Source organism: ANME-2 cluster archaeon, assembly GCA_019429385.1.
Taxonomy (GTDB): domain Archaea; phylum Halobacteriota; class Methanosarcinia; order Methanosarcinales; family Methanocomedenaceae; genus Methanocomedens_B.
Map to the genome: position 1 here is coordinate 1 of JAHYIS010000010.1, position 56,203 is coordinate 56,203.

At 44.8% G+C, this 56,203-nt stretch carries 72 protein-coding genes, 1 tRNA gene and 1 pseudogene (1 of these 74 cut by a window edge); 34 read left to right on the forward strand and 40 right to left on the reverse strand.

Annotated elements, in window-relative coordinates:
• Positions 1–693: 693 nt before the first annotated feature.
• The gene (locus K0A89_05065; GenBank protein ID MBW6517854.1) at positions 694–966 is read right to left on the reverse strand and encodes a nitroreductase family protein; all 273 of its coding nucleotides are present in this window, start codon (positions 964–966) and stop codon (positions 694–696) included.
• 181 nt (positions 967–1,147) lie between these two features.
• Here K0A89_05065 and K0A89_05070 point away from each other — a divergent pair, with 181 nt between their 5' ends.
• Positions 1,148–1,432 (forward strand): BrnT family toxin, encoded by a 285-nt coding sequence (locus K0A89_05070; GenBank protein ID MBW6517855.1) that lies wholly within the window; start codon positions 1,148–1,150, stop codon positions 1,430–1,432.
• Complete coding sequence (locus tag K0A89_05075) at positions 1,419–1,682, forward strand: BrnA antitoxin family protein (protein MBW6517856.1); 264 nt, start codon at positions 1,419–1,421, stop codon at positions 1,680–1,682. The genes K0A89_05070 and K0A89_05075 overlap by 14 nt, the downstream gene beginning before the upstream one ends.
• Here K0A89_05075 and K0A89_05080 read toward each other — a convergent pair.
• The 8 genes from K0A89_05080 to K0A89_05115 all read right to left on the reverse strand — a co-directional run bounded on the left by K0A89_05080 (position 1,674) and on the right by K0A89_05115 (position 6,498).
• Positions 1,674–2,147, reverse strand: a complete 474-nt coding sequence (locus K0A89_05080; protein MBW6517857.1) for a hypothetical protein — start codon at positions 2,145–2,147, stop codon at positions 1,674–1,676. The two genes, K0A89_05075 and K0A89_05080, sit on opposite strands and share 9 nt — an antisense overlap.
• Positions 2,119–2,646: a hypothetical protein gene (locus tag K0A89_05085; protein ID MBW6517858.1), complete on the reverse strand. Its 528-nt coding sequence runs from the start codon at positions 2,644–2,646 to the stop codon at positions 2,119–2,121. The genes K0A89_05080 and K0A89_05085 overlap by 29 nt, the downstream gene beginning before the upstream one ends.
• 299 nt (positions 2,647–2,945) lie before the next feature.
• On the reverse strand, positions 2,946–3,200 hold the full coding sequence (locus tag K0A89_05090; protein ID MBW6517859.1) for a type II toxin-antitoxin system MqsA family antitoxin: 255 nt from the start codon (positions 3,198–3,200) through the stop codon (positions 2,946–2,948).
• Positions 3,197–3,511 (reverse strand): DUF4258 domain-containing protein, encoded by a 315-nt coding sequence (locus K0A89_05095; GenBank protein ID MBW6517860.1) that lies wholly within the window; start codon positions 3,509–3,511, stop codon positions 3,197–3,199. The genes K0A89_05090 and K0A89_05095 overlap by 4 nt, the downstream gene beginning before the upstream one ends.
• 242 nt (positions 3,512–3,753) lie before the next feature.
• A complete protein-coding gene (locus tag K0A89_05100; protein MBW6517861.1) occupies positions 3,754–4,359 on the reverse strand; it encodes a hypothetical protein in 606 nt (201 codons plus the stop codon).
• Complete coding sequence (locus K0A89_05105) at positions 4,346–4,513, reverse strand: hypothetical protein (GenBank protein ID MBW6517862.1); 168 nt, start codon at positions 4,511–4,513, stop codon at positions 4,346–4,348. The genes K0A89_05100 and K0A89_05105 overlap by 14 nt, the downstream gene beginning before the upstream one ends.
• Before the next feature lie 13 nt (positions 4,514–4,526).
• Positions 4,527–5,249 carry a TIGR04255 family protein gene (locus K0A89_05110; GenBank protein MBW6517863.1) on the reverse strand — a complete coding sequence of 241 codons (723 nt, stop codon included), beginning with the start codon at positions 5,247–5,249 and terminating at the stop codon, positions 4,527–4,529.
• 952 nt (positions 5,250–6,201) lie between these two features.
• Complete coding sequence (locus K0A89_05115) at positions 6,202–6,498, reverse strand: hypothetical protein (protein ID MBW6517864.1); 297 nt, start codon at positions 6,496–6,498, stop codon at positions 6,202–6,204.
• A 99-nt stretch (positions 6,499–6,597) separates the two neighbouring features.
• On the opposite strand from K0A89_05115, the gene K0A89_05120 reads away from it, so the two are divergent.
• Positions 6,598–6,918: a hypothetical protein gene (locus K0A89_05120; GenBank protein MBW6517865.1), complete on the forward strand. Its 321-nt coding sequence runs from the start codon at positions 6,598–6,600 to the stop codon at positions 6,916–6,918.
• Between the two features lie 379 nt (positions 6,919–7,297).
• On the opposite strand, the gene K0A89_05125 is transcribed toward K0A89_05120, so the two are convergent.
• Together K0A89_05125 and K0A89_05130 are read right to left on the reverse strand one after the other, a co-directional pair.
• Entirely contained in the window at positions 7,298–7,594 is a 297-nt protein-coding gene (locus tag K0A89_05125) for a hypothetical protein (protein ID MBW6517866.1), read from the reverse strand.
• Positions 7,595–7,856: 262 nt separating this feature from the next.
• A complete protein-coding gene (locus K0A89_05130) occupies positions 7,857–9,158 on the reverse strand; it encodes a DEAD/DEAH box helicase (GenBank protein MBW6517867.1) in 1,302 nt (433 codons plus the stop codon).
• 931 nt (positions 9,159–10,089) lie between these two features.
• Between K0A89_05130 and K0A89_05135 the strand changes: the two genes are divergently transcribed.
• The 10 genes from K0A89_05135 to K0A89_05180 all read left to right on the forward strand — a co-directional run bounded on the left by K0A89_05135 (position 10,090) and on the right by K0A89_05180 (position 18,228).
• Entirely contained in the window at positions 10,090–10,398 is a 309-nt protein-coding gene (locus K0A89_05135) for a hypothetical protein (GenBank protein MBW6517868.1), read from the forward strand.
• Positions 10,399–10,541: 143 nt separating this feature from the next.
• A complete protein-coding gene (locus tag K0A89_05140) occupies positions 10,542–11,501 on the forward strand; it encodes a replication factor C small subunit (protein ID MBW6517869.1) in 960 nt (319 codons plus the stop codon).
• On the forward strand, positions 11,498–12,031 hold the full coding sequence (locus tag K0A89_05145) for a small multi-drug export protein (GenBank protein MBW6517870.1): 534 nt from the start codon (positions 11,498–11,500) through the stop codon (positions 12,029–12,031). The genes K0A89_05140 and K0A89_05145 overlap by 4 nt, the downstream gene beginning before the upstream one ends.
• Before the next feature lie 75 nt (positions 12,032–12,106).
• Entirely contained in the window at positions 12,107–13,198 is a 1,092-nt protein-coding gene (locus tag K0A89_05150; protein ID MBW6517871.1) for a hypothetical protein, read from the forward strand.
• Positions 13,199–13,248: 50 nt separating this feature from the next.
• Positions 13,249–13,770, forward strand: coding sequence for a TraR/DksA C4-type zinc finger protein (locus K0A89_05155; GenBank protein MBW6517872.1), 522 nt, complete (start codon positions 13,249–13,251; stop codon positions 13,768–13,770).
• 77 nt (positions 13,771–13,847) lie between these two features.
• Positions 13,848–14,756 (forward strand): thioredoxin-disulfide reductase, encoded by a 909-nt coding sequence (gene trxB, locus K0A89_05160; GenBank protein ID MBW6517873.1) that lies wholly within the window; start codon positions 13,848–13,850, stop codon positions 14,754–14,756.
• A gap of 1 nt (position 14,757) precedes the next feature.
• Entirely contained in the window at positions 14,758–15,393 is a 636-nt protein-coding gene (nth, locus tag K0A89_05165) for an endonuclease III (GenBank protein MBW6517874.1), read from the forward strand.
• Positions 15,390–15,854, forward strand: coding sequence for a 3'-phosphoesterase (locus K0A89_05170; protein ID MBW6517875.1), 465 nt, complete (start codon positions 15,390–15,392; stop codon positions 15,852–15,854). The genes nth and K0A89_05170 overlap by 4 nt, the downstream gene beginning before the upstream one ends.
• A gap of 131 nt (positions 15,855–15,985) precedes the next feature.
• Positions 15,986–16,168 (forward strand): 4Fe-4S binding protein, encoded by a 183-nt coding sequence (locus tag K0A89_05175; protein ID MBW6517876.1) that lies wholly within the window; start codon positions 15,986–15,988, stop codon positions 16,166–16,168.
• 128 nt (positions 16,169–16,296) lie between these two features.
• Positions 16,297–18,228: a molybdopterin biosynthesis protein gene (locus tag K0A89_05180; protein ID MBW6517877.1), complete on the forward strand. Its 1,932-nt coding sequence runs from the start codon at positions 16,297–16,299 to the stop codon at positions 18,226–18,228.
• Between the two features lie 213 nt (positions 18,229–18,441).
• Here the strand turns inward: K0A89_05180 and K0A89_05185 are convergent, their stop codons facing one another.
• From K0A89_05185 to K0A89_05230, 10 genes are all read right to left on the reverse strand, one after another.
• Positions 18,442–19,059, reverse strand: coding sequence for a V-type ATP synthase subunit D (locus tag K0A89_05185; protein ID MBW6517878.1), 618 nt, complete (start codon positions 19,057–19,059; stop codon positions 18,442–18,444).
• Between the two features lie 24 nt (positions 19,060–19,083).
• Positions 19,084–20,460: an ATP synthase subunit B gene (locus tag K0A89_05190; protein MBW6517879.1), complete on the reverse strand. Its 1,377-nt coding sequence runs from the start codon at positions 20,458–20,460 to the stop codon at positions 19,084–19,086.
• Position 20,461: 1 nt separating this feature from the next.
• Positions 20,462–22,231: an ATP synthase subunit A gene (locus tag K0A89_05195; protein MBW6517880.1), complete on the reverse strand. Its 1,770-nt coding sequence runs from the start codon at positions 22,229–22,231 to the stop codon at positions 20,462–20,464.
• Complete coding sequence (locus K0A89_05200) at positions 22,225–22,524, reverse strand: V-type ATP synthase subunit F (GenBank protein MBW6517881.1); 300 nt, start codon at positions 22,522–22,524, stop codon at positions 22,225–22,227. Before K0A89_05200 ends, K0A89_05195 begins: the two co-directional genes overlap by 7 nt.
• A gap of 2 nt (positions 22,525–22,526) precedes the next feature.
• A complete protein-coding gene (locus K0A89_05205) occupies positions 22,527–23,564 on the reverse strand; it encodes a V-type ATP synthase subunit C (protein MBW6517882.1) in 1,038 nt (345 codons plus the stop codon).
• Positions 23,565–23,571: 7 nt separating this feature from the next.
• Positions 23,572–24,123, reverse strand: a complete 552-nt coding sequence (locus tag K0A89_05210) for a V-type ATP synthase subunit E (GenBank protein MBW6517883.1) — start codon at positions 24,121–24,123, stop codon at positions 23,572–23,574.
• Between the two features lie 29 nt (positions 24,124–24,152).
• Complete coding sequence (locus tag K0A89_05215; protein ID MBW6517884.1) at positions 24,153–24,413, reverse strand: V-type ATP synthase subunit K; 261 nt, start codon at positions 24,411–24,413, stop codon at positions 24,153–24,155.
• Positions 24,414–26,372, reverse strand: coding sequence for a V-type ATP synthase subunit I (locus K0A89_05220; protein ID MBW6517885.1), 1,959 nt, complete (start codon positions 26,370–26,372; stop codon positions 24,414–24,416). It lies immediately after the preceding gene.
• Positions 26,365–26,691, reverse strand: coding sequence for an ATP synthase archaeal subunit H (ahaH, locus tag K0A89_05225; protein ID MBW6517886.1), 327 nt, complete (start codon positions 26,689–26,691; stop codon positions 26,365–26,367). The genes K0A89_05220 and ahaH overlap by 8 nt, the downstream gene beginning before the upstream one ends.
• A gap of 264 nt (positions 26,692–26,955) precedes the next feature.
• Positions 26,956–27,435: a hypothetical protein gene (locus K0A89_05230; protein MBW6517887.1), complete on the reverse strand. Its 480-nt coding sequence runs from the start codon at positions 27,433–27,435 to the stop codon at positions 26,956–26,958.
• Between the two features lie 171 nt (positions 27,436–27,606).
• Here K0A89_05230 and K0A89_05235 point away from each other — a divergent pair, with 171 nt between their 5' ends.
• The 3 genes from K0A89_05235 to K0A89_05245 are packed head-to-tail and all read left to right on the forward strand — an operon-like array spanning position 27,607 to position 28,860.
• The gene (locus tag K0A89_05235; protein ID MBW6517888.1) at positions 27,607–28,179 is read left to right on the forward strand and encodes a hypothetical protein; all 573 of its coding nucleotides are present in this window, start codon (positions 27,607–27,609) and stop codon (positions 28,177–28,179) included.
• On the forward strand, positions 28,176–28,562 hold the full coding sequence (locus K0A89_05240; GenBank protein ID MBW6517889.1) for a hypothetical protein: 387 nt from the start codon (positions 28,176–28,178) through the stop codon (positions 28,560–28,562). Before K0A89_05235 ends, K0A89_05240 begins: the two co-directional genes overlap by 4 nt.
• Positions 28,552–28,860: a hypothetical protein gene (locus tag K0A89_05245; protein ID MBW6517890.1), complete on the forward strand. Its 309-nt coding sequence runs from the start codon at positions 28,552–28,554 to the stop codon at positions 28,858–28,860. The genes K0A89_05240 and K0A89_05245 overlap by 11 nt, the downstream gene beginning before the upstream one ends.
• A gap of 2 nt (positions 28,861–28,862) precedes the next feature.
• On the opposite strand, the gene K0A89_05250 is transcribed toward K0A89_05245, so the two are convergent.
• Positions 28,863–29,270 (reverse strand): M48 family metalloprotease, encoded by a 408-nt coding sequence (locus K0A89_05250; GenBank protein MBW6517891.1) that lies wholly within the window; start codon positions 29,268–29,270, stop codon positions 28,863–28,865.
• Between the two features lie 281 nt (positions 29,271–29,551).
• Positions 29,552–29,911, reverse strand: a complete 360-nt coding sequence (locus tag K0A89_05255) for a BlaI/MecI/CopY family transcriptional regulator (GenBank protein MBW6517892.1) — start codon at positions 29,909–29,911, stop codon at positions 29,552–29,554.
• 106 nt (positions 29,912–30,017) lie between these two features.
• On the opposite strand from K0A89_05255, the gene K0A89_05260 reads away from it, so the two are divergent.
• Positions 30,018–30,770 (forward strand): MSCRAMM family adhesin SdrC, encoded by a 753-nt coding sequence (locus tag K0A89_05260; protein ID MBW6517893.1) that lies wholly within the window; start codon positions 30,018–30,020, stop codon positions 30,768–30,770.
• Here the strand turns inward: K0A89_05260 and K0A89_05265 are convergent.
• The 3 genes from K0A89_05265 to K0A89_05275 form a co-directional block, all read right to left on the reverse strand.
• Positions 30,767–31,186 (reverse strand): methylated-DNA--[protein]-cysteine S-methyltransferase, encoded by a 420-nt coding sequence (locus K0A89_05265; GenBank protein MBW6517894.1) that lies wholly within the window; start codon positions 31,184–31,186, stop codon positions 30,767–30,769. The genes K0A89_05260 and K0A89_05265 overlap by 4 nt on opposite strands.
• A 74-nt stretch (positions 31,187–31,260) precedes the next feature.
• A complete protein-coding gene (locus tag K0A89_05270; GenBank protein MBW6517895.1) occupies positions 31,261–31,881 on the reverse strand; it encodes a DUF5591 domain-containing protein in 621 nt (206 codons plus the stop codon).
• Between the two features lie 53 nt (positions 31,882–31,934).
• Positions 31,935–32,426, reverse strand: a complete 492-nt coding sequence (locus tag K0A89_05275; GenBank protein ID MBW6517896.1) for a universal stress protein — start codon at positions 32,424–32,426, stop codon at positions 31,935–31,937.
• Positions 32,427–32,490: 64 nt separating this feature from the next.
• Here K0A89_05275 and K0A89_05280 point away from each other — a divergent pair, with 64 nt between their 5' ends.
• Positions 32,491–32,760 carry a hypothetical protein gene (locus tag K0A89_05280; GenBank protein ID MBW6517897.1) on the forward strand — a complete coding sequence of 90 codons (270 nt, stop codon included), beginning with the start codon at positions 32,491–32,493 and terminating at the stop codon, positions 32,758–32,760.
• Here the strand turns inward: K0A89_05280 and K0A89_05285 are convergent.
• From K0A89_05285 to K0A89_05305, 5 genes and pseudogenes are all read right to left on the reverse strand, one after another.
• Complete coding sequence (locus K0A89_05285) at positions 32,719–34,077, reverse strand: tRNA(Ile)(2)-agmatinylcytidine synthase (protein MBW6517898.1); 1,359 nt, start codon at positions 34,075–34,077, stop codon at positions 32,719–32,721. The two genes, K0A89_05280 and K0A89_05285, sit on opposite strands and share 42 nt — an antisense overlap.
• Positions 34,074–34,895, reverse strand: a complete 822-nt coding sequence (dapF, locus tag K0A89_05290; GenBank protein MBW6517899.1) for a diaminopimelate epimerase — start codon at positions 34,893–34,895, stop codon at positions 34,074–34,076. The genes K0A89_05285 and dapF overlap by 4 nt, the downstream gene beginning before the upstream one ends.
• 68 nt (positions 34,896–34,963) lie before the next feature.
• Positions 34,964–36,556 (reverse strand): thiamine pyrophosphate-binding protein, encoded by a 1,593-nt coding sequence (locus K0A89_05295; protein MBW6517900.1) that lies wholly within the window; start codon positions 36,554–36,556, stop codon positions 34,964–34,966.
• Positions 36,557–36,613: 57 nt separating this feature from the next.
• Positions 36,614–36,751: pseudogene (locus tag K0A89_05300) on the reverse strand (rubredoxin).
• A gap of 85 nt (positions 36,752–36,836) precedes the next feature.
• Positions 36,837–36,941: transfer RNA gene (locus K0A89_05305), tRNA-Ala, on the reverse strand.
• A 167-nt stretch (positions 36,942–37,108) separates the two neighbouring features.
• Here K0A89_05305 and K0A89_05310 point away from each other — a divergent pair.
• Both K0A89_05310 and K0A89_05315 read left to right on the forward strand, forming a co-directional pair.
• Positions 37,109–37,348: an AbrB/MazE/SpoVT family DNA-binding domain-containing protein gene (locus K0A89_05310; protein MBW6517901.1), complete on the forward strand. Its 240-nt coding sequence runs from the start codon at positions 37,109–37,111 to the stop codon at positions 37,346–37,348.
• Entirely contained in the window at positions 37,338–37,832 is a 495-nt protein-coding gene (locus tag K0A89_05315; GenBank protein MBW6517902.1) for a type II toxin-antitoxin system VapC family toxin, read from the forward strand. The genes K0A89_05310 and K0A89_05315 overlap by 11 nt, the downstream gene beginning before the upstream one ends.
• Here K0A89_05315 and K0A89_05320 read toward each other — a convergent pair.
• The gene (locus K0A89_05320; protein ID MBW6517903.1) at positions 37,829–38,419 is read right to left on the reverse strand and encodes a winged helix DNA-binding protein; all 591 of its coding nucleotides are present in this window, start codon (positions 38,417–38,419) and stop codon (positions 37,829–37,831) included. The genes K0A89_05315 and K0A89_05320 overlap by 4 nt on opposite strands.
• A gap of 13 nt (positions 38,420–38,432) precedes the next feature.
• Positions 38,433–39,251, reverse strand: coding sequence for a pyrroline-5-carboxylate reductase (proC, locus tag K0A89_05325; protein MBW6517904.1), 819 nt, complete (start codon positions 39,249–39,251; stop codon positions 38,433–38,435).
• Positions 39,252–39,474: 223 nt separating this feature from the next.
• Here proC and K0A89_05330 point away from each other — a divergent pair, with 223 nt between their 5' ends.
• Genes K0A89_05330 through K0A89_05350 form a run of 5 tightly spaced genes read left to right on the forward strand, consistent with a single transcriptional unit; the run spans position 39,475 to position 43,670 of the window.
• The gene (locus tag K0A89_05330; GenBank protein ID MBW6517905.1) at positions 39,475–40,005 is read left to right on the forward strand and encodes a hypothetical protein; all 531 of its coding nucleotides are present in this window, start codon (positions 39,475–39,477) and stop codon (positions 40,003–40,005) included.
• Positions 40,006–41,211 (forward strand): SPFH domain-containing protein, encoded by a 1,206-nt coding sequence (locus tag K0A89_05335; protein ID MBW6517906.1) that lies wholly within the window; start codon positions 40,006–40,008, stop codon positions 41,209–41,211.
• A 13-nt stretch (positions 41,212–41,224) separates the two neighbouring features.
• Positions 41,225–41,974 (forward strand): hypothetical protein, encoded by a 750-nt coding sequence (locus K0A89_05340; GenBank protein MBW6517907.1) that lies wholly within the window; start codon positions 41,225–41,227, stop codon positions 41,972–41,974.
• Positions 41,975–41,976: 2 nt separating this feature from the next.
• Positions 41,977–43,032 (forward strand): hypothetical protein, encoded by a 1,056-nt coding sequence (locus K0A89_05345; GenBank protein MBW6517908.1) that lies wholly within the window; start codon positions 41,977–41,979, stop codon positions 43,030–43,032.
• Positions 43,032–43,670: a hypothetical protein gene (locus K0A89_05350; GenBank protein ID MBW6517909.1), complete on the forward strand. Its 639-nt coding sequence runs from the start codon at positions 43,032–43,034 to the stop codon at positions 43,668–43,670. The genes K0A89_05345 and K0A89_05350 overlap by 1 nt, the downstream gene beginning before the upstream one ends.
• On the opposite strand, the gene K0A89_05355 is transcribed toward K0A89_05350, so the two are convergent.
• A complete protein-coding gene (locus K0A89_05355) occupies positions 43,671–44,024 on the reverse strand; it encodes a nascent polypeptide-associated complex protein (protein ID MBW6517910.1) in 354 nt (117 codons plus the stop codon).
• Between the two features lie 175 nt (positions 44,025–44,199).
• On the opposite strand from K0A89_05355, the gene K0A89_05360 reads away from it, so the two are divergent.
• The 3 genes from K0A89_05360 (at position 44,200) to K0A89_05370 (ending at position 45,580) form a co-directional block, all read left to right on the forward strand.
• The gene (locus tag K0A89_05360; protein MBW6517911.1) at positions 44,200–44,439 is read left to right on the forward strand and encodes a hypothetical protein; all 240 of its coding nucleotides are present in this window, start codon (positions 44,200–44,202) and stop codon (positions 44,437–44,439) included.
• Positions 44,440–44,773: 334 nt separating this feature from the next.
• On the forward strand, positions 44,774–45,079 hold the full coding sequence (locus K0A89_05365) for an FTR1 family protein (GenBank protein MBW6517912.1): 306 nt from the start codon (positions 44,774–44,776) through the stop codon (positions 45,077–45,079).
• A 54-nt stretch (positions 45,080–45,133) separates the two neighbouring features.
• Positions 45,134–45,580 carry an FTR1 family protein gene (locus K0A89_05370; GenBank protein MBW6517913.1) on the forward strand — a complete coding sequence of 149 codons (447 nt, stop codon included), beginning with the start codon at positions 45,134–45,136 and terminating at the stop codon, positions 45,578–45,580.
• A gap of 26 nt (positions 45,581–45,606) precedes the next feature.
• On the opposite strand, the gene K0A89_05375 is transcribed toward K0A89_05370, so the two are convergent.
• A complete protein-coding gene (locus tag K0A89_05375; GenBank protein ID MBW6517914.1) occupies positions 45,607–46,674 on the reverse strand; it encodes an MFS transporter in 1,068 nt (355 codons plus the stop codon).
• Between the two features lie 50 nt (positions 46,675–46,724).
• A complete protein-coding gene (locus K0A89_05380) occupies positions 46,725–48,134 on the reverse strand; it encodes a dihydrolipoyl dehydrogenase (GenBank protein MBW6517915.1) in 1,410 nt (469 codons plus the stop codon).
• A gap of 16 nt (positions 48,135–48,150) precedes the next feature.
• On the opposite strand from K0A89_05380, the gene K0A89_05385 reads away from it, so the two are divergent.
• Complete coding sequence (locus K0A89_05385) at positions 48,151–48,357, forward strand: hypothetical protein (GenBank protein MBW6517916.1); 207 nt, start codon at positions 48,151–48,153, stop codon at positions 48,355–48,357.
• 32 nt (positions 48,358–48,389) lie between these two features.
• Here K0A89_05385 and K0A89_05390 read toward each other — a convergent pair whose 3' ends face one another.
• Positions 48,390–49,013 carry a hypothetical protein gene (locus K0A89_05390; GenBank protein ID MBW6517917.1) on the reverse strand — a complete coding sequence of 208 codons (624 nt, stop codon included), beginning with the start codon at positions 49,011–49,013 and terminating at the stop codon, positions 48,390–48,392.
• A gap of 296 nt (positions 49,014–49,309) precedes the next feature.
• Between K0A89_05390 and K0A89_05395 the strand changes: the two genes are divergently transcribed.
• The 5 genes from K0A89_05395 to K0A89_05415 all read left to right on the forward strand — a co-directional run bounded on the left by K0A89_05395 (position 49,310) and on the right by K0A89_05415 (position 53,469).
• Entirely contained in the window at positions 49,310–49,600 is a 291-nt protein-coding gene (locus K0A89_05395; protein ID MBW6517918.1) for a hypothetical protein, read from the forward strand.
• 6 nt (positions 49,601–49,606) lie between these two features.
• A complete protein-coding gene (locus K0A89_05400; GenBank protein ID MBW6517919.1) occupies positions 49,607–50,317 on the forward strand; it encodes an extracellular solute-binding protein in 711 nt (236 codons plus the stop codon).
• Positions 50,318–50,325: 8 nt separating this feature from the next.
• Entirely contained in the window at positions 50,326–51,813 is a 1,488-nt protein-coding gene (locus tag K0A89_05405; GenBank protein MBW6517920.1) for an iron ABC transporter permease, read from the forward strand.
• The gene (locus K0A89_05410; GenBank protein MBW6517921.1) at positions 51,810–52,103 is read left to right on the forward strand and encodes a hypothetical protein; all 294 of its coding nucleotides are present in this window, start codon (positions 51,810–51,812) and stop codon (positions 52,101–52,103) included. Before K0A89_05405 ends, K0A89_05410 begins: the two co-directional genes overlap by 4 nt.
• A 172-nt stretch (positions 52,104–52,275) precedes the next feature.
• On the forward strand, positions 52,276–53,469 hold the full coding sequence (locus tag K0A89_05415) for a cofactor-independent phosphoglycerate mutase (GenBank protein MBW6517922.1): 1,194 nt from the start codon (positions 52,276–52,278) through the stop codon (positions 53,467–53,469).
• On the opposite strand, the gene K0A89_05420 is transcribed toward K0A89_05415, so the two are convergent.
• The 3 genes in view from K0A89_05420 to K0A89_05430 are tightly spaced (at most 1 nt apart) and all read right to left on the reverse strand, a layout consistent with a single transcriptional unit that may run on beyond the window.
• A complete protein-coding gene (locus K0A89_05420; protein MBW6517923.1) occupies positions 53,470–53,988 on the reverse strand; it encodes a gamma carbonic anhydrase family protein in 519 nt (172 codons plus the stop codon).
• A gap of 1 nt (position 53,989) precedes the next feature.
• On the reverse strand, positions 53,990–55,408 hold the full coding sequence (pyk, locus tag K0A89_05425; GenBank protein ID MBW6517924.1) for a pyruvate kinase: 1,419 nt from the start codon (positions 55,406–55,408) through the stop codon (positions 53,990–53,992).
• Positions 55,408–56,203 carry the 3' portion of an NAD-dependent epimerase/dehydratase family protein gene (locus K0A89_05430; GenBank protein ID MBW6517925.1) on the reverse strand. Its footprint extends 161 nt past the window's final position, so the window shows 796 of its 957 coding nt (coding positions 162–957); its start codon lies off the right edge, out of view; its stop codon occupies positions 55,408–55,410. The genes pyk and K0A89_05430 overlap by 1 nt, the downstream gene beginning before the upstream one ends.

The following is a 56,203-nucleotide window of genomic DNA, read 5'->3' on the forward strand; positions in this document are numbered from 1 at the left end:
ATTGATTTTTGTTTTACTGGCATTCTATTTTTAAAAACGGGGTCATCCGATCTAGTATTCATAAGTCCTTAACACCCTAAAAAAAAGTATTAGCTTCTGATATCCATAATTTCTCACCAGCATTGCTTCCATCTTTTCCTTTGATTGGAAAAACCCTATCAAAGATTTAACAATGAATATGTATATATATATATTCCAAATTTCACCTAATATTTTATAAAATTTATAAAATTTATAAAATTTATAAAAATTATAACATTCATTCCTTAATTAATCTTCCTTGTGCACGAGGGAAAATTGAATTTACCTACACAATGTTGAAGAGAGCCTTAATTTTTAAATAAAGTCAATTATCCTGGATCCTATTTGTGCTTTTTTCAAGTTCATCATATCCGAGCATGCTCTATCCATCCCGGTAGAGTCACATACCCCGGACTTAAGAGCCGAGGCCTGTAAATAATACTCCGCATCACTATTTTGCATTTTGTCCGTCAACCCTATGGCAAGATTGCCATTCAGCAGATTACATAAACTATACCCAGTTCCAACCTTCAGCATCATCATTCAGAATAACCTTCTTGTACTTATTTCATTTGTTCTGTACACGGTCAAAGTAAAACAGTCTGTTTTATTCCATAAAATACTGAGAGATACAACTCCAATCCCCACTCACCCATCCCGCTCCCCAACAACTCAATCCCTCCCCACAGGCATAATGCACAGCGCACGCTCATCATCCTGCATCTGCGGCAGCCTCTCCACCTCATCATCACTAAACGCTCCCACAACCACAGTCCCCAATTCCGGCAAAACCGCCTGCAGGTAAACATTCCGGGCCGCATGCCCCACCCCATGTGCACATACCGCACCCCCCGCTCGCCATACTTCCCGTCGTCCGCTCATACACGGCAGCAAACACCAGCACCGCCGCACCATTTCCATAATTCCTGGTTGACCTTTTCTCAAGTAGGGCTTCCTCGACCGGGATGCTGCCGGAGTGCCGGGTGTGCCTTTGAGGTGGCAGGAGAGGATAAAATGATGAAGTTTATCAGTAGTAAGTAACTTTAAAATGAATGTAGAATATGCATTATAGTATTTCTTAAAATAAAATAATTACAATTAATCGACCACAATCGAGAGAGTTAATTTGAAAATCATTGGCCTTATATGGACGGACAAAACCATTGAAAAACTTGTACAAAAGCACAATGTACAGCAAGAAGAAATACATGAATTACTCGGCAGTAATCCAAAATTTCGTTTTGTTGAGAAAGGTTTCTATCCGAATGAAAATGTATATGCCGCCCTTGGCAGGTCAAAAGCAGGCAGGTTTCTAATCCTCTTCTTTATATACAAAAAAAATAAACATGCACTTATACTATCTGCACGAGACATGACTGGTGCTGAAAGGAAGAAATATGAACAACAATAAAAGTTCTCTATCTAAAGCACGGGACTACGACGAAATTGGGGAATTCTGGGACATACACGAGCTTGCCGACCATTGGGATGAGACCAGACCTGCCGAGTTCGAAGTTGATATCAAATCCGAAGTGATATACTATGCAGTGGACAATGAACTTTCGAATAAAATCCTGGCATCTGCCAGACGCCGTGGTATTTCACCTGATACTCTCGTGAATTTATGGCTGCAGGAGAAGCTGCAAGAGCAGTCATCTTGATAATAAATTATTCCCCTCTCTTTTTAAACTGATTTGCAGACTGGTCTTTATTGCCACCAGATTTATTGACCACCTGGTCACACCAAACCAACCCCCCCTACACAACTCACCCTCCCACAGGCATAATACACACCACCCGCTCATCATCCTGCATCCGCAACAGCCTCTCCGCCCTATCATCATTCGAACGCCCCCACAATCCTCAGCCCCAGCGAGACCGCCTGCAGATAAACATTCCGGGCAGCATGCCCCACCTCCATGTACACGTACCGCACCCCCCTCACCATACTTCCCTGTAGTACGCTCATACACGGCAGCAAACACCAGCACCGCCGCACCGTCCTTAACGCATTCCTGGTTAACTGCAGCAGCACACAGGTCAGCACGCACATCTCCCCCGGTAACCTTCTCCAGTTCATGCCCCTGCGGCCTGTAATTATAGATTCCTGCCAGCAGACCGAACACATTCCCTGCCCCACGTATCGCGGTAAGCCAGCTCCTCCAGCACATTCGTTTTCTTGGTAAACGTATCGCCGCCAATCTCAATATCCATGGAAAAGTCCGCACCGACATCAAAGGGCGGGTCGATATAGATCAGCTTGATGCCGCCCTGCTTTTCAATCTCTTCCCGCAGGGGGCCGTTCTTCAAGCTGGACAGGATCAGCTTGTTATCGCCCCATATCAGCTTGTTGGTCCAGCCTTTGAGCTGCCGGCCCCGGTCGTCTACATCGAACAGGGTCATCTGTTTATATCGCTCTCTGGTTGCTTCAGAGCGCGGCTCGTCCACCTGCTCGATCACCTGGAATGGCAATACTACGTTGGTTACTTCGGCTGTCTTGCCGTTCCAGAGCAGTTCTACCTCGCGGTCATCATCGAATAAAAGGAAACGGTATTTGTCAGGGAGGGGTTTCCCTGCTTCGATCAGTTTAATGGCATCTCTTTTTTCGTTGTCTGTCAGGTTCATTCGATGCTCCGGTTTTCTGGTATCGGTTTGGGTATTTCAAGAAGAGTGAGTTTGTTAATTATAGGATGAAATATTTTTACATTTTCATTAATTCTTATGTGCTTTAAACTTTAGTATGTTGATGACTCCAGTATCCATCTCTCTGCACGCTTCTTGATTATTATTTTGCCGGGTGTGGAATATTTACTTCGTCACGGACCCTGCACGTCACTTCGTTCTATGCGGGGCATCGAGGCTAATGCTCGAATTAATGGAAATTAAATGAAACGCTTGTTAGTTTATTTTTTCCTTATGATTTATCATACAATCGCTTCATTTAGACTAACTTCGCCAGCTGCCATTGGGTGAACGAGCAAAGTTGATTTATGAAATTTTTCCATAATAATATCTATTTTTTCAGAAATCTCAGAAGTAAAATATGCCTCATTGCATTCATTGCAGATATATGCAGGAACATCTTTTACAGTAAGAATTTCATTTTCTACCTTGACGACAAATTCGGTTTTTCCTTTAATTAATTTGCCTTTGCAGAAACTACATTTATCTGGTTTCATACTTTATCTTTCCTAATTTTGTAGTCAATCCATTTATCTTTATCTGGTATATATACTGTGATTATTCTTGCATGATCTTCACATTGTGCAACAACAATATGGATTGGTTTTGTTTTTAATAATCCAAAAAATAAAGCAGAAGGACATGGTTCATCATCTAAATAATCTTCAATTATCTCTCCATTTTCAATAATATATCTGATCTCATTAGTTGAAATATTTCTCTGAAACATTCTGGTTCTAGCATGATTGGAAATTATAAACTCACTATTATAAAATAATTCCTTAATAAAATCATGATTTATTCTCATATCCAACAGTATATATGATATTTGGCTGAATATTTATAATGTATTGATTTTAGTTTTAGATCAATAAAAAAAGCGTTTGGATTTTTATTCAATAATGTGAGCATAAATCCCCATCCCGCAGTCACGGACTCCGCACTGGAAGATGCGGAGCATCCCGGTGTGGGTGCATGAGGATTAATATCGCTATTCATCGTACTGGTTTTTACAAACAGAGGAGGGCGGAGATGCTGCCTATATAGAACTTATGATGTTGAAGCTGTTGGTAATGTACTTTTAGAATCTGTTCTTTTTTCGAGGACTGGTAATCCAATTCTACTTAAATAACTAGCAAAGCGTTGTGATAAACACTCCCGAAAAAGTTGATTGATAGTAGCCAGATAATGGTCTGCATACATTTTATATAGGGTATCTCTTGGAATAGTATAGTAATGCTTAAAATCGATTACTAGCTCTGGTACTTGCAACTCTAGACACGATTCTAAAAAATGGAATCTCGCATTGTTTTGATCTTTTATTCGTTTATAATTATCTGAATTCCAATTCTCCATTGTTAATTCAAATTTTTTTAAATGATGCCCATCTCTGAATTTCATTGCATCATAAGCTGGGCTTACCAATATATTTTGTAAGAATTTATCATGTGTTTTTGGATTTATTTGAGATCTATTATAGAAATCGCGCTCTAGATCGCAATCTTGTGTCATGACAATAATATATGGCAAATCCAACTCAATAATTTCTTTTTCGTAATTCCAATCAACGATACTTACATCTCGGAGTATGTCCCCTTGACAGATTCGTTTAATTGTGCGTTCAATATACGCCGAATCAATCTTATTTGGAAACATAACCCAAGACTTTTCTTTTTACTTGTGTTTTTAAGAATTTCTTATCATCGATAATAATGTCGAGAGGAGGGGCATCTTCTTTTTTATTAGGTCTTGGTTGAATAGATGCGACAGTTTTAAAATTGTTAAAGTAATCTATTTCATTATCAGGCATTCTTCTCACCCTCTTAAAGTTTATCTAATTCATCGAATTTGCTTTTTTTAAATAGCTCTTTAATTGCATCATGAAATATATCAATCTGACTAATAAGACCAGAGGAAAAATTTATTTCATTTGTTGAGGAACAATCATAATCAAGTAAAAATTCTTTCCTCGCGATTGGATTCGGATATTCGCTATTGAACCAACCGTATTGGAATCTAATAAAATAATCCGGTGTATTGAATTCCAAGACTCCCATTAATCTTCTCACTCCATCTATCTCTTCAATAAAGTGGCGGCTACAAATAAGGGGTTCTTTGATCAATCCAGTCCAATCAAACGGATTTCCTTGTTTAACAATTATTTGATTTATATAACGAAGTCCGATTCTGGATACTTTCGCGGAAGAGTTCTCCCCCTCCAAATTTTGAAATACTTTCTGCACAATTTCTTTGAACTCTTTATATGTTTTATATTTTTTAATATCAAAAACAATTGCATCAGGCTCTAATGTTATAGAATTATCTATTTCTTTATTTTGAAAAATAAAACTTTTAAATCGTTTCTCTTTTGTGGTTCTCTGAGTTTGGTCGGCAATCATTTCTAAAGATGCCATTTCTTTCGTCTCAAACTCAGGAAAATCATTCAACAAAACCTTCTTAAGGTTTTCCAATATTGAATCAGAGCGGTCAATTTCACCCAAAAAATCCATCCTTAATATGACATTCTTCAAAATATTGTTTGACATAATCATCCCTTATAGTAACATTGCGTATATTAGAATATTTTGGTATATACCTATTTATCTAATTTCGGTGAGTTCGATAATTGCTCACTGGGCTGTAACATCCCACTAATCTTTTCCGCCCCTATTTTAACTTCACGATTGTTATTCTGGTTATAATGTTCTAAGGATGCACATGATAGCCATCCCGCAGTCACATACCCCGGACTTAAGAGCCGAGGCCTGTAAATAATACTCCCCATCACTATTTTGCATTTTGTCCCATCAACCCTATGGCAAGATTGCCATTAACATATTCCATAAACTATACCCGGTTCCAACCTTCAGCATTATCATTCAGATAAACCTTCTTGTACTTATTTCATTTGTTCGGTACACGGTCAAAGTAAAACATTCTGTTTTATTCCATAAAATGCTGAGAGATACAACTCCAATCCCCACTCACCCATCCCGCACCCTGATCTCTCCCACCCCTACACAACTCACCCCCACCCCACAGGCATAATGCACAGCGCACGCTCATCATCCCTCATCTGCGAAAGTCGCACAGAAAAATGGTTAGTCATTTAGCAACCTTTCGATCTCTTGAATAAGAGCTGGCAAATTCGGCTGATTGAAGCTCATATTGGGTGCAGAGATCCGGTGATTTTTAATGTCAGGTAGTATGTGCTGATGGTGAGGATAGGTACTTGCAAGGGCAGAGTCGTTTGGATGTGGTTGCGCATCATACCAGGATATCTTCCTTTCCTTACACCACAACTCATATCCATAATCTTCAATCATACCATATCCATTGTCAAACGACAGGCGTTCTTTGAGAATAATCCGGTAACCTTGCTAAAAAGTGATCTCACCCTGTAAAGTGGCCATCCGTTTACCCCGCCGCACAACGATTAAGGTAGACGCCAGAACAGCAGGGAATCTTTGCATAAGAGTATAAACAAATTCTTCGTAGTCACTGAGCGACTGAAATGGATTCATGGCGGACCGTTCTTTCAATGATACCTATCAGTGTTTGTGATTCTTCCCGCAGGGTCTGGATGATGCGGCGATATTGTTCCCGGCGGCGGAGCAAAAGTTTGTACGCCCCGGCCCAGTCAGCCCAATCCAGCACCCATGCATCATCTTTTGGTTCTTCGCCACTGATGTACGATTCGTAAAACGTCTCTGAAAGTACGCCATACTTACGTTCATATGCCTCTAAATCTTCATTGATTGCGTGGATATCAGCCATGATTTCCTGTAAATCCATTGCTATCACCTATTGCTCTCATACGAGTAATGTTTTCATAATGTGAGATAACCATTTCGCTTAACGTTTTTTGTATGCGAAGTTGCAGAGCAATTTTTAGTGGGCGTAAGTCAAACCACGTATAAACTATATTCCAAGCTTCTGCATCATACCCCACTGCCCGGACATGGTGCTGCTGACCCTGGTGTGGGTGTAACGATTCAACTGACACTGCCACCGCAGCCCGCAAGGGCAGCATGGTGGCAGCCAGCCTTGTTGATTCACGTTGCCCGGGTATGGAGAGGCAGGAATGTGGAACTGGGTGCCGACTATGGATGTGATTTCTGCCGCCCTGGTTGTGTGGAGGGAGGCTGGCGCTTTTGTGTTGCTTTGCGGGTGCATGGGGTCAGTACCCAGGTCTCATTATCTGCTGTGGGATGACGGGGATTCATTATTATCTGGATGTTGTGCCGTTGGAGTGCCATCATGGCTGTTAAAATATATAAATTATGAAATGTATGCACGATCTAATCAGTGTAAATCAGCATAAATCTGCGTTTAAAATATAATGGAAGGGGGGTAACCACTTAGTGAAAAATAGGAACTATTAAAAGTATGAAATGTTATATGAAGGTGGGTCAAAATTGGTGGGAAAAAGGGGTCAATTTTCAACGGGAATCTTCAGGTATTGTTAGTGATTTTTTCAAAATAATGAGTTCTCAAAGATGGGTATTAAAACCTTTCATGAATTTATGGTTGACTATTTTGGAGAATCTGGGATGAATCAAACGTAATAATATTGCGAGGTTAACCGTTCATTTCAACTATATAATCCTATATTGTTAAAAACAGTGAATAATCCAAAAGCCATGATTGCCCCAATCATAACTCCAATTTCTTGAGCAAATTCATTCTTTTTTTCTAAATAAGATATAAAATAAAGGACCATGATCATGTAAAATGTTTTGACAATAATTATTCCATAAAATCCAATGAAAGCTAATAGTGTATTGCCTTCATATCCCCCATTTTGTAGTCCAATATATGTTGTTATTAAATCCCCAAAGTAAAAAAGCAGAAGAATAATGGCGAAATAAATTTTATTCTTAACATCCATACATATTTCTATATCTTTATGAGATTTAAACATTGTCAGTTTATTTATACTGATAATTATGATAATCAGATTATGACATTACGTGCTTTTGATAGTATAGTATAAATTAATGATTATAATGTATCAAATAGTTAGGATAACTTTAGATATTGTTATCTGTATCTGAAATTGTACCCTGCATACATGAAATCTTCATTTCGAACAGTGATAAAACTCCTGCAAAAGCATGAGCCATCACCCACCATTCAGAAACTGACGTTCCCTATTTTTTATTGCTCTCACCAACAACCATTTTCATCAAAGCAGCTGCCACATCAAAATAAGCATAATCTTCCTGGATGAGCTTTTCAACCAGATTGCTGTATGTGGCCAGATGTCCGGCATCGATGATCTCCTTGACCTTTCCCAAAAGCTGGTTGGTCCTGACCTCATTAACATCACTGATAGATGGGACTACCTGTGATTTGATTTTAGTTCCTGTGAATTTCTGAATCCCTTTAATTCTGTGGACTTCCCTACCTGTTACAAAAGTAAACGCATGCCCTGCTTTTCCGGCTCTGGCTGTCCGTCCAATCCTGTGTACATAATATTCGACATCAGCAGGCATATCAAAATTGAACACAGCATCTGTAGCCCCTACGTCAATCCCTCTCGCCGCCACATCAGTGGCCACCAATATCTCAATATCACCACTTCTGAACTTCGACATGACACGGTCCCTCTGGTTCTGCTGCATGTCACCATGCAATCCTTCAGCCAGATATCCTTTTGTCTTCAAGTCTTCAACCAATTCATCCACACGTTTCTTGGTATTGCAGAACACGAGAGACAGATTAAAATTGTGAAGGTCCATTAATCGGCACAATACCTCTGGTTTTGCATGTTGTTTGACTTCAAAATAAAACTGTTCAACATTGGGAGCAGTCATCTCTTTGTGAACCAATATTATCATTTCTGGTTCGTTCTGGTATTTTTTCGCAAGATTTAAAATTGCCTTTGACATTGTAGCAGAAAACAGAATGGTCTGTCTTTGTTCCGGCATTGTCTCCACAATATATTCAATGTCGTCCCGGAACCCCATATCCAGCATCTCATCTGCTTCATCCAGTACGATTAACCGGACACTACCCATCTTCAAAGTACCACGCTTCATATGGTCCATAACGCGACCAGGAGTGCCAATCACGACCTGCACACCTTTTTTTAACACTTTTATCTGGCGGTCTATCGGTTGCCCACCGTAAACGGGCAGGATCCGGACAGCCTTCTGATACTTTGACAGCATTTTCAGTTCCTCTGATACCTGGATTGCGAGCTCCCGTGTCGGACACAATATCACAGCCTGCAGGGCCTTATTCTCCGGATCTATCTTCTCCAGCGTTGCAATTCCAAAAGCAGCAGTCTTCCCGGTGCCCGTCTGGGCCTGTCCGATCAAATCCTCCCCATTGAGCATGTGTGGAATAGCCTGAGCCTGGATAGGGGTTGGTTCCTCAAAACCCATATCCTTGATTGCCAGGAGTATCTCTTTTGATATATTTAAATCATTGAACTTTGAATTTTCCATCTCTGAACACCTTATTATTTTTGTGAATAAGTATTATCTAATTATTTATCCTGAATGTGCTGTTATACTTCAAATTAGTTAAGTCTCAACGTCTAGAAAACTGCATTTCAGGATTTATACATCACCCTTATCTTGGTCACTTAAACATATTGCCTGTACAAATGCCTATTTTTACACCCAACCCATTATCAGTATCCCGCTTATTTCTTAATATATATTGTTCGGTCTATTATTTATATGTAAGAGTATATTAGCTAACATCGAGTATAGGAGTGATTTTAAGGACTTAAACTGGAAGAGAGGGGAATTCACCTCCCTGCACCCCAACATCACAATCTCATTCCTTTTCACGCACTATTATGACTTGCTCCAAAACCGTATCAACAAATTCGCTCTGAATAGTCTCGCCTGTAGCCAGTCCCTGGTCAAGGGGTGTATGATGGTTGTATCCCTCTCTTTCTTCTCGTTTACGAGACTCTCATGTCTCAGATACAGTGCTAATAGCCTCCCTCTCCACCTCATTATCCAGGATGGTTGGCAAATGCCTTCTTACCGTTGATGATTATTGACCAAAGAGAATGCAGTTCCCTGTGTTCACCCTTCAGTTAGTTGCGGCACAATATTTCAGGTGATATCTCCCCTATTCTCGTGATCTTCACATCCTTCAGAGCACATATAATAAGTGGACAAAGATTCCGTTATTATTAATTATTGGATCTGGAAAAAACACACAAACATTTTGCACAGATGATGTAAAGTGATTGTTATAAGTAGGAAATAATAAAATAACCCACATAATAATTCATTATGAATATATATTTCTTACAAAACATTTAAATACTGAGTGTGGAAATATTATTATTTGTTAAAATATATATCACACCTGCAAATATATATTTTATACCAAAACAAAATAAAAGGATTAAGAAAAATGGTAACTTTAGACCCTTGCAGTCGCCTGAATACGATATATTTTCAACTGGTACCCACAATATTAGTCGTTGCTGAGGAGAACAGATACCTCAACACCAGATCGGTCATTGAGACTGGGCTTGAAAAACTAGAAGAACGATCATATCAGTTGCATGAGAGATGTTCGAATTGCGGTAATTGTAGCCTGTGCGAGGTAGAGAACATCGAGAGCCTCTTCCATGATGCCAGGGAAAGACTTGACGTTCTCTGGGTAAAACAGTTCAGCATGGTGCATGAGGTCAATCACAAGACAGCAATGGTTTGTTAAGTGGACCTGTCCACCCCCTTCTTTTTTTGGCATTATTGTTTACGGGCAAGTATTTGTGACCACCCGTTATCCTGGCGAGAATTTTAAAAAACCTTATACCCACCAAAGCCCATATACATCCATCCGATAAGGAGGTCGTCACAATAAAAGAACAGATCTGGATTGAAAAATACCGCCCCTTCAGCCTGAAAGACATAGTCGGGCAGGATGAGGTCATAAAACGCCTCCAGTCATATGTAAAATCAGGCAACCTGCCACACCTTATGTTCTCGGGTCCGCCCGGTGTGGGTAAAACGGCTTCTGCCATTTCCATTGCCAAAGAACTGTTCGGTGATACCTGGACCAATAACTTCACTGAACTCAATGCCAGCGATGAAAGGGGCATCGATGTTGTGCGAAATAAGATAAAGAACTTTGCCCGGACATCCCCTCTTGGTGAAGCTGATTTCAAGATAATCTTCCTGGACGAAGCCGATGCCCTGACCTCAGATGCCCAGAGCGCACTGCGGCGGACCATGGAAAAATATACCCATACCTGCCGATTCATCCTTTCATGCAACTACTCTTCCAAGATAATAGAACCCATCCAGTCCAGATGTGCAGTATACCGGTTCTCTCCCATTTCGCAGGAAGCCATCCAGCAACGTGTGGCCCACATTGCCAAAGAAGAAGGACTTGAGGTCACTGAAGAAGGAATGGAAGCCATCAAATATGTATCACAGGGCGATATGCGCAAAGCCATAAATTCACTTCAGGCTGCCGGGTTGCTGGAAAAGAAAGTCGATATGGATGCCATCTACCAGATAACTGCTACCGCCAGGCCCGAAGAGATCGGGCTACTTATTGACCTGTCGCTGGCCGGGGACTTCCTTGGAGCCCGTAAACAACTGGATACCCTTCTCATCAACCAGGGCCTTTCAGGCGAGGACATCATCGTCCAGCTGCACAGGACAATGTTCGACAAGACCATCCCTGATATCCTGAAAGTAAAATTGATGGACCGTATCGGCGAGATAGATTTCAGGCTGACAGAAGGCGCTCATGAGCGGATACAGTTAGAAGCTCTGCTTGCTTACTTCGTACTGGCAGGGAAAGGAGAATGACAGAAAGTCTATCATCAGTAACTGTTGCAACTGCCAGTTTCCTGTCCATGATACCACACTGGCTCTCGATCGTTATCATTGCCATGCTGCCCGTCTCCGAGCTAAGGGGTGCCATTCCTGTAGCACTGGCCCCTGCGGATGTGGGTGGATACGGGATGTCCGTCCCTGAAGCATATATCCTGGCCGTACTCGGCAATATGATTCCCGTTATTCCGCTGTTATTGTTCCTTGAACCGGTGTCGGATTTCCTGAGACGCTGGAGGATTTTTGATATATTCTTCACATGGCTGTTCACCAGGACACACCATAACCACAGTGAAAGTTTTGAGAAATACGGGACACTGGCACTTACCATATTTGTTGCAGTGCCTTTACCGGTCACGGGAGCCTGGACCGGATGTGCTGCCGCATTCGTATTCGGCATCAAGTTCAGGCATGCCTTGCTTGCCATCTTTGCCGGTGTATTGATAGCAGGAGTTGTGGTGACCCTGCTCACCCTGACAGGCATCAGCATATTTGAATTACTCTGATATATATCATATCGCAATAAATGTGTGTGACCACAGACAGCTATTGTTGGTTAATATCTTAAACATGGGATTTGGATGATAAACTCGGACTGGGAAGGGCCCTGGGTCACGGCGGACCATGCCTTTGATATCATGCGGCAGGGGATTGAAGGTGGTGAACGCTTGTTTGCGGCTATCAGTGCCTATGATGATTACCTGGCGTATGTGGTAAAGAAACAGGACTATGAGCCGGGAAATACCCTTGCCCTTATTGCTCCCTTTCTGATAGCCTTTGGCCTGGATGATGACTTCCTCACGGCACGGGCAAAGGACAATGTTAATTTTATTGCAGGCTCCATTAAGGCGATCGAGATGCTACGGCTTAATTATTCGATGAACATCATCAGTACCAGTTATCACCAGTATGTGCATTATTCTACATTTCTGGCAGGGATACCAGTTGAAAATACCTATTGCACGTGGTTTCCCATAGATGATTATGCAAAAAAGATATCAGATATGGATAAGGTAATGGTACAGCAGATGGCCGGTACCATACTGTCCATGCCTGAGATGAATATTGATATGAAAACCGAGCCCGGGGAGATGGATGACGCTATTGTTGAAGCGCTGCAGCAGCTGGACAATTTTTTCTGGGATAAGCTGCCGTCCACAGGCTATGCAACGATGTTGACGGAAGTCAGACCGGTAGGAGGTACCCGAAAATATGAGGCAGTGGTCTCGGCTCTTGAGAAGGAAGATATTGGACTGGAACGCTCGGCCACCATCGGAGACAGCATAACTGACTGGAAAATGCTGAAAAATACCAAAGAAGCAGGGGGGCTGGCACTCTCATTCAACGGTAATGAGTATGCTATATCCAACTGCAATGTGGCTGTGATGTCAGGAAACTGCTTGGTCACAGCGCTGCTGGTGGATCTATTTGAAAGGAGAGGAATAGATGCGATTGAAGCTCTGGTATGTGATTGGGGGTGGGATGCCATTAAAGCACTGCACGGTCAGGGTGGGGTGGATGAAAGCATCTATAATGCTTTCAGGCAGGCATTCACGGGTTCGGAGTTCCCGCATGCGGTATGGGTGACACCGGAAAATATAGACGAAACCACTCGAGTCAGTAAACACTACCGCAGATCGGTCAGAGGTATGCAGATAGGGGCGCTTGGGTAATGCTCCGATGCTCCAAAACCTATTAAACGGTTCACATGAACATTATATCAATGAATGATATTCTTACTGACCTTCAACCCATTATAGATTTCCACGGTCATCTTTGTCCCGGCCTGGTGCTGGGCTACCGAGCTGCTAAAGCCGGGATGCAGCGGATACATGCCATGCGCTCTGAGGATGAAGAACTGGTGGCTATTGTGGAGAATAATTCCTGCGCAGTGGATGCCATCCAGTTCATGACCGGATGCACATTCGGCAAGGGCAATTTCTTTTTCAGGGACTTCGGCAAACATGTGTACACGCTGGCACTTCGCCCCGATGGCCGTGGTGTGCGGATCAGCCTGAAAGGTGACGTGTTCAGGGAAGAAGAACGGGACAGGCGCATCGAGCAAATATTGGGCATGGATGAACATGAGCTGTTCGACATACAGGACGTTACTATTGAACTACCGATCCTGGCCCGGATACATAAATCTATTCCCTGTTCAAGATGCAGGGAGCCTGTGATGGAAACAAGGGTCATGAAAAAAGATGGAAAAGGTTACTGTATCCCATGTTATAATGAATTGTGACAAAAGTATAATGAAGGGAGAGGAGAATATAGACCGCTCACTAGTGTTCCCGGATACATGATATTGGATGTTTTACTATGATATATGATGTGATTATAATTGGAGGCGGGCCTGCAGGACTTTCAGCAGGCATTTATGCCAAACGCGCAATGATGAATGCCCTGCTTATTGAAAAACTGGGAGTGGGCGGGCAGATAATGAAAACCCACCTGATCGAGAATTATCCTGGCTTCCCTGAGGTCAGCGGTATGGATCTGATGCAGAAGATGGAAGAGCATGTAAAGAAATTCGATCTGGATATGAAATTTGCCGATGTCATTCAGATCAAAGACGGAGGAGATGTTAAGACAGTAGTAACCTCTGATGGTGAATTCGAAACCAGATCCGTGATTATTGCCACGGGCACGAATCCAAAGAAACTTGGCGTGCCCGGTGAAGCAAAATTCACGGGCAGGGGCGTGTCCACCTGCGCTACATGCGACGGTTTTTTCTTTACGGGCAAAAACGTAGCACTGGTCGGCGGCGGCGACAGCGCCATTGTTGAGGCAATTTTCCTTACAAAAATGGTCAATAAGGTATATGTCATCCACCGTAGGGATGAACTGAGGGCTGAAAAGATTAACCAGGAAAGGGCCATTAAGAATCCGAAGATAGAGTTTATCTGGAACTCCAACCTGCAGTCCATCGAAGGTACTGACACTGTTGAAAAGGTGGTTGTCAAGAACAAGCTCACTCAAGAGATGACCGAGATCCCGGTCAGTGGAGTGTTCATGTATGTAGGTATTGAACCAGGCACTGATTATATCGATGCCGATAAGGATGAGGCCGGTTTCCTGATTACCGGCACTGACCTGTCCACTTCTATAGCGGGTATCTTTGCAGCAGGGGACTGCCGCACCACGTTATTGCGCCAGGTAGTGACAGCCGTAGGTGACGGTGCACTGGCTGCGGTTTCAGCTGAGCGTTATATTGCACGTTTTGAATGACATGGAACAGCAAGACCGTGTGCTTGAGATAATTAAGCTGCTCAGGGCAGAATATCCCATCTCCAGGACAGCACTGAGATATGATGCACCCTGGCAGTTATTGATTGCCACTATCCTCTCAGCACAGTGTACTGACAAAAGAGTGAACATGGTAACGGCAAAACTGTTCAGGAAATATCCTCGCCTGGAAGATATTGCAGGTGCAGACCTGAATGAACTTGAGCAGGATATCAAATCCACAGGTTTTTATCATCAAAAAGCAAAGAATATTATCAAAAGCAGCAAGGTCATGCTGGATGAATTTGAAGGTGAAGTTCCCCAAAGCATGAAGGAACTCATCACTTTGCCGGGAGTAGCTCGAAAAACTGCCAACGTCGTACTGTCCAGTGCATATGGAATAACCGAAGGCATCGCAGTGGATACTCATGTGAAGCGGTTATCTTTCAGGCTTGGACTGACCATGCATACCGACCCCAACAAGATCGAGCAGGACCTGATGGAACTTGCCCCGCGGGAAGAGTGGAGCGACCTGTCCATGAGACTTATATTGCACGGGCGCAATGTGTGCAGTGCACGCAAGCCGAACCATGATATCTGTATACTGGAACTACTTTGCCCGAGGAAGGGAATTGAATGAACCTGTATGATTATCAAAATAAGCGGGATTTCACGGCAACTGATGAACCTGATGGGATGAACAGCATAGCTGACGGCATTACCCAAGGTAGTATCTATGTTATTCAGGAACATGATTCCAAAAAACTGCACTACGACCTGAGACTCCAGTTCGGGGGTGTGTTGCGTAGCTGGGCGGTGCCAAAGGAACCTCCCGAAAAGCCAGGTGTAAAAAGGCTGGCCATACCTACCGAAGACCACCCCCTGGCATATGCAAAGTTCGAGGGTGAGATTCCTGAGGGCCACTATGGTGCTGGTACGGTGAAAATATGGGATAAAGGCATATTTGAGCCGCTGGAAGTGGATGAGGAGAAAATTATCTTCAGGATTGAGGGTAAGAGGTTAGCAGGCGTTTACTGCCTTATCAAGACCAGGGGACAGGAGAAAAAGGAACAATGGTTATTTTTCAGGAAGAATGAATGAAGTTCACTTTCAGTAAATCATATATAAGAAGTAGTTTAATTGGATTTACGTAGTAAAACCTTTCAGGTTATGATTACTATTGGAATGGAGGTATGAATAATATGGCCATAAAGAAGTACGAAGCTAACGGTATTACCATCGAAATAGACCTTGATAAATGTGTTGGCGCTGGTGAATGTGTAGACGTATGTCCTGTTGAAGTTTTTGAACTGGTGGACGACAAGGCAACAGCACCAAATGTAAACAAGTGCACCGAATGCTGCCTGTGTGTGGATTCATGCCCTTCAGGTGCGATAACACATAGTTCCTGTTAACACCAATTCAGGAAACCTGGCGCTTTATCAATAATATTATGCGGGAGTAGGGATAGGAACGAATTCAATCCTCTTTTTTTCATATTGTTTTATGTGTACTGGTCGTATAGGTACTCCAGGGTTTTAGGATGGATAGAAAAGAGTTCAGGGAACTTACCTCATCACAGGATGCCAGGTGTATCATCAGCAAGATATCCTTACAGCCAGACATTATTGATTTAAAACTGGCCCAGGGCAAAGGGCGTGTACTGGCATGTGATATCATTGCCAGCGTGGACGTGCCCGGGTTTGACCGTGCTTCTATGGACGGGTATGCCGTTCGTGCAAGAGATACGTACACAGCACGGGAAGACAGACCGGTAAAACTTCATTTAACCGGTAAAGTCGAGACAGGGTATATTCCAGACGTTATAGTGAGCAAGGATACAGCTGTGGAAATATCCACCGGTGCCATGATGCCTGAGGGTGCTGATGCTGTTGTGATGGTGGAATACACCAGATCTGATAAAAAGAACATCGATATCCAGCGCCCCGTATCTGTTAACGAGAACGTCATTCATGCAGGTTCCGATATCATGGTGGGCGAAAGGGTACTTGAAGCCGGCACCCGGTTAACTTCAAGAGAGATAGGTGTACTGGCTGCCGTTGGTATGAAGCAAATACCTGTTAAAGACCTGATAGTGGGTCTCATATCAACCGGTAGCGAACTTGTTGAACCGGGAGCCGAACTTACACCTGGAACGGTATATGACATCAATTCTTACTCACTGGGCGAGGCAGTCAGTGAATGCGGGGGCAGTGTAAAACAATATGGCATTGTCAAAGATCACCGTCCCGATATGGAACAGATACTTGCCAGGGCCGTGAATGAATGCCACCTGGTCCTCACTTCGGGTAGTACTTCTGCAGGTGTAGGTGATGTGATGTACCATATCATAGCAGAGCAGGGTGAATTACTGCTCCACGGTATTGACATAAAACCGGGCAAGCCCGTGATCATCGGCATAATCGATGGTACACCTGTATTCGGGCTGCCCGGATATCCTGCTTCTGCATTAACCATCTTTAATGAATTTACCGCACCCCTTATCCGCTCTGCTCTGGGATTACCCGGTTCCAGGTCAAAGGTCATGGCACACCTGGCAGTAGATTTTTATTCAGCGGGTCGGCGCCAGCTCCTGCCTGTGGGACTGGTCAGGGGAATGGCATACCCGGTCGATAAAGGTTCAGGAGCTATATCCACACTGGCCCATGCAGATGGTTTTATTGAAATAGAACCACTGGTTGAAATGCTTGCGGCGGGTGATGAGGTAGAGGTGATCCTGGTAGGAGATATAAAATCACCAGACGTTCTTTTTATCGGCAGCCACTGCCTGGGTTTCGAGGCTCTGATGCGACTGCTGCCATTCAGTGTGAGGATGATAAATACGGGCAGTACCGGAGGGCTGGTCGCAATCAGGGATGGTATAGCCGATATGGCAGGAGTGCATCTGCTCGACGATGCAGGTGAATATAACATTTCATTTATGAAACGTTTTGGGTTGAAAAATGCTGTGCTTATTAAGGGCTACTTGAGGGAGCAGGGACTTATCGTAAGACCAGATAGCTCCATCCAGGGATTGGAAGATATTTCAGCAGCCAGATTCATCAACCGTACGCCGGGTTCTGGTACCAGGGTTCTGACTGATATCAAACTTCGCGAACTGGCAAACGCACAGGGAAGAGGATTTGAAGAGTTGTGCGCCTCAATTGAGGGGTATGATACACAGGCCAGGACACATAGTGCAGTTGCAGCTGCCGTTAAACTGAAAAGAGCCGATGTGGGTATAGGTATCAGGTCAGTGGCTCAACTCAATGGCCTGAAGTTCATCCACCTCGCAAATGAAGAATATGATTTTGTGGTTAAAACGGATTTTATTAACAGTGAACTGGGAATGGTCTTTCTGGATATGCTCCATAGCAAAGAGCTTTCAAGCAGATTACCTGCGGGTATTAAAACGTATGAACGAACAGGAGAAATCGTAATATCAGGTCGTATGAACGATTCGATGAAACCGTAACTTGGTCGCGTGAACAAATGAATGAAAGTATAACGTCATGAATAGAACAAAACATATGCAATTATCCCGTAACCCAGTACCAGCATCATCAGGGATAGAATCCAGAAATAGTGGAGAATAAGAGCCCGGGTTTCAGGCTCACTCAACTTTATAATTACTCTCGCTTTTAGTTGCATCTGCACGATAGAATACCCGTATGATATATTAGAATATCTAGGATTTGATCCGCTTGAGCCTGAACGTGTTCTCCCGCTCCATCTCATCTAACCGCAAAATGATAAAGTTCCTTGCCTCGATAAGCTCAGGGATTACCTTGAACTCAAGAGCATTTACCCTGCGCTTGGTCTTCTCGATCTCATCCAGCAATTTCTTGATGGTGGTCTCGATCTCAGCAGCCAGGATAATCATCTCAACCAGTATCTCATAGGCATCAGCTGCTTCATCTATCCGGCTGCTGGTACCAATAATACCGTACCCTCTTTCGTTGAGTGCTTTTCTCACGCTACTGGACTCTATCTTTGGGACTACAACACCCATCACATTCTTGCTCTCAACTACCAGTTGAGGGGCGTCCTTGAACGAAAAAGCGGTAGACCTGACAGTCACAACACCTTCAACAGCCTTGGCGATATTGATCTTTTCTGTTGCGACATCGAAATCAGCATCAAGTTCCGCTCTTACCGACTTGGCCTTCTCAAGCACTTCAAAGAACTCAAGGATAAGACCGTCCCGCTTCATCTTGAGGATCTTGTGTCCACTCTCAGATAGCTTGATCTTCCTTTTCAGTTCTATGAGTTCTGAACGTGTGGGTTTAATGTCCTGTACAGCCAATGTATTGCCCTCCAAAAATCCACTTTATTTCTTGTGGGCGGGATGGTATTTTTCGATGAACTTGGTATCTACCCTGACCAGCATTGACTCCGGAAGTTCGGACAGCAGGTCCCATGCAATACTAAGAGTGGTCTCGATATCCCTGTCTTCATCCACACCCTGGCGGACGAACCTGTCTTCGAACATATCAGCAAATTCCAGCAATTTCTTATCCCTGTCTGATAGTGCATCCTTACCCACGATGGCCACCAGGCCACGCAGGTCTTTACCTTCAGCATAAGCTGCATACATCTGGTCAGATACTGCCTTGTGATCATCCCTGGTACGTCCTTCACCGATACCGCTGTTCATCAAACGGCTCAGAGATGGCAGCACATTGATAGGTGGATAAATGCCTTTCCTGTGCAGTTCTCTTGATATGACTATCTGGCCTTCGGTAATATAACCGCTAAGGTCAGGAATCGGATGGGTAATATCATCGCCTGGCATACTCAGGATACTGAACTGTGTCACAGATCCTTTCCTGCCCTTGACCACACCGGCCCGCTCGTACAGACTGGCCAGGTCGGTATACATATAACCTGGATAACCTCGTCGACCAGGTACTTCTTCCCTGGCTGCACCCATCTGTCGCAGTGCTTCGCAGTAATTAGTGATGTCGGTAAGAATGACCAGCACATGCATATCATGCTCGTATGCCAGGTATTCAGCAGCAGTAAGTGCCATTCTTGGTGTGATAAGCCGCTCCACAGCAGGGTCATTGGCAAGGTTTAAGAAAACCACTGCACGCTCGAGAGCACCGGTCCGCTCGAAATCCTGCATGAAATACTGGGCTTCCTCATTGGTAATACCCATAGCCGCAAACACCACTGCAAAATCCTCTTCGCTGCCAGGTACTTTAGCCTGTCTGGCTATCTGCAGTGCAATCTCGTTATGAGGCAAACCTGAACCTGAAAATATGGGGAGTTTCTGTCCTCGTACAAGAGTATTGGTACCATCAATAGTACTGATGCCTGTCTGAATGAAATCCTTCGGTGGCATCCGCGAGAACGGGTTAATGGCCGCACCATTAATATCAAGCCTGTCTTCCGGTATGATGCGGGGACCTCCGTCGAGCGGCTCACCTGAGCCTGATAATATTCTGCCCAGCATATCCTTGGACACTGGCAGTTTGATGGTCTCGCCTGTGAACCTGACCCCGGATTCCCTGTTCAGGCCGCCGGTACCTTCGAACACCTGTACCACAACTATATCGTGGGAGGTATCCAGTACCTGACCGCGTTTTGTAGAACCATCAGGCAGGGTGATGTTCACCAGTTCATTGTAACTTACAGGCTCGGTCTTCTCAAGGAATATGAGCGGGCCTGCAATCTCTGTGATCGTCTTATACTCTTTTGTCACTTTACTCAGCCCCCTCTGAAACACTTGAGGAATACGTATCACTCTTTAGCGAATCGAATTCCTTATCCATCTTATTTAATACCACCTTCAGCGCTCCATCAAAGTCATTATCGAACCTGACCTTTGAAAGTTCGTTCTTGGATTCAAGTTTAACTATATCATTGATCATCACGCCTGAATCCAATGCTGCATGGGCCTTATCTCCAAATTTCTGGATGGTATCCAGCAATTTATACTGCCTGTCCATAGGACAGAACGTATCAACTGGATGGAAAGCGTTCTGCTGCAGGAATACTTCCCTGATAAGTCTGGTAATTTCCAGTGTCAACTGCTGGTCTGGTGGAAGTGCATCCGAACCTACCAGCTGGACAATATCCTGGAGTTCTGATTCCTGCTGAAGCAGGTCCATTGCATTGTTCCTTAATTTTACCCAATCCGGGGATACATTCTCATTGTACCAATCAGTTAATCCTTTGGTATACAGGCTGTAACTGTTCAACCAGTTGATGGATGGGAAATGCCGTCTCTGGGCAAGTTTTGCATCCAGGGCCCAGAACACTTTCACAATACGCAGGGTATTCTGGGTAACAGGTTCTGAGAAATCTCCGCCTGGCGGGGATACTGCCCCAATGATGGTAATTGAACCACTGAGTCCGGCGAGGGACTCTACACGGCCAGCTCGTTCATAGAACTCACTGAGACGGGCTGAAAGATAGGCAGGATACCCTTCTTCACCTGGCATCTCTTCCAGTCTTGATGATATCTCTCTCATGGCTTCTGCCCATCTGCTGGTACTGTCAGCCATTAATGATACATCATAACCCATATCCCTGTAATATTCAGCAATAGTAATACCGGTATATACACTGGCTTCCCTGGCCGCCACAGGCATATTACTGGTATTGGCGATAAGTATGGTCCGCTCCATCAGCGGCCTGCCGGTCTTGGGGTCTTCCAGTTCAGGGAACTCGGTAAGTACATCTGCCATTTCGTTACCCCTTTCACCGCAACCGATGTATACCACTATCTCTGTATCACTCCATTTAGCAAGCTGCTGCTGGGTAACGGTCTTACCGCTGCCGAAAGGACCGGGTATGGCAGCCGTACCGCCTTTAGCTACAGGGAACAGGCCGTCCAGAATGCGCTGTCCTGTGATGAGCGGGACATTTGGGGGTAGTTTTTTATTGACCGGTCTTGGTCTGCGTACAGGCCATTTCTGCATCATCTGTATCTTTGTTCCGTCAGTAAGTGTACAAACAGTATCCAATACAGTAAATTTGCCGCTCTTTATCTCATCCACAGTACCTGATACATTTGGCGGGACCATAATACGGTGCTCTACATTAGGTGTTTCCTGTACAGTACCAATAACCACACCACCGGATACCTTATCACCGGCTTTTACAACGGATTTGAATTCCCAGAGTATCTCATGGTTCAAACCATCTGCTGTCACCCCACGTTCAATAAAATCACCCATCTTTTCCTTAAGGATAGGCAATGGGCGCTGAATACCGTCATATATACTTTTAATAAGTCCGGGACCGAGTTCAACTGACAGAGGCAGACCTGTATTTTCCACAGGTTCTCCAGGTCTTATACCAGCTGTTTCTTCATAGACCTGGACAATAGACCTGTCCTTCACTATTCCAATAACCTCTCCCATGAGTCCTGCATTCCCTACTTTAACAACATCATACATACTGGTATTGATGCCCTGGACGGTAACTACCGGTCCAGATATTCTATAAATTTCTCCTTTTGTTACCAAAGATCAACACCTACTGCTTGTTTAATTTTATCTCTTAAATTTGAACTCTTACCTGAACCACCAAGTGCAATAGTGGTGGGAGTGACCATTTCGTCCAGCATTTTCCTGAACTGTTCTGGCAAACTGGCCAGATCATCATTATGTATTACTAAAACACCGACTTCGCGTTCTTCAAGTACACTTTGCAATGTAGGTACAAGGTCATTGGTTCCTTTAGTCTCGTAAATCTTTTTTATACCTGCAAGCCTGAAACCCGTGGTAAATTCACTGTTCCCGATTACTGCTATTTCCATGATTACATCACCAGATGTTTTCTTATGATCTCATCAGGAAGTTTTACTTTCTTACCCCGTACAATGGTCCTAATATTGTTTATTTCATTGTTCTTCCTGAGCATATAATCATAGATAGGAAGAATGGAAAGCGGGTAATAATGTGAAATCCTGGTTGCATATCCCATTGCATATTTGTCAAGTACTGCTTCCACGTCCATAAGAGAGGTCATATCCTCACGTACCACTTCAGAAATGTCAGACCAGTAAGAGTAATCTTCAAGTCCTTTCAGAAAATCTGGCCATGAGAGAGATGAAAGTCTCTTCAGGTCTCCGTTCTTCAGTTCCATGCCGCCGGGAATTACAAGGTTCAATATCTCATCTTTTTCGAGACCGGCCTTCTTAGTCCTGAAAAGTGTTTTTAGATTCTTCAGGTCAATCTCGGTCTTGATATATTTAAGACTCAGTTTTTCGCCTTTTGAGTTGCCGATGGACGCTAATAATCTTGAATAATATATCTTGTCAAGTTCATTCTCAATGGCCGATAGTTCACCGCCATCATAATTGGCGATTGCTGCATAATAAGGTGAATTTGCCAGAGCGATCTTAATGTCCTCTATTGATTCCATATTAGCAATGGAAGTAAGCTGGCGATAACCCAATTGCCCTGCCGCTACCACAGCATCCAGTATTTCCTGGGCCGGAGCCCCATAATATTTCCCTCTCAAAATAGTCTTGATATTCCAGATATCCCAGTGTCTCAAATATTCAGTGATCAGGTAATTTGGCTCATCCTGAGAAATACGTATTAATTTTCGGTATGTCCTTGCAAGGTTCTGATTCAGGGCATGCTCCAGCAAATCCAGGCCATGATATTTTTGTGCAAGTTCATCCACATCCTGTTTGTATTCAGACTCCCCTATTAAACGGGTTATTTCGGGAATGTCCATGTTCATCAGTTTGGGATAAACCTCTCTGGCTATCAGTTTGCTTTTCATGGCCCGTACCCTTGCCGTGATGTACGGATATTTTTTACTGCCCCTTTTTATCAAGAATGCCATTAAGACCTCACCCAAAGAGTATATCAGAAATCTGTTTTAAAGACTGCTCAGATACATCTTCCAGGATTCTATCGTAAGTATAATCCATACGTACCGTACTGTCATCATTTTCTATGATCAGTCCGCCGATACAGTCAATCCCACCTATATAGATAAGGTCGGTCATTTCCCTGATAAGCCTGGCATCTTTCTCATTGGAATAGACCCTGGTTCCACTGCTGCCTTGTTTATCGAGAATTCTTTTTAACAGCTCGACATTCTTTTCAGCGGGTATTGAAGAGATGGCATCCTTTGCGGATTGATAAACGCTATCCAGGATTTCTTTTTTTGCATTCAAGGCAGCCCTTTTCATTTCAAGATGGGCACTGGATATTTCCTGTTTACGCATCCTCTCAATATAAGCATCAACCTCAGCCTGACGGGTTTGTATTATCTCATCAGCCCGGGAGCGTGCCTCACGTATCAAGGTAGCAGCTTCTTCTTCAGCTTGTGCATTTATGGCTGCAGCTTTGGTTCTGGCTTGCTCCAGAATATCATTCACAACGTCTTCAAGTCCCATATTCTATCTCCCGATAACGGGTTGAATATTTACAGGAATAACAGCAATATGGCAACGACAAGACCAAAGATGACGATGGTTTCCGGGATAACGGTCAGGATAAGACCTTTACCGAATAGTTCCTCACGTTCTGCCATTGCACCTACTGCTGCAGCGCCGATATCCTTTTCTGCAAGGGCCGATGCAATACCGGATAATCCTACTGCCAGACCTGCGCCGATAGCAATAATTCCTCTCTGGTTTGCAAGTATCTGTTCAACTGATGCTTCTGCCAAATTTATATCTACCATTTATTTTTCCTCCGTGTATTTTCGAGTATATCCGAATGGATTAAATTTACGACCACCGCCATGGTAGAATTTTGTAAAGAATTCTACATACTGCAACCTCAAGGCATGCAGTCCGGGCGCAACTACGCCCAATACGGTGTTCACTGTGTGCCCAACTATGAGCACTAAGATTCCCAATAGGATGAATAATCCGCCCTGGGGAAAGAGCATCCCTGTCACAATTTCATTGACCGCAAAGGCAATACCTACCGAAGATAAGCCCACAGCCGCAAGCCTTGTGTATGAAAGGGTATTACTTACTATTGACGGGAGTTCCAGGATTCCGGCTCCACCTTCACCTGCAATCAACATTACTACTCCAATCACTGCAACTATTGCGCCGAGAGTATTACCGATTACCGGTATGTATCCCAGAGCAGACAGAATGATGATCGCAATCCCGAATTGCAGGACAATCCAGCTTAACTTTGCCAGTACAGCTTTCACAATACCATGTGAAATTGCTTCGTTCCTGAATCCTAGAATGAATCCTAAATTCAGGTGCAACGTACCGATTAATGCAGTTGCTAGCAGGATTATTGGTATATCTTCCTTTCCAAGCCTTTCAATTATTGGCAGGGCATGGAAATTATAGAATATCTCACCCATCGCACTATGTTCACCAAACAGTTCCGTAACGATGCTGTGATGGCCGAACAGGTGAAAACCAAATATCTCAGCAAACAATATACCAAATATCAGTGTTGAGATACTGCAGTATATTAATAGTGTCGCCAGAGGTTTCAATCCTTCCGATTTTATCTTAGCTTTACCGATCAGGCCCAGAGTCAGGAGCACAAAACCGTACCCGATATCTCCAAGCATGATACCATAAAACAGTGGGAAGGTAATGAAAATGATAGCAGATGGGTCAATTTCGTTGTAAACTGGTCTGGAATAGAGGTCCATTATTGTTTCAAGCGGCTTGACTGATTTAGGATTATCATATTCAACAGGAATAGTTTCTACTTTTATTTTTTCTTTATTTATATCCAGTTCAGTGAAATATACCAGATGATTGAACCGTTCTTCAATGACCTTTGATGCATGTTCGAACTGGTCATCAGGTATCCAGCAATCGATTATAAATGTACTCTCAGACGTAGCGAACCGCAAAGGTGCCTCAGCTTTTTGGGTTGTTATTGAGAGTATTTCATCTGAAGCCAGAACGAAGTCAGAATACCTGCTCTGCAAACCAATTATTCCTTCTTCGATTGATTTGAGTTCAGCCTGAATATCATCTCTTCGGTTATTGAATCCAGCCAATAATTTCCCTGGGTTGCCAGTCAGTTCCGAAATATGATGCTCAGCAAAATGATACTTATCAAGTATCTCAGCAATGGTATTAATATGTTCAACCGGTACAAACAAAATCATAAACTGAGCTTTATTATACAAAGCGAATGATATGTCACATTTTGTAGTAACACCTTTTAGCTCTTTTTCAATATCAGTCTGGTTGCCCTGGATATATCCTGCACGAACTGATAATGAACGATAACCAAGGTACATTTCCACACTCAAGGGGAATAATGACAATGGAAGTAAATCCTTAATGTTTGTTTCAATGCTTTTACTTTCGTTTTCCAATACAATCCGCTTATCCAGCAACGCAGAAACAGCAGAATCTAATTCATCAAGATTGGCATCAAAATGAGTCAATACAGATTCCTCATTCAACAAATTATCTGAATATTTCGGCTTGATACCCAAAAAATTAGATAACGATCTCAGTTTGATAAGCTTGTTTGAGGCAGCTGATGCTACTTCAGCAGGTTTACCTATTGAAAACATATCATTTTCTTCTGTGAAATCCTCAATGTGGACACAATTCAAATCATGGAGTATTTCTACTACCTGGTCCAGAAGATTCTTATGACCTACTAAAATTGCCCTTGAGAGCTTTTTAGCCTTAAGCATGTACTGCCCTCTCAAACTGCTCCATCAGGTTTTCTGTAGCTTTAGGCAGATTCTTTTTTGCCTTTGACTTGATCGATTCAGCTATGTCAAATCCTTCTTTTAAAAGTTTTTCTTTATCAGATACTATACCGGTCTTTGCCTGTGCAATTTTCTTTTCACCGATCATTTGTGAATCCTTCTGTGCATTTTCGATCAATACACGTGATTGATTCTTAGCATCCTGTATCCTTTTGGTTTTTAATTCATTGGCCTGTGAAATTATTGATTCTGAATCTTCTTCTGCTTTCTTTATTTGAGATAGAATTTCGGCCTTTGTCATATTTGTTCCACCATATTGATAATTCGCACAATATTTCATGATATAATGATATTTATCAAAATCACCCTTTTTTTGGTAACCACAATCATGCTTTTTTACAGATGATAGCATTGAAATCATAATCAATAAGCATTTTTGATTGTCTATATTACCTTTTTTAGTGTCTGAATTTCAACTCTATCATTTAACATATAGTAGATAAACAATTCGGTTTTGTAAGAGCTTTTCAGCAGCATCAGGACAAATTGTAATAAATATACGTTATTATTTTGGCTGACCACGAATAATTTCATCTACTAAGGTACTGGCAATTTCACCACAATTGGTATGTTCGGGTCCATTTAACAAATGTATTTTCAAAGTCATGATTCCCTGCATGAGTTCACACCTGACAAGGAACGTATCCTCATTAAATGCAACTCTTCTGTAATCCGTATCAAGACGTGAATAGAGGATTTTTATCTTGAAATCCAACGTACCATTATCTTCAATATCCTCAAGTACAGAATCCAGATTTGCAGGACACAGAGGTTTAAAATCCACATTTGACTCAGCAATCTCCACAATAATGTCCCGTTTTACCTGCAAAGTATGGTCCGACTTACCCTTCAAGGCAATTGAACCTGACTTATTGTTCATCCCGGCCAGTATTTTCACAATATATGGCAGATTACCCAAAAAACGGTAATTCTGTGTAAATTCTACCTCATCTACCGGAAAACGATGATACTTTCGCTTTCTCATTTCCAAACGATCTCACCTAACTCAAATAATTAACAACTAAAAACCAAGTACGTTGCACGATAAAATAAACTCTTCGAAAAAATGTGCCGATAATTAAATATATAGTAAGATTACAATGTATAATTAAATATACAAAAGCATGCAAAAATTTTAGTAAGGTTTGATCGTTACATGAGAGATAGAATCGAGTGGGAATTAAAAGGACTGAAAGAGGGGGGTATAGTTCTAGCATTGACAAGTGCTAAAAATTATAACGAAGCAAATATTGATTTTATCAAATACTTAGTATATACAAAAAACGAGCCTGGAGTATATCTCACCTTCAATAAACCCTATGCAACTATGAAACAGATATTGGAAGATGAAAATATCGACCCCAGGATGATCATTTTCATTGATGCCATAACCCTGCCCAGTGGGGGAAAGACAGATGATTCTGACCGATGCCTGTATCTAAGCGACCTTCGGAATTTATCAGACCTGGCAGTTATAATAGATGAAGCAGTAGAGGCCATTCCTTATAAAAATAAATTCCTTTTCCTTGATTCCCTTTCAACGCTGCTGCTCTACAATAATACCGGAAGTGCAGCCAAATTCGTTCATTTCCTCACCGGTAAACTCAGAGCATGGAAACTTGATGCGATATTGCTATCCCTTGAATTGGAAAGTGATGCTGAATTCCTGGCACAGTTGACACTCTTTTGTGATAAAAAGATTAATCTCAGTGAGCTTCAATCAACATGATAGACAGGATACTTTTGTTAATACCGATTTTTGCTACTATTGCCTTTGGGACTATGACATTAGTTATGGGTTTTTTGTCTCTCCGGAAACTTACTGATGGACGTATAAAAATGTACGGAACAGTAATTTGGTATGCCTTGATATTTTTCTCAATTGGCGGTGGAATTCATATTGTCCAGGAACTATTTAACTACGAATCCATAATGGGAGTGAGCCTGGTCTATTTTGAATATTTCTTTTATGCTGTATATTATATCAGCCTCCTCTATGCAATCTTATCCCTTTACAGGATGGCAAAGTTCACAGGTTTCAGTCAAAGAAAACATGAGATACAGGAAGCAATGGAACAAATGTCTGCTGAAGGTGTGAAAAGTGATAGTTGAAGATGTAGTCAATTACCTCATAATCTTCGTAGGTGTTCTGGGAACTGCGACAATACTAATTAATGTATACATATTAAGTAAACTGGGCAATAGCTCCTTAAAACGATTGGGTTTACAGGTATTGGGCCTGGTGATAATCTTCTCCATTGCCGGTATATTGCGGTCGTATAAGTCATTTTTTAATTACCATTCCAATTGGATGACCACTCTGGAATACATGATCTATAGCCTTGTATACATAGCAGCATCATACGAATTGTACGATATGGCCCGCAAATACGGATTTAACATCGAATGACCTTACAGAAAAATTTTAGACCGGGCTGATATAAGGGCTTGTGGTCCCACAATATTCGATGCAAAGTTATCAGCCATTTGTTCTATTTCCGGTTGCATTGCACTGGTCCTGGTAAAGGTCATAAGTGACAGTTGTTTTAACCAGTGGGTCTTATGGTTATGCATAATATGCCATGATTCGTGTGCAAGAACGGCTTTTAACTCATCACCGCTTAATAGTTCAAGCATTCCCACAGATATGAATATTGACTTTCCTGCTGCAAATGCCCTGGGGACTGCTGAATCAAAATAAAATACCCTGGCATCTGTTACCAATTCATCGACGAAATGCTGAGCCCAATCCAACAATTGATTTATTGGTAATGCATTCAACCGTCGGATGAGGAACCGGTCAAAAATCCTGGGAAGCATGAACATCACACTCAATGTTAACAGGGTATAAAGGAGATAAATATTTATTGAAAACATGGAATTACAGGTCATTGTCGAGAATGACAACCAGACCGATGAAATAATGAGTACCTGACCTGCGGTAAAAATTCTAATGCGATTTTCCGGTTTTGATATGAACAAATATGCTATGAACAAGAAAATTGCCATAGCTATCAAGGACAGTATTACCCCGGTAAATGGGGATGACTGAATACAGGTAATATAACAGTCAAATTCACCTGATATATGTTGTATGTAACTCATTTCTTAGATGTATATTTTGAAAAATTTTCCACGGCAAGTTCACCAAAACAATCCACCAGACTGTCAAGTATCCGATTGGTGATATCAGAAGCCACATCACCACGGGAAGAAGTGGGCCTATAAATATATCGAACCCTTCCATCGACATTTTGAACATTACGCTCCACGTAACCCGCTTTAGCCAGCCTGTCAAGAGTGCCTGCAACGCTTGATAAAGGGATATTGGTACATTCAGTGATCTGGGAAGTGGTCATGTCACCCCTATCCCATAATGTTTCCATTATATCCGATTCTATCGGGCTGAAGAATTTAGTGTATCCTTCATTTGAAAGATTGATACGGTCGATTTTAACCATGTTTTACAATTGGTGTAAATGCATATATATTTTATGCATGAAAAGATTTATAAATCACTAATCCAAATTGTATTCCAGGACCCTGTTTTCAATTTAAGGTGTTGTCATGTCAGTTAAAAAAAATGCAATTATTCTGTTAATCGTTATGGTCTTTCTAATGTTTGCCGGATGTTTAAAAGCTCCTGATACCGACGGTGACGGGGTCCGTGACCCGGTAGATGTATTCCCTGAAGACCCGGGTGATTGGGAAGATTCAGACCTTGACGGAATAGGTAACAACGCTGAAATCAAGATGGGAACAAATCCATTTCTTGCTGACTCTGACGGGGATTCCTATATTGATAGTGTAGATATGGACCCACTGGATGCCAGTATCGGCGCAGATACTGACGGAGACGGTTATCATGATGCTATTGATGCTTTTCCTGATGATCCAAATGAATGGGCCGATACAGATAGTGATGGATATGGAGACAATGCTGATAAATATCCCAATGACCCCATGTACTATACATATGATTTGAAAACGATTACAGATTTTATATTTAATGAAGATGAACTGGAACGAGTATCCATTTTTGAAAATAATATAACAGGAACTGAGTATTCGATTGAGATCACAAATAACGAAAGCCTTGGCGGTAATTTTTCAGTAACTGTCTATACATGTCTCGGTTTTGACTGGACTAAACAGGAATGCAGACCTGGCACTGAAATAAGCAGTTCGGAAAAGGTCTATGTGGGACCAGGTGAAACCAGAATTACAAAAGTCAAGGTCTTTACAGAATACCAGAAGCAAGTCCAGCGCTTTAAAAGATGGGTGGTTGTAATCCCGCCAGAAGTGGAAAAGCCGGCCTAGACCTTTATTGATTCAAGGTCCAACAATTGAGTTTTCATTTCGACCCCGTAAGAAAAACCGCCGGTTCCCTTTTTTGAAATTACCCTGTGGCAGGGTATGATCACAGGTACCCTGTTCTTGCCAAGTGCAGTACCCACTGCCCTCGTTGCCAGGGGTCTTTCTATCATATTGGCAAGTCGGGAATAGGTGATACTGTTCCCCCACCCTATATGCCTTGCAGCAGTCAGAACGTGCTGCTGGAAAGAAGTGAAACCTGACAGGTCTACATCATATGTTGAAAAATCTACAATTTCTCCATTGAAATACCGCAGCAGGTCTAATGAAACGGGATGGGTTATGCGGGTTTTGCCTTTGTAGTTCTCTATAAAGTGCACCGTTTTAACAACACCTGTAATTTCCTCCACTACTACCCACATGCCAATCGGTTTTGCAAAAAAAAAATCTTCAGACATGCCGGAACCTTACATCTGTAATCCTTCACTACAATATGCTATAATAAATACCACTCGTTATCCTGTACGATCGATTCACCCGGTACAATACTGCGTGAAGGTTCTCCACCCGCCGCACGGCAGATGGCCTCATCAAAATCCTTAAGATATTGTTCCATGTGCAAACTACCGTATCCGAATTTCAAATCAGGGTCAAACACCTGCCTGATACTCTGTTCTGTTGGAACGATGTCCACGTTAACACCGCTCATTTCCACTGCTTTCTCCATAGCAATCCTGAAATCACCAATACAATATGCTATCCTGTGCTTATAATGTCCGGCAGTCTTTCTGAGATAGCGAGCAAGACGCTGGCTTTCAATTTTGTGGAACTCGCGTTTTACGAGGGGTACATCGCAACGGCCCAGCATGAACTTGTAATCCATGAAAGGATATTCTGTATCCAGTTCCCTTGGTGCTATTCCGCAGGTCCCGAAAACAACCACATGCACCTGTTCATAATCAAGGTGGCGAAAAATTATTTTGTCAAAAATCTTGTGAGATGGACTCTCATGATATGGTTTTGTCATTGAACAGGGTACAAATATACAGATATCCCTGCAGGGCGGTTCATATTCGGTCAATACCCATTCAGCCGCCCGTATCATATCAGGGTGCATTATTACCCGCTCACCAATTAGAGGTTCATCGGAACGTTCATGTTCAGGAATTATCACTTGGACACCACAAGTACAGGGATAGGCGAGATCTTGACCAGATCTTCAGTCAGGCTTCCTTCTGTGAGTTTCTGGAATCCTGATTGCCTGCGGGATGCTATAATTATCAGGTCAGCCTTTTCCTCTTTGACCAATTCCAATAGCATCAATAAAACCGATTTCTTTGAAGTATCCCCCTCTTTCATGATACTCCTGGCAGATATGTCACGTTTCCTGATGGTACTGAGCATTATTTCATGGTATGTTTCCATCAATATAGATGCAGGCATATCTTTTAATTGCTTGACCAGTTCTGGACTTATCTCATCAAGCCTCGCCCTGATGGGACCTTCCGATTTTTTACCTTTCGGTGCCATTGAGACAATAACGATCTCTGCTTTACAGGAAGTGGCCAAACTAATTCCATATTTCAATGCCCGTTCTGATTTTTTGGAACCATCAAGAGGAATGATAATTTTTTTGAATTTCTGTAAATCATTTTCTGTCAATAATAAAACTCCTGTTTATATGACATTTTTTAGAATAAATAGATTAATTGGTAGTATACAACTTGTGCAAACAAAAAGTTTACTGCTTGACCAGCATAGAAGTTCCGGTTTATATCTTACCTGGACGGGTATGTTATCGTACCTGGACGGGAATGTTACCTTACCTGGACGGGAATGTTATCGTACCTGGACGGGTATGTTATCTTACCTGGACGGGAATGTTATCGTACCTGGACGGGTATGTTATCTTACCTGGACGGGAATGTTATCGTACCTGGACGGGTATGTTATCTTACCTGGACGGGAATGTCCTGGGGTCTGCAGACCGAACTAACGGCATCGATATATGACGTCTGGCACAGGGGGGCACCTCATAGATGCCGGGTTTGATGGTTCTGTTTACTGCATTTCGATTAATTATTGTATTTTTGGTGCCGCAACGCCTGCATCTGTATCCCTGGCCATGTCCGGCTGATTTCATATGCTTGCCGCACGAGGAGCATAGCGGATTTTCTGCTATTTCCTGGAGAGCGAGTTCAATGATATCTATTTTTTCAAGGTTCAGGGTATCATTCTGGACACTTCCATACACACGCACCCTGTCCCCGGGTATCAACTGCCTGATGATCTGCCTGAAACCTTTTGTTGGTTCAAAAGCTGCACATTTAATGGTGCAGATGCCCACGTTATCAGTTTCTTCTTCAAACTCACCAGCCAAGTCGCCAGACTTACCATTAACATCAGATTCAAATTCATCTACCACAATGGTGAAGAAGGTATGACCGCCCTCGATGGTCACTGGGTTATCCTCCAATGTACCTTTTACGCAATATGACCGGCCTTCACTTATATTTCCAATACGATCATCAATAAGGTGCAGGTCAGTCCCCTGGTTGGTCTTGAACAGTAATGTCCTGCCAGGGATCTCAGATTCTATGAGGTTAAATGCATGCTGAATAGCATGGATGTCATCACCACGTATCCCGAATAACACAGGGTCAGGAGAATGGGGTGCAAAAATTACACTATCATTAGCTCTATCCACCGTGTCCCAGGTGCCCGGATATGTTATTTCATCCGCCCTGAATACCGAATCACGGTCGATACTCCGCAGTGTGCCAAAATTTTCAGGCAGACGATAAACTATCATCTCGTATGTATGGTCCGGCAGCCCGCATGCAATAGCTCCGCACGCAGCAAGAGCACCGATAAGCCCGCGTCCGTTCTTGAACCCCATGTGGACCAGGCCAAACCTGTCAATGAGGGTGCGGGCATCCTCAATGGTAAGCACATCCTGCATGGCACGCCGCATGAATGATTCCAGTGCTTTCCTGAACACCATGTCCTGCTTATTTCCATCATGTAAAAACACTACGCCGGGATTGGTGTTCTCGCACTCCAGATCAGCCATATCTTCCACCAGAGATAGAGTCGAGTCCATGATTTGCCGCTCTGAGCCTGGATTGGGTTCAATCTCCAGGGACAATGCTGCATTTCCCCTGGTCCTGTATTGTATATTAGGATTGAGCCGAATGAGGTGGGGCATTCCCCTGAATGTGCCCAATTCCTTAAGCTGGTCGATAAGCACTGCTGTAAGATAGGTGGTACACATCCCATCCATGGAATCGGTATCATCAATTCCGATGATCATACAAGGTTTCCGGTAAACACGGTCCTGGCCGTGCCCTGCATGAAGGCATAACCTCCTTCGAGTGTGATATTGAGTATGCCTCCCAGGGTGTTTACTGTTACCTCACTGCCGGTCAACCCCAGGTGGTGTGCTATAACTACTGATGCTACTGAACCTGTACCACAGCTCAGGGTCTCTCCTTCCACACCCCTCTCGTAGGTGCGGATATTGACATGACCTTCATCGGCAACATGGACAAAATTCACGTTTGTGCCTTTTGGGAAGATGGTATTGTATCGTATTGGAGGTGCTATTGTATCGATATCAACACCTTCCAGGTCGTCCTCAAATATCACTGCATGGGGAACGCCCGTATTGATGACCGATACCTGCATACCTTCAATTATCTCGTTCATGAACTCTCCATCACCCCTGGCCGGTATGTCCTTCCTGTCAAACAGGGGTTTTCCCATATTTACCTTTACCAACACCCCATCACCCTGACCTGTCACGTCCACGGGCAATATACCAGCCATGGTCTCTACAGTTGCAGTGCCCTGTGTTAGATACCCTTTCTCCAGGGCGTACCTGACAAGACACCTTATGCCATTACCGCACATCTCTGCTTCAGAGCGGTCTGGCTGGAACAATCTCATCTTTATGTCGGCAGGACCTGATCTTGAAATGTACAGTACACCGTCTCCCCCTATGCCGAACCTCCGGTCGCAATATTTTTCGGCAAAGTCGGCTTTTGAACCATCTGCCACTACTGTTTGGCTATATTCATCTATCAGAATGAAGTCATTGCCGTTCCCATGGAGTTTGGTGAATTGTATCATATGGGCAGAAATCGGCTGGTTTTGACATAAAGCTTTCTACTGCCTGAGATTTGGATGATCGAATTACTTTATGGTGGTCTCAACACTATAGGTGACATGCGGTCAGGGTCAACCAGTACATCAACCACTGCCGGTTTATCTGAATTGAAAGCTTTTTCAAGTGCCTCATCCAGTTCTTCAGGGTTCTCTACCCGGTACCCTTCACCGCCACAGGATACGGCAAATGCAGCAAAGTCAGGGTTCATGAACCGGGTACCATATTCCGGATACCCGTGCATATCCTGTTCTTTCTTGATATTCTTGAGTTTGCCGTCATTGAACACAATCACTTTTACCGGCAGGTCGTTCTGGACCGCCGTCGTAAAGTCTGCCATTACCATGGCAAAACCGCCATCCCCGGTAATGCATATCACCTGGCGCCCGGGATATTCCAGTTGGGCCGCAAGGGAAGCGGGAAATGCGAATCCCATACTTGCCATGTTGGATGACATCAGGGTCTTCTCACCGGTACACTGGTATTTCCTGTAGAACCAATAGGTGTGGTCACCGACATCCACGCAGATATATGCATCCCTGTCTGCATGTAGCTTCACGGATTGCACAACAAAACCAGGATTGATGGGGGTACTCATGTCCTTGGACTCATCCAGTATCGTTTCCTGGTAGTCACGTTTGATACGGTCTATCGTTTTGAAATATTCGGGGTCCCGTACTTTCGGTGTCACCCTTTTTGTCAGTTCATGGACCGTATATATTGCATCCCCGACCAATCCTGCATCAACCGGAAAACTCCGGCCCACCCTTGCGGCATTGATGTCCACCTGGATAATAGGTACATCCGGCACCAGGTTGCGCTGCCTGAAACCTGAACCCAGGACAATGAACAGGTCGCCTTCCCTGGCAGCCTGCGCCGCATACGGCGTGCCAATAGAACCCAGTACTCCCATAGCAAGGGGATGGTCTTCAGGGATCTCACCTTTGGCCCGGGATGTCGTGAGAATGGGAGCCTGTATCTTTTCTGCCAGGGCTATCACTTCATTCCCTCCTTCCCTGGTCCCCCATCCCGCAAAAACTATGGGGTGTACGCTGGTATTGATGGCTTCCACAGCCTTCTGGATATCCTGCTCCAGGGGCAGGGTCTTCGGGCTGAACACGTGCTTGCCAGGTTGCCAGATGGTGTCATCAAGCGCCATCCCGAGCACATCTGTAGGAAGGCTGAGGTGGGCCGTTCCGCGTCTGGCATAGGCATGCTTGATAGCAAGGGTGGTCAGCCTGATGGTCTGGCCCGGAGATGCGATGGTCTCGTTGAACACGCTAAAAGGGGCGAATAGTTCTATTTCGTCTATCTCCTGGAGATACTCGCTGCCGAGATACGGCAGGGGAACCTGCCCGGTGAGTGCAAGTACGGGTGCTCCGTCTGCGGTGGCGTCTACCAGTCCGGTGATGAGGTTCGTGGTACCAGGCCCTGCGATACTGAGGCAGACACCGATATGTCCGGTTATCTTGGCATGTGCGCATGCCATGAAAGCAGCGGTTTCTTCATGACGGGTAAGGATGAAATCAACATCTTTGCTTTTTCGTATAGCTTCCATGAGGGGAAGGTTGGATTCCCCCGGAATACCGTAGATATGGATTACACCTGCTGCTGAGAGCTGCTCCACTAACTTATCAGCAACAGTTGTTGTAATCTCTCTGGTAACTCCCCCATCCTCGGGTACAAAAGCTGACCGGGGGGCTCCGCATAATGGACATACCCAGTCGCCGGGCAGAGCATCAAATCGGGTCCCCTCTTTCTCTTCGTCATATACATAATTACATACTGTGCAGCGATATTTCAGAACTGCTTCCCCCTTTATACTTCCTGTTCAGTGATGAACGTAAAACGCAATAAGGATTTGTTGATGAGAAAAAGGAATATTCAATTAAAGAAAAATTATCCAATGGACCGGTCGGGATTTGAACCCGAGGCCTCTACCATTCAGGTTGGACAGCCTGTTCAGCCAATCCAAATGCCAAGGTAGCGATCTACCCCTGATCTACCGGCCCACATTGGAGTGTTCTGAATATAGCCTATGAGAAATAAACCTTTTGTTTCATCGGGTGTTTGGTAAGGGAGCCACTGTTCCAAAACTCAATGTCAATAAACCATATGCTTAAATAAGTCGGAAATAATCAATCTAGTAGGAAATAAGTTGATTTGTATGATGCAAAGAGTGAAAATTAGAAAAAAAGGACAAATTACCATCCCAAGCCGGTTGAGGAGAAAATCGAACCTTGAAGAGGGAAGCGAAGTGTTAATTGAAACACGGGATGATGAAATTATTATACATACCCTTGTCCTTGAACCCATAAAAGAAGGTTTTGGTTTATTTGGAAAAGAAACGCTGGATAGCCAGGAATTAAAGACATTTGCAGAAAAATCCCGGATAAAGTCCACTATCAATGACAAATAATCTATCTGAATTTCAAAATGATAACATTTTCATCGATGCTAACGTATTCATTTATTTCTTTCGATTACATCCAGAGTACAGTAAAACTTGCCAACAATTCTTTTCCAACCTTCAAAATAAGAAATTCAAAGGATTCACAACCGCTTTTGTGATAGAAGAAGTTGTATCTATTTTACTAATACGGTCAATAGCAGATGATTTTGACAAGCATCCAACTAAAATAATCCGAGACAATCCCGAAGTAGTAAGAAAATATACGAATAAACTTCATAAGGCTGTTACAATCATATTCAGCATGGGAAATCTTTCGATTCTTGAAACACCAGTTGAATTGTTTTTTTCCATGGTTGAAAATATGGAATACGGTCTGTTGACACGAGATGCATTATATCTGGCAGTCATGGACCAGAATAATATAAAAAATATAGCAAGTTTTGATTCAGACTTTGACCGTGTTGACAAAAAAATGAGATGGGGAGTCTAACCCCTCAACCTCTCTCGCTCCCCAAAAACCTTCTCGATCTCCCCATCCAGCGCACCGGCCTTCTTAACATCCCCCTTCCCGCCAGTCTCCATGATCTTCCGCAGTTCGCGTCGGTAAGGACCCAGCCGCCGCCCGATGCGCACATAATCCTCCTGTGAAAGAGACTTTTTCCCCTCGAGTTCTTCCTGTGATATCAATTCTATCTGGGCCTTTATCCTGGCAAGCTTCTGGCCGAACTCCCCAGCTGGTTTTTTAGGTACAGCTTTCTTTTTCTTCGCTACCACCCCGCCCTTTTTCTTTACAGGCTTCTTTCCTTCCAGTACATCAGACAACTCCTGCACCAGGACAGCAGCAGCAGTACCCTGGGATGTCAGAACAACCCGCTTTACCCTGTTGTCGCTGCCGTCCTGTTCGAATGTTACCAGACCCAGTTCTTCCAGCTTGGTAAGTATTTTTGTAGTATGCGCAAACGTCGACTCTATCTCCCTGGATATTACAGAAGCATACGTCTCACCCTCCCTGCTTATGGTAAGCAACACCAAGGCGGGTTTTTGTTGCAGTATCAAGCTTACTGCATCGTTACCCATAGTATTCCTCCACCTACTTACCCAGTTCCCGTGAACGCTCGGAAGCCGCTATCACCGCACTCATCACAGCAGCCCTGACCTTCCTTTTCTCCAGCGCCTCGATACCCCGTATCGTGGTCCCTGCCGGTGAAGTTACCATGTCCTTCAGTTCACCGGGATGTTTGCCTGACTCCAGTACCATCCTGGCTGCACCCAGTACGGTCTGGGCCGCCAGGGTCTGTGCTGTCACCCTGTCCAGTCCCTGGTGCACGCCACCATCAGCCAGCGCCTCGATTATCATGAACACAAATGCAGGTCCACTGCCTGACAAGCCTGTCACTGCATCCATCAGGTGCTCGTCCACAACCACGGTCCTGCCTACTGCTTCCAGTATCTTCCTGGTGGTTTCCACATCGGTTTTGGTAGCTGCATCTCCCGGACAGATTGCCGAAGCAGCTTCACCAACGGTGGCACAGATATTAGGCATGACCCTGACCACGCGGGTGCCCCCTGGCAGCTCATTAGCAAGACTTTCAATATTCACTCCCGCAGCAATGGATATGAACAGGTGCTTCTTTATGGCCGATTCCTTGATACCCTGCAGCACGTACCTGATTATCTGGGGTTTTACTGCAAGGATGACCACATCTGCCTTCTCGATGGTCTGTGCGTTATCACAGGAAACAACTATACCCAGGTCCTCTCCCAGCATGGCCAGTTTCCGCTCATCGATATCACTGGCACATATCCTGCCCGGTTCAACCAGACCTGCACTGATTATCCCCCGGATCAATGCCTCGCCCATCTTTCCTGTTCCGATAAAACCTATTGTCATATCCTTAATCTGAATCATCTCCGTCAATTCGCTCTTCGTTCAGGCACCATGTACGGTATCTATTATAAATAATAATATCTGTGATATTAATGTCAGTAGATTATCCATGTTATTAATAATATTACTGTTGAAAAATCCTGTACTCTTCCGGAATGGATTGAACACGTCCGTTCATCAATACTATCGTCAAACATTAGAAAACGTTATTACGACGTAATCTAATTTTCAAGCAGGTGGAATCATGAATGATCTCAGGTCAAAGGTAGAGGAAGATAGGGGAATAGTAAAGCAGATCGAACTGCTAATTCCGGGTTTCCATGGATATCGAGAGCGAGAGGATATCAGGGCTGCAGATAGTCTGCTGCGGCAACAGCTTGCAAATAAAATGAAAGAGATCAACAGCATTTTTGAGCAATGCAGGGAAGAGCTTGGCAGGGCAATGGACCTTACGCTTATATCAAATATGGGTAATATAGTAAAATTTTCCCGGCTCATCGAGAACAGGATACGACATGCAGAACAGGGATATACTGGCATCTCAGCAGACTTTCGCATTGAAGAAGAGGAATTGAACACCTTGTACGAATGGGACCTGGCACTGCTGCAGACCATTGATCCAATACATACTATGGCAGGGGAACTTCTCAATTCCATCCTCGTCGATGATGGAACTGCATTTCGGAAAATGCGGATTCTCAAGAATACGCTCAATGAATTCAATTCGACCTTGAATAAAAGGATGACAAAGATAGCCGGACTGGAGGTAACATAAATGCTATTTGACAAAAAGACACCGACCACAAACGGTTCAGGGAAAAGTATGCTGGGAGCAACCACATTCATGTGGGATGACGCTGCCAAGGGCGATAAAGTGATGTTCCGGATACCCAGGAACATTATCTGGAACGACAATGTAGTGGTGAGGGAAGATGAATATGCCGTATTTTTCAGGGACGGAAAAGTGCTCACCGTTCTTGATAAGGCAGGAAGGTACGGGCTATCTTCACTTAACATACCTGTACTTACCGAACTCCAGAGAAAGGTCACAGGTACGCAGCCAGTGGCTGAAGTCTATTATGTCCAGCGCAGGGAACTCAGGGGTAAATTTGGCAGTGCTGAAGCATTCACCTTCAGGGACCAGGATTTCGGCATGATAAGGCTGCGCATCTTCGGTCAGTTCGCCTATAAAGTAGTTGACCCGGTGCAGTTCATTACCCAGTTCATCGGTACGAAGGGTTTCAGTGAAAGTGACAATGTGATAAGCTGGCTGAAAGATGAGGTCATAATGCAGCTCAATGACGCTTTGGGTGAGCTCAAGACCCAGAAACAGCTATCAGCACTGGACCTACCCGCATATCTTGAAGAGATAGAGCAAATTCTCCTTTCAAAATTGGAGCCGGATGTTGGAGAATACGGCATCAAGATCATGCGTATTGCAGGTCTTAACATTAATTTCCCTGAAGATGTCCAGAAATCCATAGACGAGCGTGCCGGTATCGGTGCCCTGGGCCTGACAGACCAGAAACAAAAGGATGCCTACATGGCATTCCAGGCCGGCAAAGCCATGCGTGATGCTGCAAAGCAGGAAGGAGGTGCTGCCGGAGCAGGTGCCGGAATCGGTGTTGGGATGGGAGCAGGTATGGGTATGGGAATGATGATGGCAAACCAGATGGCACCTGGCGCCCAGCAGGCACAACAGGCCCAGCAACCGGCTCACCCCCAGCAGGCTGCGCCACCGGGTGGAATCAAATGTCCTTCCTGTGGTACTGATGTTCCCACCGGGTCTAAGTTCTGCATCAACTGCGGTGCAAAGATAGGCGGCGGCATGTCGTGTCCAAAATGCAATGCTGAAGTGCCGAAAGGCTCCAGGTTCTGCCTGAACTGTGGCACAAAAATGGTAACAAGCTGTCCACAGTGCAATGCTGAATTGCAATCAGGTGCTAAATTTTGTCCGGACTGCGGTACAAAAATAGAGTAGGAACGTGGGTAAAATGGAAGTACAATGTCCCCAGTGCGGTGCCAGCGTAAATGTGATCGAAGGACAGACCTTTTTAACGTGCGAGTACTGTTCTTCTGCTGTTTATATCGATAAAAGCCAGGTCGTTTTCCACTATATGCTGGAGCCTACTATTGACCAGGCTAATGCCGAAGCGTCCCTGAAACGCTGGATGGCGGGCAGCAAGACGGTAAAAGGCCTTGACAAACAAGCCCGGATAACCGGAACAGAGTTCATTTATTTCCCGATATGGTATTTCAAGATAAAGCAGAACGGGGATGAAAAGATCAAGGTGCAGCCCGCTTCTCCTACACCGATACCTGACATCAAGCAACTCTCCATTCCTGCCGGTGACCTGAGGTTCTACAACGAGAATGACGCCACTAATACCGCAATACAGGAACCGCATGTGCTGTACACGTCTGCCGTCCAGTGGCTTGCCAATGAAGGTGTTGACATTTCCACAGTGACCCTGAGCGCGCTGGTACATATCCCGCTCTATATTTTCCAATATAGTTTCAAAGATAATACCTATAGTGCCGCGATTGATGGTTCTTCAAGCAAGGTCATGGTATCAGAATTCCCTTCCAAATCCGAACTGCCGTATATTATCGTTGGCGGCGGTGCAGCAATATTGTTTTTTTTGGAAGGCATGCTGCTTGGATTTCCTGAAGTACTGGTGGCATACCTCGGTACTGCATTGATAGTGATCATAGCGGCCGTACTGGTTGCTGAGAAGGTGTAATAATGACCGAGAACAAACTGGAAGTAATTAAAGGGCTCATGTGTCCTGGCTGCGGCGGCACGGTTGAACTTCGGGAAGGGCAAAATGTCCTGAAATGCCCGTATTGCGATACATTGTTGCTGGTGATGGGGGACGAGGGTGTTCTCCAGTATCATGTCAGCAGTAAGATAGAACGGGACAGGGTCAAAGATACGGTGAATAAATGGTTCGGCAAGTTGGATAAGGACAGGAAGTTGAAAAAACAGGCTGAAATTACTGATATTTTTCTCATCCATATACCTTTCTGGCGGTCGCTGGGCAAGGTCTGCGGCTGGATATTCGGCAACAAGATACATCGTGAAACGCATCGTGATAGTAAGGGGAATACCCATACTACTACCAGGAAAGAACCTGTCGAGCGCATGGTGATGCAGGATTATTTATGGAACAAAGCAGCATGCGATGTTTCCGAATTCGGGGTGGATGATGTGGATGAATCCGGTATCAGGGGAAATCTTGAACCGTTCGATTTCTATACCGTTGAAAAGCAGGGAATGGTGTTTGAGCCTACGTTCTCAAGGACCGACTCGATGAAAGAATCTGATGAATGGATGCTCAAAAGAGCCAGGAACAGTGTTGATGTGGATGAGGTGATATTCCAGAAACTGAATGTGATCGGCAGGAAACTTTCGGTCGTGTATTATCCGCTCTGGGTCCTGAGGTACCGGTTCAGGGACCGCAATTACCAGGTCGTTGTGGACGGGCTGCATGGTAAATTACTCTACGGCAGGGCACCGGGCAGTACTTTTTACCGGGTAAGCATGTTCATTGGCAGCCTGATGATAGGGAACCTGGTCCTGACTACCTCTGCCAGGCAATATTTCAGTTCCAGTTCCAGTGATGTGTTTATCGTGGGGGCCATTGCAGGGGCCGCGTTGATACTGTTCGGTTTTTATAAATTCAGGTATGGTGGCGAAGTTATAGAAGGTGGAAGATCGAAAATGAAGGGCGAAGATATCAAGGAAACCATGAATTCATTGATGAACGGGGATATTGACAAATTCCTGGGGGTGAGGTAATGGCACAACGTTCAGGTTTACGATTGGTGGCATTGAAATGTGAAAAGTGCGGCTCGCTTCTGGATGCTGACCAACATGATGTGGTGTATTACTGCAACAACTGTGATACAGGGTATGAGATCATCAATGAAAAAGACGAGCTTGTACCGATTGAGGTCGAATTTGCCATTCCTGAGAACAAAAGGGGTTCAGAGATATTCTATTACCCGTTCTGGGTATTTGATTCAGATATAGAAATCACGTCCAGGGAAGCCAGTGGTACTGCTGGCAGTTTAGGGAAATTTATTAAGAAGAACCTGGGAATGGAAGGGGAAGCAAAACCTGTGGAAAAATTCTTTGTACCTGCATTCGATACCTCTATGGAAAATGTTAAGATGCTGGGACTTGAATTTACCCAAAAACAGCCGGATTATGACACTATTAAGAAGGATAAGCTCAGGGGATGTATCTATTCCAGGGAAGATGCTGAAAAAATAGCTGATTTTATTTTCTTAAGCATGGAAGCGGAGAGGGCAGATATGCTCAAGCATATTTCATACTCGCTGGGGTTATCATCCCCAAAAATAGTAGGGATTCCCTTCTACAAAGACGAACGTTTGGGTCTGGTAGATGGAATCATTGGTATTGAAGTGCGCTGATCAGGACCCGAGTTTCATGATGGCTTCTGCCAGGTCCCCGCCGGTTTCCTTGAGGGCTGCCTTTGCTTCATCTATGGTCTTTCCGGTCTGCTCGGCAACCAGCGCCACATCTTCATCAGGTATGGGGGTTTCCCTTGGTACTTCATGGGGGGTGCCTATTATCTGGTAGGTTGTCATACCGGGGGCAGCCACCTTTGTCACGTTGGCGTCATCAAAAATAATATCTGTATTCGCGGTCCTGATTATGACCTGTTCCACATCAGCTATCTCATCGGATTTTATCCCCATCTGTTTCATCATCTGGTTCATGGCACGGGGATTCATACCGCCCATTCCTGCTGGTCTTTTTGCCATATTGTTTTCACCTGGTGTGTAGATATACACTACAATATTAAAACATTATTCTCAATGGGAGAAAAAGTGACTTTTTCTGAAAACGGAACTGTTTTTCATTACCGTCAACTTCGATACGGATATTATCCAAAACTTAAATAATGATATACCCTGTTAATTTCATAGAATGTATATAATGGACAGTGATAGTCCAAAGGAAACTTTAATAAATAAGACCTTTGATTATTTAAATCGTCTTCCCCAGGATAAAGTTCTTGAAGTCGCAGAATTCGTTGAATTTCTCTATCAGAAACATGAAGAGTATATTTTGAAACGTGGAATTCAAAAGGTCATATCCGATTCTAAATCGTTTCAATTTTTGGAAGAAGAAGAGGAACTCTATACTTTAAATGATTTAAAAATGCGGTTCAAATGAACAAAGGCGACATTATTATATCAATATCCTATACAATATTAAATATTTGTAAAATGATTATGTAATCAACTGATTTATCAAAATGTTGCTCCATTTTTAGCGCTACGATTGTTATGTTGTATCAAGATATCCCATATGATGCACACAACCCTATTCGCCTTCAATAACTATTCCTGTACTCAAAGTACAAGGTCTTAATTATACTTAAACAAAACGATTTTTCGCTTTAAATCCTGTTAAATATTAATTTACATTGCACCTATATTTAGGCGTACCAAAACATATAAGTATATTTAGGTCAACCTAAATATACCAGAAACAAAAGGTGAACACTATGATACCAAGTTTTATAATAACATTCAGAGAAGGTCTGGAAGCCTTCCTGATAGTGGGAATTATCCTGGCCTACTTAACCCGGACCCAACAGGAACAATTGAAGAAATATGTCTATTATGGCACATTCGCCGCAATCGTTGCCAGCCTGTTGGCAGCGGCAGCCTTTAACATGCTGGCAATACAGTTCGCAGGCCGGAACGAAGAACTGTTCGAAGGTATAGTCATGCTGCTGGCCGCTGCTGTACTGACCAGTATGATCATCTGGATGCTCAAGGAATCAGCACACATCAAGGGTGACATTTAGCGCAAGGCTAGCCAGTCCGCCACTACCGGACTTGCTGTGCTGGCCTTTGTTTCGGTGTTCAGGGAAGGCTTGGAAACCGTACTGTTCCTCGGAGCAGCAGCCCTGGGAGCAGAGCGCAGCACTGACGTGCTCCTTGGCGGTGTTGCCGGACTTGCGGTGTCACTGGTCGTTACCTATGCACTATTCAAGTCTACCGTGAACCTTGAGATAAGGGTATTCTTCAAGGTGACCAGTGTTTTCCTGATATTGTTCGCAGCAGGCCTGACCGCCCATGGAGTTCATGAACTCCAGGAAGCTGCAGTTGTTCCTGTAATTGTCGAACATGTGTGGGATACCAACGGCATACTGGACGAGAATAGTACTGCCGGCAGCCTGGCCAGGAGCTTGCTGGGATACAATGGCAATCCCTCCCTGCTCGAAGTACTCTCCTATGCAGGGTATTACCTGGCCGCGTACCTGTTCTACCGTTACACGACCAGGAAAGATACGAGCTCGGGGTAATGCCGGGTAATTCTGGCACGTCCTTGTCATCGAGGTTGACTGATAGTGGTACCCGATATTGCAAGGCTTACCAGGCTCAGCCCTGCTGCGCCAATGAACACGGCATTGAATCCCCATACATTGGACACCACACCGCCAAAGAGAGCTCCCGTTATCATGGAAAGGCTGATGACCGAATTGAGATAACCTGCAGCTGTGGCTTTATCCGTGTTGCGCTGCAGGAGCAGTTCGGTGGAGCCCACAAGCAGGAAGGACCAGGAAAGGGCTACCAGGAACATGGCGGGAATGATGTGAAAATATGTCGAAGCCGGAAGCAGGCTCAAAAAAGCGGCCACCGACAGCATATACCCTATCTTTACAATCCGCTCCATATTCAGGCCGTCCATCCGGCGCATCATAAAAAACTGCATCAGGGGGTTAATGGAATACAGGATACCTATCCAGAATTTATCTGCACCGAGGCTTACCAGGTATAGGGGAAATATAGTCCAGCATCCAACAGCTCCCGTGTGCCGTAAAAAGAAGGTCAGGTAGATATTCCAGTTATTCTTTATTGTGGCTATTGAGAAATAATCCACTTTGACACGTTGTACGTTCACGTTGGGCATTTTCGCTGCTAACATAAATGAGATGAGCAGCATGAGCGAACTGACCACGAAAATGGGAGCATAGTCCCCGATAATACCTGCTCCGAAAAAACCTGCAGCCCAGCCAAGGGCGCCAAAGGAACTGAACTTGCCAATGCTGCGCTTGAGCCCGTAAACATGCATGATAAGAGCTGCCGGGTACATGCCTACGCAAATTCCCAACACACCCCTGATAATGGCCAGGCTGAGCGGGTCATAAGCGAACAGCTGGAGAGAATACGCCACTGCCGAACAGGCAAGTCCGACAAGGAGCATTTTTTTGATATCCCAGGTATCGGCAACTTTGCTGAAAAAAGATGATGAGACAAAGAGACATGCGCCGTACACGCTCATAATGATGCCCACCTGGGTGTAGTTCGCGCCCATATCCCCGGCCAGCAGGGGGATGAACAACATGGACATCATTATAGATGTGTTCGTGAAAAACTGGATGGAGTTGAGCTTCATTCTGGGTGTAAATAGACGTGGGGTCTATTTCAAAGTATGCTGGTGATACTTCAATGGCTGTGATGATAATGTGCAGCCGGCATGAGCGAGTAGAATGCCCGTGACACTACTTCGTTCAGTGCCGGATGGATATCCATTCCATCCAGAATGGGATGTGCACTCTGCTGGGGAGTGTACATAAGAGATATTATCTCATGGATCAGGACAGAAGCATGCGGGCCAATGATATGTGCCCCTAATATCCTGTACGTGTGCACCTCCACAATGACCTTGACAAAATAATCCTTCGCGTTCATCGCCATACCTTTGGCAGTATCCTCATATCGTTGAAAACCGATGAGTACCCTGTCCTCACCCAGCGTATCAATGGCCTCTTTTTCCCTTAATCCCACGCTGGCAATTTCTGGATATGAAAAAACCGCGTGGGGTACTGCATGGTAGTCTGCCTTTACTTTTTTCCCCAATACTGCATTATAATAAACGAGAGATGATTCATAGTTGGCAACATGTTTGAACAGGTATTTTCCATTGGCATCTCCGAACGCCCAGATGTTTGGCTGTGTGGTCTCAAGGTATTCGTTCACCACTATCCATCCATTACCATCAGTTTTTATTCCTCCCTTTTCAGGATGCAGGATATCGGTATTGGGTCCCCTGCCGGTCGCAACGAGGACCTCATGTGCATCCACTATGACCTCCTTACCGCTGGTCCTGTCCTTTGCAATAACCTTTTTCAAACCGTCAGCACCCGTGGTAACCTCGATGACTTCATGGTCTGTGACCAGGTCAAGATATCCTGACATTACTTTCTTCGCCAGTGCTGAAACCTCTGGTTCTTCTTCGGGAATGAACTGGGGATTCCTCCCTATGATAGTTACCTTTGAACCCATAGCAGAAAAGAAATGACCGTACTCGGCTGCAATGTATCCGCCACCTATGATCACAATACTCTCAGGGAGAGCGGTCATGGCAAGCACCGTATCGCTTGTAAGATAGGATACCGTATCCAATCCCTTTACCGGGGGTACCAGGGTCTTTGAACCGGTGCAGAGAAATATCATTTTTGAAGTGATGGTCTCGCTGCCGACTTTTAATGTATAGGGAGCAACGAATTGTGCAACTTCGGGATAATACTCTATGTTCTTATCATCTGAGAGTCCCTTGCGTATCATATCGACGCTTTCTGATATATGGGTCCTCATCCTTTCCATTACATTCCCAAAATCAATGTTCTTTATTTCCACATCAATGCCAAAGGTACCGGCAGTCCCTATCTCCCGTATGAGCTCTGCCGGATAGAGAAGTAATTTTGATGGTATGCAACCCCGCGTAAGGCATATCCCACCTGGTTCATCCTTATCGATAACTGCAATTTTCCATTCAGGATTCACCTGTAGTAGCGAACCAATAATGTTCATTGCAGAACCAGTTCCAATTACGATAAGATCATACTGTTTCATTTCATCAAACCCCTTAATGAACACATTACGTTTTTTGTACATAGCTGTTTCTAAGATCGGATCTGTTAAGAATGATAATATCCGGTCTAATCAAGATACGAACAGTTCAGACTATCCGGTCACTCTGGCAGTATCCGGTAAAAATCGCACGTACGGTTCAAAAAAGAAGGAGAACGAGCAACCGTTCTCCTTATCGATCGGTGTTCAGGAACTTTGTAAATGATTGTATGTTCCTTACTCGAATTTTCCTGACATCTACTTCGTTTTCCTGAAACCTTCCAGCAGATTGTCCATCAACTCAGGTGCCCTGTCCTTCATGCCGAAACCGACAATTATCGCAATGCTTAACCCTAATCCTAATGCAATTCCCCAGGCGAACGCGTCAGCAATGACATAGAAGATGCCTATGTTCACTCGTAGCTTATCAAGGGTTATCATCATCACGATAAAGTATAGAACCAGTTTCACGACCATTGATAGTACCTGAATATAAGCAATGCCCATGGATTCTCCCATGTTTTTCAGGATATCACCGATAAAATCAGCAATTATCAAACCGATAAGCAGGATCAACATTGCTGCAAATACATTGGGCAGGTAATTAACAAGCTGCTGGATTATTGAATTGACCACGGGTATATTCAAGTAATCCGCTGCGATCATAATAGCTATCAGATAAATGAACCACCTGACCACGATACCGAACAAACCTAAAACGGTCGTGCCTGCGGCTTCTACTGCCTTTTCAATGACAGAACCTCTTAATGTCTTGTCCAGTCCAGCCTTTTCTACGATCTTGCTCGCTGCATTTCCCAATACCTTTCCCAGGATAAGTCCCACAATTATCGCCAGTGCAGCCATGAATATATTCGGTATCATACTTCCTATTGTACCTATTATTGAACTAAGTGTAGCCAAAATATCACCTGACCTTCGATATTCTTTTACATCATATTAATTTTACCGCAATAAGGCACGTAAAAAGAACTGAGCAGGATATGGGTGTGTGTATTCAAAAGCTGTTGTTAGCCGCGTGTTTTGTCTATCCGCTTACTTTCACCACTATTTGTTCCATGAGAAATGAACCCCGTCAACAATAAGTTAAAATATCAAGGAGCGTAAACGTAACAATCCAGATGAAAACGGATTACCTGAAAAACAAATCTGGAATTAAGATGCTGTTTCCCTTAATTATTGTCGTTCTTATCATCATCTCATTATTTGTCGCTTTTTCTCATGAACCACCATCACGCTCGGTTGTCATATACACCTCGGTTGACCAGGTATATTCAGAACCCATATTCAAAGAGTTTGAAGCACAGACCGGTATAAAGGTCCTCCCTGTTTATGACGTGGAAGCCACCAAGACCACAGGTCTGGTGAACCGCCTGATCGCAGAAAAAAATCGACCGCTTGCGGATGTTTTCTGGAATGGGGAATTTACCCGGACCATCCTCTTAAAGTAAGAAGGAGTGCTGGCCCCCTACCAGTCTGCATCGGCCAACGATATTCCCACACGGTATATTGACCCGGAAGGCTACTGGACCGGCTTTGGTGGCCGCGCGAGAATAGTGCTGGTCAATACAAACCTGGTTCCAGCTGACGAATACCCGAAATCCATCTTTGACCTGCCCAACCGCAGCAGGGTTGGTATCGCTTATCCCATGTTCGGCACCTCAGCCACCCATGCTGCGGCCCTGTACGCAACTCTCGGGCCCGATGAAGCAAGAGACCTCTTTTCAAACCTGCAGTCCGGTGGCGTACGGGTAGTGGATGGCAATTCTGTTGTCAGGGACCTGGTAGCCAGTGGCCAGCTTGACATGGGCCTTACCGATACCGATGATGCCTGCGGTGCCATCAGGAAGGGGGCACCCGTTGAGGTAATCTTCCCTGACCAGTCTGAAAATGGTCTGGGAACGTTCATCATACCCAACACGGTTGCATTGATACAACGTTCACCCAATCCCGTTGAGGCAAAGATATTGATCGACTACCTCCTGAGCAGACACGTGGAAAGTTCACTGGTGACCTCGGGCTGGATACAGGTATCCCTGCGTTTGGTCGATGGAGAGCCCCTGTGTCCTCTTGCACCCGGTATCAAGGATATGACCATCAGCTTCGACGACATCTATCAGCAGAACCAGCTGGCAAAAGAGGATTTGAGAGAGATATTCATTCGGTAACAACAGAAATGAAAAAAACCATGTCCATTCCCTACAGGTACCAACACCGTTCACCAGGCAGTTACCTGCACATCTTCGGGCTGCTCGCATTTACATTCATCGTATTCGGACCACTGCTGTCTTTAGTTGTGGATTCTGCTGGCTATCTCGCATCAGAACCCGGACAAGTAATCCCTACCGAACGAAGTTCGGGATTGCTTTTTAACAGTATCGCCCTGGCCTTTTGTGTGGCAGCGGGCGGTATAATACTGGGTGTGATGATCGCAAGTGTCCTATGGCGCTGGCAGTCAGGACGAAAACATTCATTGCGCTGGTTTCTCCTGGTATTCGCCCCCATCCCCCCGTATGTGCATGCACTGGCATGGTCTACGTCAATGTCGTATCTCAGCGATATTCTTGTACGGTTCGGACTGCCCGGAATCTCGCTACAGGGATGGTCAGGAAGCTGGTGGGTCCAGCTTATGGCTTTGCTACCCATAGCGGTCGGACTGTCACTCATAGGATTTGAATCCGTGGAGATAACCATGATCGAAGCTGCCAGGCTTGTCCGCTCTGATATACAGGTCCTGTTGAGGGTTATCCTGCCACTTATGGCACCCATGCTTGCAGCGGGTACAGGCATCCTGTTCCTGCTCAGTCTTGTGGATTACAGTGTCCCCTCCCTGTTCGGATTAAATGTCTATTCACTTGAGATATTTGCAGAATACGGCGCAACCAACCAGCCGTCAAGTGCTTTTTTACTGGCCCTGCCCGAACTGTTCATTACTCTCGCTGTTATCCTGTTAGCACGGAACGCACTCAAAGATGCCGTCCAGAATCAGGTCCGGAGCCGGGCAGGTACATACGATTGGCCGCTCTGGTTCACCTGGCTGCAACGGTTTGCCATTATCGTTCTCTTCCTGCAGATATCTATCCTGGTACTGAGCCTTGTCTCGTCTGCCGGAACAGGGAAGGACCTTGCACTGACAATCTCAATGTCACGCAGTGAGATATCGTTCACGTTCTGGATATGCATAGCTGCATCTCTCATCTGCCTGCCCTTTGCCCTTGCAGCAGCGCACGAGATGCAAAGGAAGGATTGGCGGGGAACAGTATGGTGGGTGCTGGTAATATCACCGCTGGCAGTACCTGCTCCCCTGGTGGGTATCGGCATGGTATCGTTATGGAACCGTCCCCTCTGGTACGAACTGTACGGCACTTCTGCCATGCCTCTCCTGGCGCTCCTGGCCCGGTTCACGCCTCTGGCTGCCATAGTCCTTATGGCACAATTGCGCCGCATCGATCCATTACTGTTAGACGCAGCACAGGTCTTTGATACTCATCCGCTTCGGACCTGGTTCCAGGTCAGGTTGCCGCTCATGACCCCTGGTTTAATGGCTGCTGCATTCATAACATTTGCATTGAGCATAGGAGAACTGGGTGCGACCCTCATAACAGTCCCGCCGGGACGGGGTACTCTCACCCTCAAGATATACAATTACAAATCGGTTATGTGACCAGGCATAATGGCGGTTACCGACTGACACAGGATACCCTGTTACTGAGCAGGAGAATGCTGCTACTGGATACATTCCTGACCCTGACCTCAGGCAGGATAGGACATGATGGAAAAGTGATCATTATCGGTTTCACCGGCATCCAGGCCGGGGTCCACGACCTGCTGTTCATAGATGCAAATAAAGATAGTGTCCTGATAGATGCTGTATCGTCGGCTGTGATGCTTGATTATGTATCCCATTTCCTGGAACCCTCAGGAGCACTTGAAGGGAAAAACAAATCGGGCTAACTGTTTTTTTCAGGAAATGGTTACTCAGTATCGATTTTTACATATCTGCTTATCCATATTTGATCAGCAGGTACTCGATCTTTCAGGCATTTACGGTATTCTCCTATACAAAATATGCCAGAGATAACCCTTTATATCCCATGAAATAATCTAACATACAGGTGAACTCCCGATGAAATACATTGTACTCCTGGGCGATGGCATGGCAGACTATCCCCTTGACGAACTGGGTGGACTGACCCCCCTGCAAGCTGCCCGTACCCCCAGCATGGACCGCATGGCAAAACAGGGGCAGTGCGGACTGGCGCAGACCGTTCCTGATGACATGCCTCCGGGTTCGGATGTTGCCAATCTCGCTATCCTTGGATATGACCCTGCAAAGTACTATTCGGGCAGGGGACCCCTGGAAGCTGCCAGTATGGGTGTGGAACTGGCTGCTGACGATATCGCGTTTCGCTGCAACCTCATCACTGAAAAGGACGGGGTCATTGCCGATTACAGCGCAGGCCACATTTCTACTGAGGAAGCAGGAGAACTTATCCGGACGGTGGACGAACACTTAGGCAGCAACAACGCGCGGTTCCACGCCGGCATCAGCTACCGCCATCTGCTTGTGCTCTCAGGCGGCAGGGGAAAGGACGCCAGGTGCACCCCGCCCCATGACCAGGTGGGTGGCAGGGTGGTAGATTTCCTGCCACACGGCCTGGATGCAGAATTTCTCATCCGGCTCATCATGGATTCAAAACCCGTGCTGGAAGGACATGAAATTAACCGGCGCAGGATGGCGCAAGGAAAGAACACGGGCAATATGATATGGTTATGGGCGCAGGGCAGGGCACCGTCAATGCCACATTTCAGGGAGTTGTATGGTATAAGCGGGGCTATGATATCTGCCGTGGACCTGCTCAAAGGTCTGGGAGTATGTGCAGGGCTTAACGTGATCGACGTACCGGGCGCAACTGGCTACCTTGATACGAATTATACAGGAAAGGCAGATGCTGCACTGCAGGCTCTGGAATCTTGTGATTTCGTGTACGTGCATGTGGAAGCTGCTGACGAGGCCGCGCATATTGGTGACCTGGATGCAAAGATACAGGCCATCGAGGACTTTGACAGCAAAGTAGTGGGGCACGTCATGGATGGAATGGCTGCATTTGATGATTATAAAATTTTACTGATGCCTGACCACAGTACACCCATACCCATGAAGACGCATACCCATGACCCTGTGCCTTTTGTGGTACTTTCAAGTAATGGTGGTGCGGATGATGTTATCGAATATAATGAGTTCTCTGTGAAGGCAGGTTCACTGGGAAGGGTAGAAGGGCACAGGATAATGAATTACCTGGTGCATGGAAAATTCTGATTACCTGTTCTGCATGTGCCCCAGTGCCCTTTCCCAATAATCCTCAGCAGCCTCTCGTATGCCCGCAATCTCCTCTGTCGTCAGCTGGCGGACCACTTTGCCCGGACTGCCCATTACCAGACTGCCGGGCGGGAATGTCTTGCCTTCCGTGATAAGTGTCCCGGCACCAACCAGGCACCCGTCCCCCAGTACGGCATTGTTCATCACGATCGACCCCATACCGATCATGCAGCCGTTGCCTATGGTACAGCCGTGGAGTATCACGCCGTGACCCACCACGCAATACCCGCCAATAGTTACCGTATTTTCCGGTCCAGCATGCACGGTGCAGTTATCCTGGATATTGGTCCATGGACCAATATGGATGACATAAGGGTCACCTTTTACCACAGCGTTCGACCAGATACTGACATGGTCAGACAATTCAACATCCCCTATGACCGCACCCAGTGGGTCGATATAGATGGGGTCATCCATTTTCGGGAACATCCCCTGGAAACTCCTTATCCTGCTTTCCATTTCATATCACCTCCACTTTAATCATATTGGTGGAACCACCGGCAGGTACACTCGCAGTTACAACCAGCTTATCCCCTTTTTTAAAACCACAATCCAATGCTGTATTCACTGTCCTTTTCATCATTATGTTAATATCAGTGGAATAATCCACATTGACAGGTCTGACACCCCATACCAGAGAAAGACCCCTCAGCGTGGCAGGATTGGAGCTCAGAGCATAAATTGGGATCAACGGTCTGTACCTGGCCACTACCCTGGCCGTTTTACCCTGGCCTGTGGGTGTTATGATAGCAGCAGCTTTGACCTGGCGAGCAATAGTGATGGCTGATCGGCCGATAGCTTCTGTTATCGATTCACCTTCTGGTAAATTACGGATAGACATAACATCATGGAAATCCATGGATGTTTCTATCTTTGCCGCAATCCTTGACATCATCCGGACTGCTTCGACAGGGAACTGACCTACAGCAGTCTCTTCTGAAAGCATCACCGCATCAGTACCATCCAGTACAGCATTTGCCACATCTGCAGTCTCGGCCCTGGTAGGCCTGGGATTATCAACCATGCTCCTGAGCATCTGTGTGGCAGTGATCACCGGCTTACCTGCCTGGTTACTTTTTCGTACAAGCATTTTCTGGACAGCAGGTACATCCTCCATTGGGATCTCCACACCAAGGTCGCCCCTTGCCACCATGAGCCCATTAGCAACAGCCAGTATCCCGTCAACATTTGCAACAGCTTCGTGCTTCTCTATCTTGGCGATTACCGGGATACTGGCTCCCCTCTCACTGATGATCTTCTTAACGTCCAGTATATCCTCCGCTTTCCTGACAAAGGACAGGGCAATAAAGTCCACCTGTTCCTTTATTCCCAGTTCAAGGTCTTTTCTGTCCTTGGCTGTCAGTGATGGTATCTTTACCGTACCGGAAGGCAGGTTGATACCTTTATGGGATGATAACTGTCCGCCTATTTCCACCCTGCACCTGATATCACCCCCATCTGATTCGATGACCCTGAGCTGGATAAGCCCATCTGATAACATGATGGTATCACCTTCTTTTACTTCCAGGGGAAGGTCCCTGTAACTGACAGAAGCTATATTTTCATTCCCTGGCACATTTCTCCCTGTCAGGATGAACTCGTTCTTACTCTTCAGGGTAACGGTGCCATCCGGGAACTCACCCACACGTATCTTCGGCCCGCTCAGGTCCTGCAGGATGGCTATATGCCTGTCCAGCCCGGATGATATCTCCCTTATATTCCGGATGTTTTCCCTGTGTTCCTGGTGAGTGCCATGGGAAAAATTCAACCTGGCCACATCCATACCCGCTTCTATCAGTCGCTTGATCCTGGATTCGCTACTGCTTGCCGGCCCAATGGTACACACGATCTTCGTACGTCTGATAATCCTCTCCCCCATTATGATCTTAATAACGAATCCACTGCCATTTCAATGCTCTGGCTTGAGTTATGTGGCGGCTTCCAGCCCAGGGCTTTTATTTTATCAATAGCCAGCAGCATTGCAGGCACATCCCCCTTCCAGCCCCCACCACCGTGGGCGCCTCCGGTGAAGCGGTATTCCACATCGCTGTACCCCATCTTACCGGTCACGATATCTGCAATGCCCACCACATCGATAGTATCCTCTGAACCGATGTTGAATATATTGACCCGTTCATCAGAGTGTTCCACTCCGTATACCATGGCATCCACGCAATCCACTACGTCCAGGTAAGATTTCTTTTGCTTACCCGAACCCAGTATCTCAAGCGTAAAGGGGTCCAGTCTCAGTTTATTAATGAAGTCAACCAGCACGCCATGATTGCCCCTGTCCCCCACGATATTGGCGAACCGGTAAAGCCATGCTTTCATGTCAAAGGTATGGCAATATGAAGATATCAGTGCCTCGCAGGCTAGTTTCGATGCTCCGTACAGGGATATGGGAACCAGCGGCCCGTAATCTTCAGGCGTGGGCAGTACACTTGCCAGGCCGTACACGGTAGAGGTTGATGTAAATACAATTTCACTTACATCCGCAGTCCTCATTGCTTCTATCAGGTTATAGGTGGTCAGCACGTTCTGTTCCAGGTGTACTTTTGTATCCTCTGCTCCCAACCTCACATCAGGATTGGCAGCCAGATGGAACACCATATCAATACTGTCCAGAGCCGTGGATATGGTACCGGGGTTTATCAGGTCACCTTCAATGAAAGTA

Excerpts from the sequence above, each read along its gene's own strand:
- K0A89_05360 (MBW6517911.1), top strand. The coding sequence starts at position 44,200 with ATGGACAGTGATAGTCCAAAGGAAACTTTAATAAATAAGACCTTTGAT.
- K0A89_05390 (MBW6517917.1), bottom strand. The coding sequence starts at position 49,013 with ATGATACCGAATATATTCATGGCTGCACTGGCGATAATTGTGGGACTT.
- K0A89_05265 (MBW6517894.1), bottom strand. The coding sequence starts at position 31,186 with ATGTGGGTAGTAGTGGAGGAAATTACAGGTGTTGTTAAAACGGTGCAC.
- K0A89_05235 (MBW6517888.1), top strand. The coding sequence starts at position 27,607 with ATGAGAGATAGAATCGAGTGGGAATTAAAAGGACTGAAAGAGGGGGGT.
- K0A89_05345 (MBW6517908.1), top strand. The coding sequence starts at position 41,977 with ATGACCGAGAACAAACTGGAAGTAATTAAAGGGCTCATGTGTCCTGGC.
- K0A89_05270 (MBW6517895.1), bottom strand. The coding sequence starts at position 31,881 with ATGCACCCTGATATGATACGGGCGGCTGAATGGGTATTGACCGAATAT.
- K0A89_05315 (MBW6517902.1), top strand. The coding sequence starts at position 37,338 with ATGACAAATAATCTATCTGAATTTCAAAATGATAACATTTTCATCGAT.
- K0A89_05350 (MBW6517909.1), top strand. The coding sequence starts at position 43,032 with ATGGCACAACGTTCAGGTTTACGATTGGTGGCATTGAAATGTGAAAAG.
- K0A89_05420 (MBW6517923.1), bottom strand. The coding sequence starts at position 53,988 with ATGGAAAGCAGGATAAGGAGTTTCCAGGGGATGTTCCCGAAAATGGAT.
- K0A89_05240 (MBW6517889.1), top strand. The coding sequence starts at position 28,176 with ATGATAGACAGGATACTTTTGTTAATACCGATTTTTGCTACTATTGCC.
- K0A89_05210 (MBW6517883.1), bottom strand. The coding sequence starts at position 24,123 with ATGGGACTTGAAGACGTTGTGAATGATATTCTGGAGCAAGCCAGAACC.
- K0A89_05380 (MBW6517915.1), bottom strand. The coding sequence starts at position 48,134 with ATGAAACAGTATGATCTTATCGTAATTGGAACTGGTTCTGCAATGAAC.
- K0A89_05130 (MBW6517867.1), bottom strand. The coding sequence starts at position 9,158 with ATGGAAAATTCAAAGTTCAATGATTTAAATATATCAAAAGAGATACTC.
- K0A89_05355 (MBW6517910.1), bottom strand. The coding sequence starts at position 44,024 with ATGGCAAAAAGACCAGCAGGAATGGGCGGTATGAATCCCCGTGCCATG.
- K0A89_05255 (MBW6517892.1), bottom strand. The coding sequence starts at position 29,911 with ATGGTTAAAATCGACCGTATCAATCTTTCAAATGAAGGATACACTAAA.
- K0A89_05075 (MBW6517856.1), top strand. The coding sequence starts at position 1,419 with ATGAACAACAATAAAAGTTCTCTATCTAAAGCACGGGACTACGACGAA.
- K0A89_05105 (MBW6517862.1), bottom strand. The coding sequence starts at position 4,513 with ATGCCTGATAATGAAATAGATTACTTTAACAATTTTAAAACTGTCGCA.
- K0A89_05375 (MBW6517914.1), bottom strand. The coding sequence starts at position 46,674 with ATGAAGCTCAACTCCATCCAGTTTTTCACGAACACATCTATAATGATG.
- K0A89_05340 (MBW6517907.1), top strand. The coding sequence starts at position 41,225 with ATGGAAGTACAATGTCCCCAGTGCGGTGCCAGCGTAAATGTGATCGAA.
- pyk (MBW6517924.1), bottom strand. The coding sequence starts at position 55,408 with ATGGGGGAGAGGATTATCAGACGTACGAAGATCGTGTGTACCATTGGG.
- K0A89_05115 (MBW6517864.1), bottom strand. The coding sequence starts at position 6,498 with ATGGATTTACAGGAAATCATGGCTGATATCCACGCAATCAATGAAGAT.
- K0A89_05205 (MBW6517882.1), bottom strand. The coding sequence starts at position 23,564 with ATGGCATTCTTGATAAAAAGGGGCAGTAAAAAATATCCGTACATCACG.
- K0A89_05100 (MBW6517861.1), bottom strand. The coding sequence starts at position 4,359 with ATGTTTCCAAATAAGATTGATTCGGCGTATATTGAACGCACAATTAAA.
- K0A89_05335 (MBW6517906.1), top strand. The coding sequence starts at position 40,006 with ATGCTATTTGACAAAAAGACACCGACCACAAACGGTTCAGGGAAAAGT.
- K0A89_05405 (MBW6517920.1), top strand. The coding sequence starts at position 50,326 with ATGAAAAAAACCATGTCCATTCCCTACAGGTACCAACACCGTTCACCA.
- K0A89_05320 (MBW6517903.1), bottom strand. The coding sequence starts at position 38,419 with ATGGGTAACGATGCAGTAAGCTTGATACTGCAACAAAAACCCGCCTTG.
- K0A89_05095 (MBW6517860.1), bottom strand. The coding sequence starts at position 3,511 with ATGAGAATAAATCATGATTTTATTAAGGAATTATTTTATAATAGTGAG.
- K0A89_05220 (MBW6517885.1), bottom strand. The coding sequence starts at position 26,372 with ATGCTTAAGGCTAAAAAGCTCTCAAGGGCAATTTTAGTAGGTCATAAG.
- K0A89_05125 (MBW6517866.1), bottom strand. The coding sequence starts at position 7,594 with ATGGATGTTAAGAATAAAATTTATTTCGCCATTATTCTTCTGCTTTTT.
- proC (MBW6517904.1), bottom strand. The coding sequence starts at position 39,251 with ATGATTCAGATTAAGGATATGACAATAGGTTTTATCGGAACAGGAAAG.
- trxB (MBW6517873.1), top strand. The coding sequence starts at position 13,848 with ATGATATATGATGTGATTATAATTGGAGGCGGGCCTGCAGGACTTTCA.
- K0A89_05260 (MBW6517893.1), top strand. The coding sequence starts at position 30,018 with ATGTCAGTTAAAAAAAATGCAATTATTCTGTTAATCGTTATGGTCTTT.
- K0A89_05135 (MBW6517868.1), top strand. The coding sequence starts at position 10,090 with ATGGTAACTTTAGACCCTTGCAGTCGCCTGAATACGATATATTTTCAA.
- K0A89_05110 (MBW6517863.1), bottom strand. The coding sequence starts at position 5,249 with ATGTCAAACAATATTTTGAAGAATGTCATATTAAGGATGGATTTTTTG.
- K0A89_05085 (MBW6517858.1), bottom strand. The coding sequence starts at position 2,646 with ATGAACCTGACAGACAACGAAAAAAGAGATGCCATTAAACTGATCGAA.
- K0A89_05385 (MBW6517916.1), top strand. The coding sequence starts at position 48,151 with ATGAACACATTACGTTTTTTGTACATAGCTGTTTCTAAGATCGGATCT.
- K0A89_05150 (MBW6517871.1), top strand. The coding sequence starts at position 12,107 with ATGATAAACTCGGACTGGGAAGGGCCCTGGGTCACGGCGGACCATGCC.
- dapF (MBW6517899.1), bottom strand. The coding sequence starts at position 34,895 with ATGATACAATTCACCAAACTCCATGGGAACGGCAATGACTTCATTCTG.
- nth (MBW6517874.1), top strand. The coding sequence starts at position 14,758 with ATGGAACAGCAAGACCGTGTGCTTGAGATAATTAAGCTGCTCAGGGCA.
- K0A89_05155 (MBW6517872.1), top strand. The coding sequence starts at position 13,249 with ATGAATGATATTCTTACTGACCTTCAACCCATTATAGATTTCCACGGT.
- K0A89_05230 (MBW6517887.1), bottom strand. The coding sequence starts at position 27,435 with ATGAGAAAGCGAAAGTATCATCGTTTTCCGGTAGATGAGGTAGAATTT.
- ahaH (MBW6517886.1), bottom strand. The coding sequence starts at position 26,691 with ATGACAAAGGCCGAAATTCTATCTCAAATAAAGAAAGCAGAAGAAGAT.
- K0A89_05200 (MBW6517881.1), bottom strand. The coding sequence starts at position 22,524 with ATGGAAATAGCAGTAATCGGGAACAGTGAATTTACCACGGGTTTCAGG.
- K0A89_05215 (MBW6517884.1), bottom strand. The coding sequence starts at position 24,413 with ATGGTAGATATAAATTTGGCAGAAGCATCAGTTGAACAGATACTTGCA.
- K0A89_05365 (MBW6517912.1), top strand. The coding sequence starts at position 44,774 with ATGATACCAAGTTTTATAATAACATTCAGAGAAGGTCTGGAAGCCTTC.
- K0A89_05250 (MBW6517891.1), bottom strand. The coding sequence starts at position 29,270 with ATGCTTCCCAGGATTTTTGACCGGTTCCTCATCCGACGGTTGAATGCA.
- K0A89_05330 (MBW6517905.1), top strand. The coding sequence starts at position 39,475 with ATGAATGATCTCAGGTCAAAGGTAGAGGAAGATAGGGGAATAGTAAAG.
- K0A89_05090 (MBW6517859.1), bottom strand. The coding sequence starts at position 3,200 with ATGAAACCAGATAAATGTAGTTTCTGCAAAGGCAAATTAATTAAAGGA.
- K0A89_05180 (MBW6517877.1), top strand. The coding sequence starts at position 16,297 with ATGGATAGAAAAGAGTTCAGGGAACTTACCTCATCACAGGATGCCAGG.
- K0A89_05170 (MBW6517875.1), top strand. The coding sequence starts at position 15,390 with ATGAACCTGTATGATTATCAAAATAAGCGGGATTTCACGGCAACTGAT.
- K0A89_05395 (MBW6517918.1), top strand. The coding sequence starts at position 49,310 with ATGCTGTTTCCCTTAATTATTGTCGTTCTTATCATCATCTCATTATTT.
- K0A89_05145 (MBW6517870.1), top strand. The coding sequence starts at position 11,498 with ATGACAGAAAGTCTATCATCAGTAACTGTTGCAACTGCCAGTTTCCTG.
- K0A89_05285 (MBW6517898.1), bottom strand. The coding sequence starts at position 34,077 with ATGATCATCGGAATTGATGATACCGATTCCATGGATGGGATGTGTACC.
- K0A89_05415 (MBW6517922.1), top strand. The coding sequence starts at position 52,276 with ATGAAATACATTGTACTCCTGGGCGATGGCATGGCAGACTATCCCCTT.